Source organism: Luteolibacter rhizosphaerae (assembly GCF_025950095.1).
Classification (GTDB): domain Bacteria; phylum Verrucomicrobiota; class Verrucomicrobiia; order Verrucomicrobiales; family Akkermansiaceae; genus Haloferula; species Haloferula rhizosphaerae.
Genome location: NZ_JAPDDR010000019.1, coordinates 1 through 57,671 on the forward strand (window position 1 = coordinate 1; position 57,671 = coordinate 57,671).

Consider the following 57,671-nt stretch of genomic DNA (forward strand, 5'->3'; position numbering starts at 1 on the left):
ATCGAAACCTTTTACAACCCGGTGCGCCTCCACAGCTCGCTGGGCTATCAATCGCCCGTGGAATACGAACAATCCCTCAACCACAGCTAACCCCCGAAACCGTGTCCGCGCTTTCAAAGTAAGATCACGGTCAACGCACGAAGGGGCAATGTCAGCACATTCCGCTTCTTCATGGCTGCTCGATTTTTGCGCCCTTCTGCGCCTCTTCGCGGCAAAAAATCACTTCTTCCCGATCCTCACCTCATCCCCCGTCTTCACCCCCAGCATCTCCGCCGCGTTGCCGCGATTCACCACCACCGCACCCCAGCCGGACGGCGTCAGATACACCCCCGCCTTCCCCGCCTCCAGATCGCTCCAATACCGCACCACCTGCACCTCGATCTTCTTCGCCCCCTGCAGCACCGCGGTATCCCCGACCCTTAGCCCCAGCGTTTCAAAATCCTTCGCGACTAGATCGGTCGAGACATTGCCCCAGGATTCGGAAACCACCGTGACTTTCCCCACCAAGACGCCGTCCTCCTTCCTCGCCGTGCTCGGGCGTTCCGGCGATCCCACGGTGCCATCTTTCTCCTTCGCGACTTCCTTGCCCTCGATCCAATCGCTGACCGCCAGCACCCCGTTCAGGCGCTCGATGTCGGAGACGTTGCAGTGCCCCGGACGCTTGATCTCCCACAGCGCCACCTTGTCCGCTCCGACCTCCTGCCGGTAGTGCTTCGGGTGGTCCAGTTCGGTTTCGTTGGTCAGGTGCAGCACCGGAACCTTCGGCTGGAACTTCAGCGCGGGGTAGTAGCGGCCTTCCTCCCGCGAGGGATCGCCCAAGTAGGCACCCACCAGCACCACCCCGTCCACGCCTTCCATCGCGCCTTCCGCTATCAGGGTCCCGATCAGGCCTCCCATCGAGCTACCCAGCAGCACGCTGCGCTTCGGCTCGCCGTATTGCTTCACCACTTGGGCACGCAGGTTCTTCAGGTCGGTGATGGCGTCCTCGACGATCCACCCGTTCCGCCGGTAGCTCGTCGCCGCGATCGCCCAGCCCTTCTCCAGGAGACCGGTCGCGAACTCGTCCTTCGCGTCGAAATCGCCGTCCAGCTCCCCGCCTTCCGGGCGGTAGCCGTGCGCGATCAGCACCAGCTTGCCCTCCCACTTCTCCGGCGTGGCGATCATGTACTTCGCCCCCTCGATCTCCCCGCGCGACACCTCGCCCTGCAGCGGCAGGATGGTTGCCAGCATTCCCAACAAAGCCCCGAGAAGTCTCATATCCTCATCCTAGGAACCCTTTCCCACCCAAGGGGAGGAGAAATCCACGCCTCCCTTGCGCCCTATTCTTCGCGAGCCGAGGGTGACATAATCTTCCCGGCTCTGTCCTGATCGCCGCTGCCCGTTCGTCGATTCATTGAAAACCGACCCATGAGCACCTCATTCACGGAACAAAACCAGAAGGCCGCCGCCGGACATCCGGTGGTGTCCCAAGCGGAATGGATCGAGGCTCGCAAGGAATTGCTGGCTAAGGAGAAGGAATACACCCGCTTGGGCGATCAGCTCAGCGCCAAGCGCCGGGAACTGCCATGGGTGAAGGTCGAAAAGGACTACGTTTTCGAAGGACCGGAGGGTAAGCTCGGCTTGGCGGATCTGTTCCAAGGCCGCAGCCAGCTCATTGTCCACCATCTCATGTTCACGCCCGGCGATACGGTCGCCTGTCCCGGCTGTTCCTATCAGGCGGACCACATTGCGGGCCCCCTCCAGCACCTGAAGCATCATGATGTGATGATCGTTGCCGTTTCCCGTGCTTCCTTGTCGGAGATCGCCTCCTTCAAGAAGCGGATGGGCTGGCACTTCGACTGGGTTTCCTCCCACGGCACCGATTTCAACCGGGACTTCCGAGTTACCTTCACGCCGGAGGAAATCGCCACCGGCAAGATCGACTACAATTTTTCCACCTCACCTTACCTCTTCGAGGAACTCCCCGGCATCAGCGTCTTTATCAAGGGCGAGGATGGCAGCATCTACCGCACCTACTCCGCCTACTCCCGCGGGCTAGATGTCCTGATCGGTGCCCACCATTACCTTGATCTCACTCCGCTCGGTCGGAACGAGGAAGGCGATGGCAAGGACTGGGTCAAATACCACGACCGCTACGAGGAAGCCTCCGGGCCATCCTGCTGCCAGAGCGGAAAATAGAATTCTCCTGAAACCGAAACCCCGCCTCCCGCGGATAAACACCAACCCCAAATAGCCATGTCTCTATACATTGACGGATTCGTACTGCCGCTGCCCAAGGATAAGATCGAAGCCTACAAGGAAATGTCGTCGAAGGCCTCGAAGGTCTGGAAGGAATACGGCGCCATCGAATATCGCGAATGCGTCGGCGATGACCTCGACATCAAGGATGTGCTCAGCTTCCGCACCCTGGCGGGCGCCGGTCCGGACGAAACGGTCGTTTTCGCCTACATCGCCTACAATTCCCGCGAACATCGCGACGAGGTGAATGCCAAGGTGATGGCCGATCCCCGGATGAACGAGATGTGCGGCGAGGCCGGCATGCCCTTCGACTCCAAGAAGATGGCCTACGGCGGCTTCACCACCTTCGTCGAAGGCTGAGTCCGGAAAAAATCACCGGCCTTGTCCGATTCCCTCCCCGCCATTCGTCGGATTGACGAAACCAACCATTCCTCCTCCACCACCAATGAAGATTGAACCTTACCTCTGGGGCTTTTCCGGTCGTTGCGAAGAAGCCGTCGAATTCTACAAGCAAGCCCTCGGTGCCGAAGTCCAGATGCTCATGCGCTTCAAGGATAGCCCCGAGCCCTGCGGGGACGGGCCCATGCCCGATGGCGAGAAGATCATGCATGGCAGCCTCAAGATCGGGGATAGCATCCTGATGGTCTCCGACGGCCAATGCACCGGCGACAAGGGCCCGAAGTTCGAGGGCATGTCCCTGTCCCTGAATCCCGCCACCGAGGCCGATGCCAACCGCATCTTCGACGCGCTCAAGGACGGCGGCGAGATCGGCATGCCGCTCGGCAAGACCTTCTGGTCACCCTGCTTCGGCATGGTCACGGACCGCTTCGGCGTCGCCTGGATGATCAATGTCGTGCCCTGAACCCTGTTGCAGCCTTAACCCTATCCCCTCCCGGTCATGTTGAAGAAAATACTCCTCATCCTCGCGGCCCTTGTGGTCGTGCTCTTCGCGGTGATTGCGATGCAGCCGGCGGATTTCTCCGTCAGCCGCTCCACCACCGTGAATGCCCCGCCGTCCGCGCCCTTTGCCCAGGTGAACGACTTCCGCAACTGGGCGGGCTGGTCGCCGTGGCTGAAGATGGACCCGGATACCAAGGTCACCTTCGATGGACCGGCCGAGGGGAAGGGGGCCAAGTATGCTTGGGTGAGCCAGAAGACCGGGGAGGGGAACATGACCATCCTCGAGAGTCAGGCGAACGAGCGGATCCTGATCGACCTGATCTTCGTGAAGCCTTTCGCGGGCGATAACGATGTGGAGTTCACCTTCAAACCCGAGGGCAATGGCACCACCGTTACTTGGACGATGACGGGCAAGAACAGCTTCATGGGTAAGGCCTTCAGCCTGTTCATGAGCATGGACAAGATGGTCGGCGGCGAGTTCGAGAAGGGCCTCGCCGATATCAAGGCCGCTGCGGAAGCCCCGGCTCCGGCCGCCAACTGACACCCGTTCACTCCTCAAGACGATGTCCGCCATCAAAAGTCACCACCCGGTTGGTTCCGCCGAGAACCCCGTCGCCGATCCGGTCCGCTACATGTTCCTCTTCCGTCACGGCACTTGGGACAAGGACCTGAGCTCCGATCAAGTCAGCACCGTCATGGATGAGGTCGCCCTCTGGTTCGATGGAATCGCCAGCCGCGGCATCGTCATCGGCGGAACTCCGCTTTACGAAGGTGGGAAATCGATCGCGTTGAGGGATGGCCGCATCGCCGTCACCGACGGGCCCTTCGCGGAAGCGAAGGAAGCGGTGGCCGGCTATCTCATCATCCAGGTGGAAACCGAAGATGAAGCGGTGGCCATCGCGCAGACCTCGCCGCTACTGAAGCATGGCATGATCACGGAGGTTCGCCGGATTGCCCCGGAGTGCCCGGTGCACGAGCGCCTCCGCCAGCGCGCCGCCACGGTCTGAGTCCCTTAACGCCGCACCGGTGAGACCGGCGACTTTCCGTCGGTCATGCGGATCGTTTTGATCAGCCCCTTGTCGTCGTAGTCCACCTTCTCCACCGCGATCTTCCGGCCGCCGCGGAAGGGGCCTTCCTTCTTCGCGGTTTCCCAGCGGTGATAGACGATGAACCATTCCTTCGTGGACGGATTCTCCACGAAGGAATGATGGCCCGGGCCCTGGTGCTTCGCATCGCTTTCCAAGACGCAGCCGCGGTAGTGCCAGGGACCTTCCGGTGAACTCGCGGTCGCGTAGTGCACCGAGTAGCTGGAGTCGTTCCACTTTCCGTGGCTGTAGGAGAGGTAGTAAATCTTCCCGCGCCGGTGCATGAAGGCGCCCTCGGTAAACTTCTCCGGTTGCTTCACGGTCACCTCGCGCTTGAAGGAGACCATGTCCGGATTCATCTCGAAGACCCGCAGCGTCGCCCCGGCGCTGCCTCCGGCGTAGAACCACGCCCTATCATCCGCCGGGTCCACGAAGACCATCGGGTCGATCGCTTCGAATCCGTTTCCGCCGGTCAGCAGCGGTTTGCCGCTGTCGGTGAAAGGGCCGGTCGGGGAATCCCCCACCGCCACTCCGATCCGGCTGGGAGTGGGATCCTGTGGTCCCACCGAGTAGTAGAAATAGAACTTCCCGCCCTTCTCGGTCATCCCCGGCGCCCAAGCACCGTGCCACGGCGCGCCATCGGCCTTCACCCACGGCACCTTGTCCAAGTCGAGGATCGTGCCCTCCCGCTTCCAAGTCCTGAGATCGGTGGAGCGGTAGGCCGCAAAAATGGGCCGCCGGCTCCGGGCCTCCGTCGGATACATCCAGTAGTCGCGCCCCGAAACCAGCGCGTGCGGGTCCGCTCCGTCCATCACCGGGTTCGCCGGTAGGGGTAGGATCAGGGCGATGGCAGCCAGCAGGCGGAGGAGCATGCCCTCCGTTACCGTCCCAAGATGCCGACGTCTTGCGAAAATCTCGCCCTACAAACGAAAACCATCTGCCAAACAAAAAGAAAGGCCCGCCCGCAGATGCGGACGGGCTGCTACGGCTGGGAAATAGTAATCCCGGCAGTGCCTTAGAAGGGACTTCCGACGATGATGTACCCACCGCCGCTCGATTGATAGTAGCGGTCGCCTGCACGGTAGTAACGTTGGCCGCGGTGATTCACCACCGTGTAGCCATTCGGGAGTTCGCGGATCACGGTCACGTTGCGATCACGGCCCGGTCCTGGGCCGGGGCCACGGCGATCCCAGTCCCGGTCGCGATCACGACGGCCGTCCCAGTCGTGGTCCCGATCATGATCGTGGCGCGGCACGTGACGATGCGGCGAATCTACCACCACGTAGCTCCGGCCCTGCGGGCGGTAGTAGACGTTATTGTGGTAGTAGTAGCGGGTTCCTCCGATCACCTCGGCCCGATAGCCGGAGGGAAGCGTGTTGATCGTGTAGCCGGGGCGGTAGGCCGGTTCGACCACCGTGGTGCTGTGGCTCGGATAGGTATCCACCACACAGCTCGTAAGGAGAGCGCCGGACCCGGCAACAATCAGCATCAGCAAGGTTGATTTGGTTTTCATGGGCCTCCTCTCTTGCAGGCCCTGTACCCACTCCCCGGATGACCACGCATGGAATTGGCCTTCAGTTGCTTGGGAGAGCTTGCCGCATTCGTCTACTCCCTCACCCGGTGCAGGCTGCATCCGGACCGGCGTGCAGCCTGCATGGGAGAGAACTCATCGGGATGTCCGATTTTGCGACCTTGTTGTGAATTTCATTTATAGAAGGATGCGAGGTTAAGGTTATGGCTTCATGTCATATTTTCAGCATTTTTAAGCCATTTTCGGCATGGCTTCGTCCTTTTGCATGCAACTGATTATCTGGCGATTGCGTGAATCAAAAACAGGATTCATGAATGCCGGAATATTAGAGCATGTTAGGTTTTTGATGTTGTGCTGAGGTTGCCGTTAGCTTAACCAGCGCCCCGCACTTTTACCCCCCTGCGGATGACCCGCGATACCTTCAATTCCCTTGTAGCGGAGCTGGATCGCTCGTGGAGCGACCAGCCGCGCGGGCTATTGCGGGAGACCTTGGCTTGGGTCGCATTGGGATATCTCGTCTTGCTCGCGGCGCTTTTCATGTGCGCACTGCTCTTTGCCGTTGGCCTTTACGTGGCGGTAAAATTTCACGGCCCGACTTGGACTTTTGTCGCCGCGGTGGCGGCGCTTCTCGGTTCCTTGGCCTCCGTGCTGATCCTCGGGTCCCTGTGGGTGCGCTTCGTTCCGCCGGAAGGGATCACCCTGGACGAAGCCAGCCACCCCGAGCTGCACCGGGTCATCCGGGAGACTAGCCGGGCTGCGGGGGGGATCCATCTGCATCAGCTCCTGTTGGATCCCGAGTTGAATGCCTCGGCGGTGCAGAATCCGCGTCTCGGGGTCTTCGGCTGGTATAGAACCTACCTGGTGATCGGCTTACCCCTGATGGAAGCGCTCAGCCCGGAGGAATTCCGTGCGGTGCTCGCCCACGAACTCGCCCATGTTTCCGGGCCGGACGGCAGGCTCCGGGCTTGGCTACACCGCACGCGGATGACTTGGGAAAGGATCGTCGGGCAGATCTCGGCCAGCCGCTTTTGCCCGGGACTCTCGAAGTTCTTCCACTGGTTCTGGCCGCGCTTCAATTCCCGGGCCTTCCTCCTTTCACGCTATCATGAACTGGAAGCGGACCGCGTTTCCGCGGAGGCCGTCTCGGCGGAGGCCCTGGCCTCCGGCCTACGCCGTCTGGCCATCCAAGCCAGCCGCTTGGACGAGCAAATCTGGCAGCCCTTGGAGCTCGCGATCCCGGGACGGGCGGAGCTTCCGGCGGATGTGATGAGTCGGGTTTCCTCGCTGATTCGCAGCGTTCCGGAAGCCGCCGAGGAGGAAAGATGGGCTGCCCAAGCCCTCGGGAAAACCACCGGCCTTCTCGACCAACACCCCGCCCTTTCGGATCGCCTGTCGCGCTTGGGCCAAGGCGAGCCTCTCCCGGGCCCTTTGGTCCCGGGTCATTCCGCCGCCGCGGAATTTCTGGCGCCGGAATTCGTGGCCTCCGCTCGCTCCCGATTCAGCGCTGCCTGGCTCGCAGGTGCCTTGGTCTCGCGGAAGTCGCTAGGCGGCAGCAGCAGTGCGGCGGCGGAATACCGGGCCGTGCTGGAATCTTGGAAACGGATTGCCTCCCTCTCGCGCATCGATGGCTTGGAGAGGCTCCAGCCGGAGATCGTCAAGCTGCTCGAACGCCGTCCGGACCATGCCGGAGCCTTGTTCCTGCGCGGATCTCATTTGGCGGAGAAGGGCCAGAAAAGCTCGACGGTGTTTCTGGAGAAGGCCGCCTCGGATCCCACCCTCGCGGTGAAATCCTATGAAACCATGGCCCGCTATTATTCCCGCTTCGGAGATCCCGATGCCGCTAAGCTTCTGGAAGCCCGGGCGGACCGCCATGAGCGGGAAATGCGTGAGGCCTTGATCGAACGGGGCAGCGTGGGCAAAGGTGATTCCTTTCTCCCCCACGATTTGGGCGAAACCGAGCTCGAGCTCCTGCGGGAGGTCTTGGCGACGGACCCCGCGATCCGCCGGGTCTGGTTGGGCGCCCGGGAGGTGAAGCACTTTCCTCGCTGGCGGCACCTCGTGCTGGTGGTGGAGCAGCGCTGGCCCGCCTTCAAGCCGGTCTCGGAGCGAATGCAGCAGCAATTGCTGGCCCGCGTGGCGGAGCGCTGGGAGGTGGACGCCTTCGTCCAGCCGCTGCGCTACGATGAGGGGACCAGGCCGATACTCCGGGCACTCCGGCGTCAGGTTGCGGATAGCGAGGTTTACCGCCGCAGGTAGGTCCTCCCCCACTCCGGAAAAAAGTTTCGGAATCTTTGAACATCAGGAGGGCTGGCCTGTCTGATCCTATGAAGACCGCGCACTGCGTGTGTTTTCATGTAAGGGTGAACAGCACATTGTCAGCCTGAAAGGGGTTGATGATTTTAGCCGCCGGGGGTGGGACCCCGGCGGCAATTTTTTTGCCCGCATCTCGGCTAGCGGCGCTTTTCGCCGCTCATGGCAGCGGCGACGGCGGCGGGCAGGTTGACCCCGCCCCGGCCTCCGAGCCGGAAATCGATGTCCTCCAGGCGCTGGATTAGGTCCCGCACGTCCTTCCGGGAGGCCGGTCCGCCCGCGGCATCGCAGAAATGGGTGCGGCAACCGAAAGGGCGGCCCTCGTAGATCTGGCAGCGACCTTCCTTCAGGAAGGGGCAGGCTCCGTCCACCGTCTCCGGCACGGAACTCCGGCCTGCCGCCCGCCACGCGACGGCTGCCACCAGGGCCTCGCCCTTGGTCAGGAAAGGGGTGCGGCCGGTCATCCGGAAGCGGCAGCAATCGCCCCGCCCGGTGCAGCCGCGGTCGAGCGGTCGCTCCTCCCACTCGCGGTAGATGGTGCGGACCTCCGCGGCGATGGCTTTGAGATCGGGTCCGGGCTGCTTCACGGGAGAGCTTGTTTCTTCGTAGATCAGGGGCTCCGGTCCCTCAAGCCGGACTTGAAGCTTCCGCAGTGACCTTGATTCGCATCTTTATGCGACGGACGAAGGAAAGGGGATCAGACAGAATTTCCCTGCTTCCCCGGTAGGAGCCGCCCCGGTTACCCATTTGTCATGAAGATCCGATCCCTACTCACCGCGTTGGCGACCGCGCCGCTGCTATACGCAGCCCCGGTCTTCGAGGCCCCGGCCAAGAACGAGCACATCGTCATGATCGGCAATGGCTTGGGCGAGCGCATGCAGTATTTCGGGAACTTTGAAACCGAGCTGCAGCTCCGCTACCCGGATCACCAGCTCACGATCCGGAACATGTGCTTCCCGGGTGACACGCCCAGCTATCGCCCGCGTGCCGGCCGCAAGACCCCTTGGGCCTTCGAGGGTGCGGAGAAGTTCCACCCCGAGCTCGCGCTCCATCGCGGGGAGGGTCACTACCCCTCGGAAGACGAGTGGCTCACCGTTTGCAAGGCGGACACCATCCTCGCCTTTTTCGGTATCAACGAATCCTTCGAGGGCGCGGGAGGCGTGACCCGCTTCCGGGCAGAGCTCGAGGCTTTCGTTACACACACGCTGGCGCAGAAGTACAACGGCACCAGCGCGCCGAAGTTGATTCTGGTTTCTCCGATCAGCTTTGAAGACCTGACCCAGTTTTACGACCTGCCGGACGGCAAGAAGGAGAACGAGAACCTCGCCCTGTATGCGGAGGTCATCAAGCAGGTAGCCGCCGCGCATAAGGTGGGATTCGTCGATCTCCTCGAACCCACCCGCAAGCTCTACGACGAGCTCAAGGAGCCGCTCACGATCAACGGATTCTCCCTCAATGATCTTGGTGACCGCCGAGTCTCCACGGTATTGGCGAACGAACTCTACCGCCAAGGGCAGATGACGCTCGTGACCAATCCGGATCGCGTGCGGAAGATGGTGATCGAGAAATCCTGGTTCTGGCACAATGACCATCGCATGCTCAACGGCGTCCATGCCTATGGCCGGCGCTGGAAGCCCTTCGGCGATTTCAACTACCCGCAGGAGATTGAGAAGATCCGCGAGATGACCGTGAACCGGGATCTGGCGATCTGGCGCACCCTTAAGAACGAAGATCCCAAGCTGGAAGCGGAGGACGCGAAGACCCGCAAGCTTGATCCGGTCGTCACGAACTTCGAGCAACCGATCCGCTATTTGCGGGAGAAGGAATCGCTGAAGTCTTTCACCCTGATGGATGGATTCGAAATCGGCCTCTTCGCCTCCGAGGAAGATTTCCCGGACATCGCGAACCCGATGCAGATGACCTTCGACAACAAGGGCCGTCTCTGGGTCTGCACCATGCCCTCTTACCCGCACTACCGGCCGGGCGATCCGATGCCGAACGACAAGATCCTGATCTTGGAGGATACGGATGGCGACAACCGCGCGGACAAGCAGACCATCTTCGCGGACGGCCTGCACCTGCCCATCGGCATCGAGCTCGCGCCGGAAGGTGTCTACGTCTCGCAGGAGCCGAACCTGATGCTGCTGCGTGATTCGGATGGTGATGACAAGGCCGATCGCCGCGAGTACTTGCTCCACGGCTTCGACCCGCACGACACGCACCACGCCATCCACGCTTTCTCCACGGATGCGGCGGGTGCCATCTACATGGGAGAGGGCGTGTTTCTGCACTCCCAGGTGGAGACCCCCTATGGCCCGCAGCGCTGCAGCGGCGGCGGCATCTGGCGCTTCGATCCGAAGACCTGGCGCCTCGACCGCTACGTGCAGACCTACTTCAACAATCCATGGGGCATCGCCTTTAACGATTGGCAGCAGTGCTTCATCGCGGATGCCTCGGGTGGTAATAACTGGTGGGCGCTGCCAATCTCGATCAAGGCCCCCTTCGGCTACGAAACGGGGAAGATTGCGGAATTCGCACCGAAGCGGGCCCGTCCCACGGCGGGTGCGGAGTTCATCTCCTCCCGCCACTTCCCGGATGAGTTGCAGGGCGGCTTCATGACCAACAACTCGATCGGCTTCCTCGGCACCAGCATTCATCAGGTGTGGGAAGACGGCGGCGGCTTCTCCGGCAAGCACCTCGGCGATTTGCTTACTTCATCCGATCCGAACTTCCGTCCCGCGGATCTCGAGTTTGCACCGGATGGCTCGCTCTACATCACCGATTGGCACAACGCGCTGATCGGCCACATGCAGCACTCGGCGCGTGATCCCAAGCGCGGCAAGACGCACGGCCGCATCTACCGCATCAGCCACAAGTCCCGTCCGACCGTGCCGACCGCAAGCATCGCCGGTGCGGAGATCCCGCAGCTCTTCACCCTGCTGAAGGAACCGGAATACCGCACCCGCTACCGCGCGCGCCGCGAACTTCGCGGGCACAAGCCGGAGATCGTGGTTGCCGCCGCGAAGGCATGGGCGGGCACGCTCGACAAGGCGGATCCCCGCTACGAGCACCACCTCTCCGAAGCCATGTGGGTGACGTGGGCGCAGAACCGCATCGACCACGATCTGCTTGAACAATGCCTGAACGCGAAGGCTCATCAGGCACGTGCTGCCGCGGTGGAGGTGCTCCGTCATTCCTGGAGGAAGGTGCCGGATCACGTCGCCTTGCTGACGAAGGCCGCCAACGATGAGCATCCTCAGGTCCGTCTGGAAGCCCTCGCCGCGGCTTCCTGGATGGACAATGCGGATGGTGCCCGCATCGCGCTCGAAGTGCTGAGGCATCCGATCGACAAGTGGATGCCGGAAGCGATCAAGACCGCCTTCATCACCCTGAAGGACGATATCGAGCTCCTGAAGAAGGAAGGTAAGCTCGACCTATCTAACAATCCGCGTGCCGCCGATTACCTCGATGGCAAATTGAAGATCGAGCCCGAGGAAACCGCGAAGGCGGAACCGGAGCCAAAGCTCTCAGCCGCCGATCTCGAGCTCTGGCGCGTGGGCAAGGAAGTCTTCTCTCGCGATGCCCACTGCGCCATCTGCCACCAAGCGGATGGCAAAGGCTTGGCCGGTGTTTATCCGCCTCTCGCCGGTAGCGAATGGGTCACGGGCAATGAAGAGCGCCTGATCAAGCTCACCCTGAACGGGCTCATGGGGCCCATCACGGTAAAGGGCGTTCACTACGATCCTAACAAGGGCGTGCCGCCGATGACTCCCTTCGGTCCCTTGCTGAACGACAAGGAACTCGCAGGTGTACTCACATATATTCGCAATAGTTTCGGCAACCAGGCTTCATCTGTGAAACCGGAGACTGTGGCAAAGGTACGGGAAAACACGAAGGCCAAGACGGGCTTCTATAGTCCGGAAGAATTGCTCAAGGAGCATCCCTTGGAAAACGAAGGCAAGTAACCGTCGGAAACCCCGTTGCGTTTAGTGTCCGGGTGCGAAATCTCAGGATCGATTCGCTAATTAATCGTAACATTCAATTCGATCACCGGAATTCAGCGCGGGCATGAGACTCTCTCAGCCCGCGCTTTTGCGGTCTGGCACGGGTGGCATGCCAGCCGCTAGGTCCGGAGGCATGGCACGCGTTGGATTCTTACTTGATATGGACGGGGTGATTTACCGGGGTTCCCGTTTGGTACCCGGTGCGTCCGACTTCATCACCCGCTTGAGGAACCACGGGATTCCGTTCCGCTTCCTCACGAACAACTCGCAGCGGGCACGCCGCGATGTGGCATTGAAGCTCCGCCGCCTCGGCATCGAGGCAAGCGAGAACGAAGTCTTCACCTGCGCGATGGCGACCGCGCGCTTCCTTGCTTCCCAGAAGCCGGACGGCACCGCCTACGTGATCGGCGAGCATGGCCTCGCCGCGGCGCTTCACCGCAACGGCCTGACCGTGGTGGATGACGATGCTGACTTCGTGGTCGTCGGTGAAGGCCGCACGCTCACCTTCGAGATGATCGAGCGCGGCGTGCGTCTGGTTGAGAAGGGCGCGCGTCTGATCGCCACCAACATCGATCCGAATTGCCCGACCGACCAAGGCATCCGCCCCGGTTGCGGGGCGATTGTCGCGATGATCGAGAAGGCGACCGGAGTGCAGGCTTTCTCCGTCGGCAAGCCGAGCCCGATCATGATGCGCGTGGCGCGTAAGGAGATGGGCCTCCGCACGGATGAGATCATCATGGTGGGCGACACCATGGAGACCGACATCCTCGGCGCGGTGCAGATGGGCTATCGCAGCGTGCTGGTGCTCAGCGGCGGAACCCGTCGCCAAGATCTCAAGCGCTTCGCGTATCAGCCGGACATCGTGGTCGATCACGTCGGCATGATCTCGGACGAATTCATTTTCGATAAAATGCCGATGGCGTTGGCACAATGAGAGCTTTCCTTGGTTAGCGGATGGTCCGCGGTGGATAGGCTGTTTCTTGGGTTTAACGGTCTGTCCATCGCGGCTCGCCACGGTCGGTGAAGGGTTTCTTGGGTTTAACCCTGGAGCCGACCGTGGTATCCGCCGAACTTTTCGCCCGCTGGTTCCGGGCTCTGCTTTGGCCTTTCCGGCCGCCGCTCTTGCCATCAACCTCCTCCCGGGATGCATCGGGAGATCAACGAGCTGTTAGATGGAATCGAGGCGCGATATGGCGTCAGGATCCCTTACGCCTGCGAGTCGGGCAGCCGCGCCTGGGGCTTCGCTTCGCCGGATAGCGATTACGACATCCGCTTCCTCTTCGTCCGTCCCGCTCACGAGTATCTCTCGATCTGGGATCAAGCGGACACCATCGAGCTGCCGATCGAAAACGATCTGGATGCCGGTGGCTGGGACGTGCGGAAGGCGGCTCGTCTCTTGGGCAGGTCGAACGGCGCGTTGGTGGAGTGGCTCCACTCTCCGATCGTTTATCGCAGCGAGCCCGGTTTTCTCGAACGCTGGCAGTCGGCATCGCGTGCGGTGTTCTCGCCCAAGGCCTCGCGCGATCACTACCTCGGCCTCGCCCGGCAAATGGTGCTAGGCAAGCTTCAGTCGGAGCAGGTTCGCGCGAAGGACTATCTGTATGCGCTGCGTTCGGTTCTCTGCGCCCGCTGGGTAGCGGATGGGAAGGGGAATCCGCCGGTACCCTTCGGTCAATTGGTGCCGACCGCGCCGCCGGAAGTCCGCGATCTGGTGCCCGCGCTTCTGGAGCACAAGGCGCGAACGGCGGAGAGCGAGCGGATGGGCCGCATCGACATCCTCGATCTCTACCTCAAGCAAACCTTCGAGGAGCACCTTGAGGTCCCGGTGGGGAATGCCGATGGTGAAGCACTCGACCGTCTCTTCCTCGGTGAGATCCGTCCTGCACAGCGGATTCCGCGTGTGGAGGCATTCACCTTGGAACGCGTGCGCGAGCATGACTTGCTCTTGCTCGACTCGGTTGCCGGCAGCCGCGCCTTTGGAACGAATCTTGAACACTCGGATGAAGACCGCCGCGGTGTCTTCGCCGCGTCGCAGGATTTCCTGCTCGGTCTCGGGGAGATCGAGCAGGTCTCGGATGAACGCGGGGATGAGGTCTACTACGAGCTCGGGCACTTTGTCTCGCTGCTGCTGCGGAACAATCCGAACGCGCTCGAATTGCTGGCCATGCCGGAAGACTGCATCCGGCACCGCCATCCCGCGTTCGCCCTCCTGCGGCCGGAGATATTTCTCTCGAAGCTCTGTGCCAAAACCTTCGGCGAGTACGCCATGGGCCAGATCCGCAAGGCCCGCGGCCTGAACAAGAAGATCGTGAATCCCCAGCCCGAGCAGCGTCGCGCGATGCTCGACTTCTGCCACGTGCCGCAAGGGCAGGGGAGTGTGCCGGTGCTGGAGTGGCTCGCCGCGCGGTCCATCGATCTCAAGAAGTGCAGTCTCACCGCGGTGCAGCACGCCGCCGGCATGTTCGCCATCTACGATGATCCTCGTAGCGAGTCCCGCGGTCTCGTTTCGCCGAATGATCCGGACACACTGATCTTCAGCAGCGTAACGAAGGAGGCCGTGCCGGTGGCGTGGATGCACTTCAATCAGGATGCCTTCCAAGCCCACTGCAAGGCCCACCGCGAGTACTGGGAGTGGGTGGGCCAGCGGAACCCCGAGCGCTACGCCACCAATGCCCAGCACGGCCGTGGCTACGACTCGAAGAACCTCATGCACACCCTCCGCCTGCTCGATATGGCCGGGGAGATCGCCCGCGAGGGCGTGCTGCGCGTTCGCCGCCCGAACCGGGACTACCTCCTCCGCGTCCGCGCCGGGGAGTTCGAGTACGATGATCTCGTCAGTCAGGCGGAGCGCCAGCTTGCGGAGGTCCAGGAGGCATTCCTGAAATCCTCGCTACAGGACGAGCCGGACCGGGATGCGGTGAATGCTCTGCTGGTGCGAGTACGGCGGAAAATGCAGCCTTAGGCGGGCGGGCGTTTTGCACCCAGCCATTCCAAACAGGAGGCTTTGGCTTTCTGCACTTTGGGCCGATTGTGTTAGCATGACAGGCTACCATCCCGGCTTGCAGACCTTCCACCTCCCCCTGCGTGAGGGCACTGTCACCCTCCGCGAAGGCCTGCGCCGCTTGATGGAAGTCGGAAACGCACAATCGGAGGTCCCGCTGATCGTCCGCCTCATGGAGAACCCTGCGTTCGACATGCCACCTCTCTCGATGTTCCGCGGCCGGGTGAATCTGGAACACCACGATTGCATCCACCTCGTGCTCGGCCGCGGCACCACGCTTATCGATGAAGCTTTCACCATCGGCTTCACCATGGGTTCCACCAAGCGGATGAGCACCTCGGCCACCGACCTCTTCGCCGCGGTGGCGGAGAAGCTTTACCCGAAGGCCTATCGCTTTCCGCCCAGCGCGGTCCGCGTCTTTCGGGATGCCGTGCACCTCGCCGCCATCTCGAACTGCCGCCGGCTCGATGCCGTGGATTTCAGCACCATGATGGACATGAGCCTGCGCGAGATCCGCCAGCGCCTCGGCGTGGAGGAGGAGCTGCTGATCGCCTACTACCGCTTGGAGGCACAGCGGAATCCGGATGTCGCGGCCAGCCGGAGGCTCTTGCCCCCGGAGTCCGCGCTTTGATCCGCCTCAGCGCTTGGCCAATGCCACCAGGATTGCCTTCTGCGCGTGCAGTCGGTTCTCCGCTTCTTGGAAGATCACATCGGCGTGCTTCTCCAGCACCTCTTCCGTGATTTCCTTGCCGCGATAGGCCGGCAGGCAATGCAGCACCACATGACCTTCCGCGGCGTTCTGGAGGAGTGCGGCATTCACTTGGAAAGGCCCGAAAGCTTCTTCCTTGTCCTTCTGGTCCTCCTGACCCATCGAGAGCCACACGTCCGTGTTGATGACATGGGCACCCTTCGCCGCAAGTACGGGATCCGTCGTAACCGTTACGTTCGGCGCATCCAGCTTGGCCAGGAATTCCGCCGTGGGCTGGAAGGCCGCAGGGGCCGCCACCGCCAGCTCGAAGCCGAGCTTCTTCGCCGCCCACATCCAGGAGATCGTCATGTTCGAGAAGCCGTCACCGATGAAGGCGATCTTCTTCCCTTCCCAGCCGCCCAGCACTTCCTTCACCGTCAGCAGATCCGCCAGGATCTGGCACGGATGCTCGTCATCCGTCAGCGCGTTGATCGTCGGGATGCCGGAGTATTCCGCGAAGTCCACCACATCCTGCTGCGCGAAGGTCCGGATGATGCAGCCGTGGACCATCCGGCCCAGCACCCGCGCGGTGTCCTTGATCGGCTCCCCGCGGCCGAGCTGGATATCGTTCTTCGAGAGGAACATTGGGAAGCCCCCGAGCTCGCGCACGCCGACCTCGAAGGACACGCGTGTCCGCGTTGACGATTTCGTGAAAATCATCCCCCAGGTTTGCCCCGCAAGTGGCTGTTCGCTGTGATAGCCACGCTCCGCCTTCAAGGTCACCGCGTTGTCGATCAACGTGGAGATCTCGGTGGCAGTCAGTTCTTCGATAGAGAGCAGGTGCTTCATCACAGGGATTGGAGAACGGTTTTGAGAATCGCGAGCGCCTCGTCGACTTCGCTGTCGGAGACGTTGAGCGGTGGGAGAAGGCGGATCGTTTCGGGGCCGGCGGGAGGAACAAGCAGTCCCGCTTCCAGCAGCTTGCCGCAGACGTAGCCTGCAGGCAGCTTGCCTTCCGGCACTTCGAACTTCGAGACATCCAGCCCGATGCCGAGCAGCAGGCCGATGCCGCGCACCTCGGTAATCACCGGCAGATTCCAAGCCGCGATCTGCTCCCGGATCCGCTGCTCTTGCTTCAACACATGCGCGCCCAGATCTTGCTCAGCGATTTCCGCGAGAACAGCGAGCGATGCCGCGCAGGCCAGCGGATTGCCACCATAGGTGGTGCCGTGGGAACCTGCCCCCATCAGCGAAGCGAGGGTCTTCCCGGAGGCATCGATGGCTCGCTCGGAAAGCCAGAAGGCACCGATGGGGAAACCGCCACCCATGCCCTTGGCCCAGGAGATGGCATCTGGCTGCACTTCGGGTGCGATCGCCCGCCAGGCCATCGGCTGGCCGCAGCGGCCGAAGCCGGTCTGCACCTCGTCCAGCATCAGCAGCAGGTCATGCTTCTTGCATAGCGCGGCCACACCCCGCAGGAATTCCGGCGTCACGACGTTCACGCCGCCTTCGCCTTGGATCGGCTCTAACAGGATCGCCACGGTCTCGGGTGCGATTGCCGCTTCCAGCCCCGCCAGATCATTCAGCGGCAGATGCCGGAAGCCGGGCAGCATCGGGTCGAAGCCTTCCTTCACCTTGTCCTGACCGGTGGCATTGATGCCGCCGAGCGTCCGGCCGTGGAAGGACTTCGTGAAGCTGATCACCTCGTAGCGCGGCGAGCCATCCGGCAGGGGCCGCGCGTGGCCGAAGCGCCGCGCCGTCTTGATCAGGCCGTCGTTGGATTCAGCGCCAGAGTTCGCGAAGAACACCTTGCCCGGCAGCTTCACGTGGTCTTCCACGATCACCCGCGCCAGCTCTCCCTGCTGCGGCACGGAGTAGAGGTTGGAGACATGCATCAGCGTCCCGGCTTGCTCGCGGATCGCCTCCACCAGCCGCGGCGGGCAGTGGCCCAGCGCGCAGACCGCGATGCCGGTGCAGAAATCCAGGTAGCTTTTCCCGGCGTCATCCCACACGCGGGTGCCTTCGCCGCGGACCAGCGTGACGGGGAAGCGGGCATAGGTGGGCAGGACGTGGCTCATGGGAAAGGGGCGGACGCTAGCGGTCTTCACGGGATTGGCAAACCGGGAAATTGCGGCGGATTGGTCGGATAGAGTGGCATTCATGGTTCGGAGACAGGGGTTAGGGATGGCGTGGCAGGGGCGGCAGCAGGCTTGGTTTTCCCCGCGGCCACCCGCCAAGTGGCGAGCAAGGTCAGCGCGGCACCCGCGAGCTCGATCAGCGTGAAACGCTCGCCGAAGATCAGGAAGGCCCCCGCCGCGGTTACCAGCGGCAGCAGCATCTGGATGGAGGAGCCCTGCGAAACCGGCATCGTGCGATAGGCGTTCGTCATCACCAGTTGGGAGACGCCCACGATGATCGCCGCCGCGATCAGGGCCCCGTGCCCCAGCGGCGGCAGCTCGCCCACATGATTCGCCCGCAGCGGCAGGGCCAGCAGGATGCTGTAGAAGCATTGGGAGGCATAGATGGTTCCGGCGTGCTCGGTCGCCCGCAGCTTCCGGATCAGCACCACCACGATGCCCGCGCCCACCGCCCCGGCCAGCGCCACCAGATCCCAGCCCGAGAATCCCCGCGAGGCATCCCCGCCCACGAAGATCGCCAGCCCGGCGAAACCCGCGAACATCCACAGTAGCGCCTGCCGGGAGACCTTTTCCTTCAGCCACCACGCCGCGATCAGCGTGGCGAAGATCGGGTAGGTCAGGTTCAGCACCACCGCCCGGGATGCCCCCAGGGTCGCGATCGTCAGGTAGAAGGCCGCGATGCTCAGCGCACCGATGATGCCCCGCAGCGCCACCAGCCGGCTGCCGATTAGCGCTTTCATCGAGAGCCCCCGGCCGAATCCGTAGAGCGCAGCCACCATTAGCATCCCGAAGCTGCCACGATACAGCGCCGCCATCCAGCCATCTGCCGCAGGCAGGTGGAGGCTGAGAGCGCGGAGGAGCAGGGTGTTCGCGGCGAAGAGGATCACCGAGAGCAGCATCATCAGCAGCCCGCGCGGGTCAGGGGATTCGGTTGGTTTCATCGGATCATCGTTGGATCCGGAAACGGCGGGCGCGGCGAAAGGGAATCAGCTCTTCCTCCGGGGGGCCCAGGGCCGCGTCCGGAGGTGGCTTGGTGCCATCAAGCTCCGAACGCGCCGACGCGCCAAATGGCGCGGGCGGTAAGTCGGGCAGCTTTGCGAAGGTTCGCGGGCACGGGCGGGGAGTGGCAGGAGCAGGGTGGAAAGTCAAGGATACATTGGAACGCCTCTCGTTAGGCCGTGCTTGCATGCACGCCGCCCCGTGCCGACACTGCCGCCCGATGTTCGCGCCGAAATGGAAGAAAGAGGCGAAGCTCTTGTACAAGGGGGCGAAGAAATACATTCACTACAAGCGCGACCTGCTGAAGGAAGATCGCATTGAGGAGATCGAGTCGCGCCGCGCCGATTTGCTCGAGGCCATCAAGGCGAATGACAAGGCCAAGGCCGAGGAAGCCTCCAAGCAGCTCCGCAACACCTGCGAGAAGGCGCTGCCGAATTTCCCGCAGCAGAGTGCGTGGGAGGAGAACGTGGAAGTGATCTTCGTCGCCCTGGTCGTCGCCCTCGGTCTGCGCGCCTACGTGGTGCAGCCCTTCCGCATTCCGACGAATTCGATGCAGCCGACCCTGAACGGCATCAACATCACCGCGGAAGACGGTTACGAGGCCCCGTGGTTCGGCAAGCGCGCGGCGGATTTCGTCCTGCGTGGCCGCTCGCATACTCATATCGTGGCAGAGAACGACTGCAAGGTGACGGGCGTGCGGGACAAATCGTGGTTTCTCTTCACCCGCACCGAAGTCAGCTTCAGCGATGGCAGCAAAGTGAAGATCGCAGCCCCTGAGAGCGAAACCATGCGGGCGCTGAAGATCTATCCCATCCGCAATCCCAAGACCGGACAGGTGGAGTTCGATCGCAGCTTCGAAAAGGGTAAAACCATCCTCAATGGGACCATCGATGCCGGCGATCTGGTCCTTGTAGATAAGGTTTCCTACCATTTCCGCACGCCGACGCGCGGCGAGGTCTTCGTATTCGACACCCGCGGCATTCCGACTGGTGGCCGCGATGCCGCCCGCATGGGCGATCAGGCGGAGGGCACGCACTACATCAAGCGCCTCGCCGGCGTCCCCGGAGACACGCTCTCCATCGCTCCGCCCAATCTCTGGGTAAACGGGAAGATTGCCCAAGAGCCCGGGATTCAGCGCGTGATTCAGGCGGAGGGTCTTTACAAGCGACTGAATCCGAATGGTTACGAGATCGCCCGCGGGGATTTGAATCATCCTCGGCCCTTGGGCGCGATCAACCAGCAGTTCCATCTGAAGGACCAAGCGCCTCCCGGCCTGCGCGAGTACGCCGCGCTGGGCGATAACACCGGGAATTCCTTGGATTCGCGCTACTGGGGCTCCGTGAAGGAGTTCAACCTCGCAGGCCCCGCCCTGTTCTCGCTCTGGCCCATCACCAGCGGGCATTGGGGCTTCATCCGCTGAATACCGCAAATGCACGCATGGCCAAGATGGCATTTCATGTGCATTGTTTTGCAACTTCCCCATGACCGATTCCGCTGAGATCACGCGACAGGCGAAATCGAATCTCGCCTTCGCGCTCCAGATTCTTCCCAAGGAGAGGCGGGAGGGGATGGTGACCTTTTACGCGTTTTGTCGCGTAGTGGATGACCTTGCGGATGACCCTGCGCGCCCGCTCGCAGAGCGTGAGGCTGGCCTCGCCGCATGGAAAGACGGGCTGGAAAACGGCTTTGCCGATCCCGACCCGCTGCAGGCCGAGGTTGTCGCGCTCATGAAGCGCCACTCGATTCCGGCCCACCTGCTCACCGCGATCATCGACGGTTGTCTCATGGATCTCCATCCCCAGCGTTTCGGCACTTGGGAGGATCTCTCGCAATATACTTACAAGGTTGCCTGCGCCGTCGGCCTTGCTTCGCTGAAAGTCTTCGGCGCGGAAGATCCTGCTTCGGAGCGCTACGCCGTCGCCCTCGGTCACGCCCTGCAGCTGACGAATATCCTGCGGGATGTCGGTGAAGACCTTTCAAACGGCGTGCGCATCTACCTGCCGCTGGCGGATCTGGCCCGCTTCCAATACACCGAGCGTGATCTGATCGGCCGCGTTTACGATGGCCGCTTCGTGGCCCTCATGAATTACGAGGCGGACCGCGCCTTGGCCTTTTATCAGGAGGCGCTGGATGCCATGCCGAAGAGCGATGCCAAGGCGCTCGTGCCTGCGGAAATCATGCGCTCCATCTACCAGACCCTGTTGGAGAAGATGCGCCGCGGCGGATTCAAGGTTTTCGACCGCCGTTACAGCCTCTCGAAGGCCCGGAAGATGGCGATCTTCTCGAAGCATTTCTTGCGCCTCGGCGAGACGGCTTGAATATTGGTGCATCGTCACCGTCCCAAAGGCCGCAATGAAAGTGCTTCTCGCCCTGCCCTTCGTTCTCGTTTGTGCCTCCTGCGTCTATCCGGAGCCTTACCCCGAACCACGGTCGCCTTACTATCGTCCGGACGGCTCGCGCTATGCGCCTTACGATCGCGGTCCCGGCCCGGGACCGGGTCCTGATTCGGACTACGGCACGGAATCCGGCCGTTACCAACCTCTCGATGAGCAGGGCACCGGTCCCCGCCAGCCTGACACGCGTCCGGCTCCGGCACCGCGTATTGAAGACGATTTCGATCCCCAACCCCCGGCCCCGCAGCAGCCGAAGCCACGTCCGGAATACCCGGTCGCGGAGGCTACCGAAACCGCCGGTCGCGTCCTTAGCCCCTATCCTCCCTACAACGTAATCGACGTGGAAGGATTCAAGAGCGGCGCTCTTGCGAAGGACCCATCGAACGGGAAGATCTTCCGGGTCCCCTGAGCAGACTCGTGATCGGGTGGGCCGGTGAGGCCCGGGATGGAATCTCCCCCATGAGAGGGAGGTGAATTGCGCTCTTGATGCGCGATTCGCGGGAAAATAGCCGCCTCGCAGGGCTGTTAGGGCCATCGGCTTTGCCAGTCCCGGGCGGGTATGAACCTTGAGGCTGTCTCCCGGCCCCAAGAGCCGGGTGCAAGCGGAATCCTTTCCCCATGCCGTCAGATGGCCGGCAGAGGTTTCGCTTCCGAACCCCAACTCCGAAGCCCATGAAACCCGAGCGTAATTGCCTCGCCGTGACCCTGCCCCGCTGGTCCGGCATCTTCGCCGCCCTTCTCAGTTCCGCCGCCTATTCGGCCGTTTGGGACGGGGCCGCGCCCGCCAATTTCAATGACGCACCCAGTTGGGATACCAACGTGGTGCCTGTCGCCGCGGAAACCGCCACACTGTCAAACGGTGGCACCATCCAGGTCCCTGCCGGGGTGACCGCACCGGCCACGGGTGCCTTGGGTGCCTTCACCGTTTCTAACGGAACGCTCTCCGTGTCCGGGGGCACGCTCACCATGGGGGCGAATATCTCCCTCGGTGCCACCGGCACGCTCGATGTCGGGAGCGGCACCGTTACCGGCTCCACCATCGGCGCTTCGGGCATCGCCTCGAATGGCGGCCTCGCCACCAGCGCCGCAGGCGGCGCGTGGTCCATCAGTGGCGGGATCGTGAATCTGAATGGCATCTCCGGCAGTCACGGCGGCAATCATGGGATCAGCGGCGGGAGCGTCTCGACCTTGGATTTCCGTAACAGCGGCGGCACCACCATCACTCTCTCCGGCGGCACCTTGGTTCCGGGGAAGGTCACCGCGGGTAGCAGCGGCACGGGCACCATCGTCGTCAGCGGCACCGGGATCGTGAACCAGAACATCGCCGGGCAAGCAGCGAGCGGTAGCAACAACGAGCTCTGGATCGGCAACAATGCCTCGACCGGCACGATCACTCTGAAGGATAGCGGCCAGTGGAACTACACCTTCTACAATGCGAATAGCTCGGTGAACTTCGGTCGCGGCGCGGGCAATCACGTCTTCAACATTCAGGACAGCGCCAGCTTCACCACCGCGGCGGGAACCGGGGCGCTCAAGGCGATCGACGTCGGTACCACCAACGCGGGCTCGCGGTGCACGGTGAACCTGAATGGCGGCACCATGACCGTGCTCGGCTTCACCAAGAGCACGGGTACCGGCGTGATCAATGCGAACGGCACGCTCCTCAAGGCCGCCGGCTTCAGCACGAACTTCTTCAATGGCTTCAGCGGCACCGGCGGCGAGGCGAACACCAGCAACTCCGTCAACCTGCTCGCCGGCGGCCTGAAGTTCGATACCAACGGCTCCGATGTCACCATCACCAACGTGCTCTCCGGCACGGGCGGCTTGCAGAAGCTGGGAGCCGGACTGCTCACCCTGAGCGGGAACAGCACCTACACCGGTAACACCACGGTGAGCGAGGGCCAGCTCACCATGAACTCCGCCTCCTTGGCCGATGGCAGCACGCTCACGGTGGCTACCGATGCCGTGGTGAATCTCGCCCACGGGATCGAGGACATCGTCGGCTCGCTGGTGGTGGATGGCGTGACTTACAGCTCAGGCACCGTCGGCTCCTTCGAATCCACCGCCACGGTCCAGCTTCCGCAGTTTCTGGGTCTTGGCAAAATCCGCATCGGCCCTCCGCCGCTTGGCCGCAATCTCGTCTGGACCGGAGCCACCTCCGAGTTCTGGACCACCCTCTTCGCGGATGAGAACTTCACCGTGGCAGGCACTCCGACTGCCTACCAGGCGAACGATCATGTGCTCTTTGATGATAGCAGCGCCGTGAACACCGTGTTGCTCTCCGGTAATGTTCAAGCCGGCGTCATCACCTTCAACGGCGCTGCAAACTACACCATCGATGGCACCTCTTCCGGGATCTCGGGCGAAGCTTCCATCGTGAAGAATAGCACCGGCTCGCTCACGCTCGGTGGCACGAGCAGCAATTTCACCGGCACGATCGCGGTGAATGCAGGCCTGCTCGTGAAGGCCGATAACAACTCTTTCGGCCTTACTTCCGGCATCACGATCGCGAACGGTGCGCAAGTGAATATTAACGGCAAGGGCTCCAGCTCGATCCACAGCTACACCATCGGCGGCACCGGTCCTTCGGGCAGCGGCGCGATCATCAATACCGGCGGGGACATCTTCTCCTCCGGCGGCGTGAAGAACCTCACCCTCACCGCGAACTCCACCATCGGCAGCGATGGCGGGCGCTTCGATGTCGGTGGTGGCGGCGGCACGATCACCGGGAATGGCCATACCCTAACCAAGGTGGGCAACAGTGCGATGGCCTTCCGCGGCAATGCCAGCGGCACTCCCATCCATTACATCATCGCCGGTGGTGCAGCATGGACGGAGAACAGCGCCCTCGGCTTCGGCGGCGCGACCGGCACAGTCACGGTGAAGAACGGCGCACGCGTGGGGAATGTGGGCGACTTCAGCATTGCCACCCCCGTGATCGTGGAGAGCGGCGGCCGCATCTATAGCAACGGTGGCACCGGCACCTGGACCGGCGCGATCTCGCTGCAGGGTGAATCGATCATCGATGGCGCGGTGGGTGCCGTTATCATCAATGGCGCTCTCACCGGCACCGCGAACCTCACCAAGACCGGCCCGGCCAACGTGACCTTCGGGAACATCGGCTACACCGGAAACACCACCGTGGATATGGGCCGCCTGATCCTCGGTGCCGCCACCCTGCCCGATAGCGGTGACGTGGTCGTGGACTCGGATGCCACGCTTGAACTCACCCACGGCCTGCAGGACTCCGTCCACACCTTGCGCCTCGGCGGTGTCCCGGCAGCGGCCGGCATCTGGGGCTCCACCACCTCCGGCGCGGCGAATACCAGCCCTCTGCTCATCGGCTCCGGCACCCTCCTGGTCCTGACCACCGCTTCCTCGCCCTTCGACGACTGGGCGGCCGCCTTGCCGGAAGGCCAGCGCACCCGCGAAAGCGATCCGGATGGTGACGGCTTAAGCAATCTGGAGGAGTTCCTCTTCGGCACCGATGCCGCGGTGAACACGGGATCCTTGGTTCAATCCAGCCAGTCCGGGGCCACGCTCGTCATCCGCTGGAATCAGCGCAACTCCGGCGCCAGCTACCAGCTTCAGGAACGTGCTGCCGACCTCGACACGGCATGGCCCGCCAGCGCCATCACCGTGAGCGATGCCGCCGACCAGGCCGCAGTTCCCGCGAACTACACCCGCAAGGAAGCCATCGTGCCCATCGATTCCGCCCGCAAGTTCGTCCGCGTCAACGCCACCGAACCCTGAGCCATCCCTCGGGCCACCATCATTGCGTCATCCAGAAAGCACCGGTCTAAACCGGTGCTTTCTTTTGTCCGTTAACCTTGCACCCTGCGGAAAGCATCCGAATGAAAATCCTTCTCCTTCTCGCGCTCTTGCCGGGCGCCACCGCGTTCGCGGCGGACCCTCCGGCGCAGACCTTTCAGATTCACTGCTCCGCCTGCCACGCGGTCGATCACATGCTGGTCGGCCCCTCGCTGGTGGAGATCTCAGGCATCTATCGCGAGAATCAGGATGGCTTCGTGAAGTGGTGTGTGGAGCCCCAGCACAAGCGCGAGGGCGTCGTCGAAATGCCCTCCATGGCCCATCTCGGCGGACCGGTCCTCCGCGGCTTGCACGGCTACATCCTTGAGGCCGCAGCCGGGAAAACCGAGCTGAAGAAAACCGAAGGCGACCCCTACACGGTGCCGAGCGCCATGACCCGACGCCCGCAGGTCATGCGCATCTTCATGCCGGACGCCTCGCCCGCCGCCATCGCCGTGGCCCTCCCCGGCGATCTCTCTTTTTGTTTCGATGCCTCCGAATGCCGCCTGCGCTATGTCTGGAAAGGCGGCTTCATCGATGGCTTCCCCTATTGGAAGGCGAACGGCAGCTCGCTGGCCAAGCTCGACGGTCAGGTCGTCTATCGCGAGCCGAAGCCGCCGCTGGTGGCGCTGACGAGTGTCGCGGCTCCCCCGAAGTTTCTCGGCTACCGCGTCGGCAAGGACGGCATCCCGGTCTTCCGCTACCGCAACGAGGTCGGCAACTCCATCGAGGAAACCATCCGTCCCACCGCCGATGGCAAGGGCATCGAACGCCAGTTCAGAACGGATGGCCAAGGCTTCTCCGTCGCTGCGCCCGAGGGTGTCCAAGTCGAGTCGAGCACCGGCAGCCTGCAGATCTCGCCGGAACAAGCCAAATCCTTCACCCTCACCTACCGCTGGAAATGATACGGCATCTCTCGTACTTCATCGCTCTCCTCGGCACCGTCTCCGCCGCCGGGTTCAAGATCGAGCGCATGCCGAATCCTCCCGGCGTGGATCCCCAGATCGGCGGTGTCGCTGCCTTGCCCGATGGCAAGATCGCCACCGTCTTCCACCGCGGCGAGCTCATGATTTTCGATCCCGTCGCGAAGTCTTGGAAGAAATTTGCGGAAGGCCTCCAGGAGCCCCTCGGCATCGTCGCCGAATCGCCATCCACCTTCGTCGTCATGCAGCGTGCCGAGCTAACCCGCATCAAGGACAGCGATGGCGACGGCAAGGCCGACGAATACGAGACCGTCTGGGACGGCTTCGGCATGACCGGCAACTATCACGAGTTCGCCTTCGGCCCGGCGCAGGGCCCCGACGGCAATTACTACGTCGCCCTCAATCTCGGGTCGAACGGCGCAGGCATCCGCAAGGAGATCCGCGGCAAGTGGTCGGAGCTCGGCGACCTCAACTTCGAGCAGATGATCCACGACGGCGAATGGGGCAAGCGCAACAAGGCCGCCGGGCGTATGTACTCGCGCGTTCCCTACCGCGGCTGGATCATGAAGATCTCCCCGGATGGCAAGACCGGTGAACCCTTCGGCAGCGGCTTCCGCTCGCCTGAAGGCATCGGCTTCGATGCCCAGGGCAATCTCCTCGTCACCGACAATGAGGGCGACTGGCGCGGTACCTCTCCGCTCCACATCGTCAAGAAGGACGGCTTCTACGGCCACCCCGCCTCGCTCGTGTGGCGCGATGGCTGGAACAAAGGCAACCCCATCAAACTCCCCGTTGCCGAACTCGACGCGCTGCGCACCAAGGAAGCCGGCCGCTTCCCACAGGGTGACCTCGCGAACTCGCCCACCCAGCCCGTCATCATCCCCGCCTCATGGGGCCCCTACGCCGGGCAAGTCGTCTTCGGCGAGATGAACCAGAATCGCATGGTCCGCTACCTCCCGGATGATGTGCAGGGCTTCCGCCAGTGCGCCCTCATCCCGATGTTCGACGACACCAATCTCGGCAATGGCAACCACCGCCTCTCCTTCGACAAGGACGGCGCCCTCTGGGTCGGCAAGACCCACCTCTCTTGGGCCGGTGCAGAAGGCCTCGTGAAGATCATCCCGCAGGATATCGCCTCCGCCTTCATCGTCACCGGCGTGCACCTGGAGAAGTCAGGCGATCGCCAGAGCCTTCGTATCACCTTCAGCCAACCGCTCGCCTCGGGCCTCGAAGGCATCACTGCGAACCGCTTCAACTACCTCTACCGCGAAGAATACGGCTCCCCGAAGATCGACGAGGCCTCCATCGCTCTCGATACCCCCGTCGTCGATGAAGCCAAGCGCGAGATCCGACTCGGCCTCGATGCCAAGCAGGGTGCCATCCACCGCATCGATCTCAGCTCACTCAAGTCCGCCACCGGCAACAGCCTCGAAGGCAAACTCATCTTCTACCAAGCCACGATGCTACCCTAGGCGGCGAGCACCCTACTTCTCCCTAGGAACTTCCAGCGTCCTCGTTCACGCTACGCCTCATGCAGGATCTCATCGGAATCGTGTTAGGCTCCGGCCTCGGCCCCCTTGCGGATCGCGTCGCCGTAGATCGCAGCGTCGGCTTTGCCGAAGTCGATCTCCCCGTCTCGAAGGTCAAGGGCCACGCCGGTCGCTTCCTTTTCGGTAGGCTCGGATCGCGGCAAGTGATCGTCATGCAAGGCCGGGTCCACCTCTACGAAGGTCACGATGCCAAGGCCCTCACCGCCGGCGTGCGTTGGATGCATTCGCAGGGCGTGCAGCACCTCATCCTCACGAATGCCGCGGGCACCCTCGATCCCGCCATGAGCCCCGGCACTTGGATGATGCTCTCGGATCACCTCAATCTCACCGGCACCTCCCCGCTCGAAGGCGGGCCGAACTTCGTCGATATGACCGAAGTCTACGATGGCTCCGCCCGCGAGAGTTTCCGGCAACTTGCCGCCACTCAGGGCATGGAACTCCACGAAGGCGTCTATGCCGGTCTACGGGGGCCGCAGTACGAGACTCCTGCGGAGATCCGCATGCTCCGCACCCTCGGCGCGGATGCCGTCGGCATGAGCACCGTTCTCGAAGCACTCCAAGCTCGCGCCCTCGGCGTCAAGGTCAGCGCCTTCTCCTGCCTCACCAATTGGGCCGCAGGCCTTTCTCCCACCACCCTCGATCACGCCGAGGTCATCGAGACCGGAGCCGCCGCCGCCGCTTCCATGATGAGCCTCCTGGAAGCCTGGTGCGTCGCTTGATTACGGCACACCTAGTACTTCCGGTTTTCCCGCGTCTTGCCCCGCCCCGCGATCTGCCCGCGTGATGCCTCCGCGATCGAACCGAGCGCGCAGGCCCAGTCGAAAGGAAACTTCTCCGTCGCCCCGCAGAGCACCGCCTCGCTCTCCCAGGTTTCAAGCCCGGGAACTCCCTCCGCCTTCCAGCGCTGTAGTATCGTCCACGCATCCACCTGCCGGTCGATGAAACGCGCCATCTCCGACCAATCGTCGGGATGCTCGCGCTTCGCCGCGTTCACCAGCTCGTCGCGATCCTCTCTCAGCATCTTCGTCTGGCTCGCCGCAAAGGCCTGCACCGCCCGGTAGCCCGCCCCTTCCGCCTCGGTATCTTCTAGTGCCAGCCAGCTCCGCGATTCCCTTCCCGCCTTCCGCAGGATCTCCGCCGCCACCGGCCCCGGTACCCCGCTCAACCCGTTTTGCCGGTAGCTCGCGATCTTCCGGATCTCCGGGCTCGTTTCGTCCTTCTCAGCATTCGCGCGTATCCGCGTCGGCTTCGTCAGCGCCGTCACTTTCTCCAGCCGTGCCTCTCCCACTTGCGCGGCCAGCAGGCTATTGGTTTCCTCCAGCGCGGCGATGCGCTCATACATCTGCCGCATCTCCTTGCGATGCTCCTTCTTCAGCTCCGCCTCCCGGAATTCCTTGGCATGGCTGGCATTGATATCCGGCGGATCTCCGCAGGAGATCAGGCATCCGGTGAAGATCGTCACCAGCAGACCCGGCACACGGGCCCTGCCAACCGCGAGTAAGGAGGAGTTCATGGCTTGACCGCTTGCGACGCATCGGCCCGCCATTCTATTCACTTCAAATTTCCAGGCCGATTCTCTCCCGGATCCTCTCCGCCAGCCGCTCCATGTGCGGCACCTCCACGCCTGCCGCCTGGGCCCGCCGCAGCGGCTCCGCCCAGATCGCCTCGTACTCCACCTCGCGCCCCTCGACATAGTCGATCATGCTGGAGGGCCGGTAGGGACCCATCGGCCGGGTCCGCTCGATGTTGAAGTCGATCAGCGCATCCTCCAGCACCAGCTCCTGCGCGCGCCCCGCGGCGACCACCTCCGTCATCAGTGCCCGGATCTCGTCCTCCACTCCCGGTGTCTGCAGCAGCACATCGGTCGTCACACCGCCCTCCGCAATCGCCAGACCGTTGAAGGGGATGTTCCACACCAGCTTCTTCCACTGCGCCTCCGCCAGGCTTGCCGCAGCATCTGCCGGCACCTTCGCTTCTATGAAGCGCCGCGCGATCTCCTCCGCCCGCCCGCCCCCGTCATTCACGTACTCGCCCACGCTGATCCGTCCCCCCGCCGTGTGGCTCACCAAGCCCGGCGAAAGGCGGTTCAGGCACACGAAGCACAGCGCCCCCAGCACCCGCTCCGCGCCCGCGATCTCCGCGATCCGCTCGCAGTTCCCCAGGCCGTTCTGCAGCGTCATCACCTGAGTGTCCGCGTGCAGCAGCGGTGGCAGCACCTCGGCCAGCAGATGATTGGAAGTCGCCTTCCACGCGATGATCACCAGATCCACCGGACCGATCTCCTCCGGCGTCCGGAAGGCCTGCACCTTCTCCAGATGCAGATCACCGGCTACGCTCTCCAGCCGGATGCCGTCGGCCTGCACCGCATCGTAGTCCGAGCGCAGCAGGAAGCGCACATCACCACCCGCCTCCGCGAGACGCGCCCCGTAGTAGAGACCCACCGCGCCCGCGCCCACGATTGCCACCGATCCGAATGTCCAGCTCACCCCCGAGGTGTAGGCCGGGAGCACCGCTCAGGAAAAGGCAATGTAGCGGTGAACCCTCTCATCAATCCTTCAGCCACGCATCCAGCAGCGTCGGCCACACCGCCAGATCGCCCTTGCCGTTCATTCCGTAGCCATGCCCGCCGCTCTCGAATTGGAACAGCGAGGCTGGCACCCCGTGTGCCTTGCAGGCCGCCGCGAAGTCCAGGCTGTTGCGGCAGTCCACCCCGTCGTCCGCCGTCGTCAGCAGGAAGACCCGCCCCAGTCCCTTGCTCACCTGCTTCTCCGTCGAGCATTTCTCCAACAGTTCCGGGGATGGATTCGCCCCCAGCAGATTGTTGCGCGATCCGCTATGCCCCGTCCCGCCCATCGAGATCACCGGGTAGATCAGGATCGAGAAGTCCGGCTTGCAGCTCAGCTTGTCGATCTCGTCCTTGCCCTCTTCCGGGAAACTGTCGCCGGAGCGTGTCGTGCACAGGCTGGCCAGGTGCCCGCCCGCGGAGGAACCCATCACGCCCACCTTGTTCGGATCCACGCCCCACTCCGCCGCCCGGGCCCGCACCGTTCGGATCGCCCGCCTCGCATCCAGGAAGGGCACCGGGAATTGGTAACCGAAGTCCGCCTTCCCGCTCACGCGGTACTTCACCACCACCCCCGTGATCCCGCGTTCATTCAGCCACTTCGCGTAGTCGTGGCCCTCGTGGTTCATCGCCAGGATCCCGTAGCCACCGCCCGGGAAGATCACCACCGCCTTACCGGTGTTCTTGTCCTTCGGTGCCGGGTAGGCGAAGTACTGCGGCACCTCGATGTCCGTGTAGCGCCAGCCGTCGTTGACCTTCTCGGTCCCTGCCGCGGGCCGCTTGGCTCCCGGTGCCTCGCCTGTCCAGAGCGGTTCCCAATCGGCGGCGGCAGTCATCACGAGGGCGAGCAGGGCGAAGGCGGATTTCATGGTCAGCAGATACTGGAATACTCTCGGAGGTATTTCGGCGGGTGAGGAAAGTGCAGCATGCGAGCCGGGCGCTTTCCATTCACCAATCGGGTTACCCGCGACCGTCTTCAGTTCACCACCTCATAGACCACCCGCAGGAAGCGGCGGCCCAGGCTGCGTGTCACTTCGTAGCCACCCGGAATTGCTGTCACCCCGGCCGTTCCCCAGCTGTCGAGGTCGGTCGAAGTTTCCACCGAGCGGTTGATTCCCACCGGTGCCGCGGGCAGCAGGAGCTGCATCTTGGTCGCCGTCAACACCGGCACGAGTTGGGGCACCGAGGTCCCGCTCAGCGGTGATGTCCCCAGCGCATACTCGCTCGCATTGTCCCATCCGTCCTGATCCAGATCGGCGCCAGCCGCTGCTGCCGGCGCGTCCGGATTGCTGAAGCCCGCGATCCATGCCCGGTAGGCGGACACGATCACGAAGCTGCCGCTCGCACTGCCCGTGTAGCCGGGGCTCGTCACGGTGGCCTGCATCGCGTAGGTGCCGGCGTTCACCGGCAGTTGCGCCGAGCCGTTGTAGGTCACAGTCGTTGCCAGCCCCGCGGGATTGGTCGTCACCGTCGCCGACTTCGGCGTGCCATCGTAGGTCACGGAGAGATTGGAGAGCGTCACCGTCGCGCTCTGGATCTCCGTGTCCGCAATGCTGATGGAAACCGACGAAGGCGCTGCTGCCGCGAAGCCCGCCGCACCGCTGGGGATCGCCAGGTTGAGCGTTTCCGCTCCTTCGACCAAGCCGTCTGCACTCGCGGTGATCCCCAAGCTCGTGCTCGTCTGTCCCGCGGGCAGCACAAGGGTGTTTAGACCGTTCACATCCGCCGCACTCGCCGTGCCGCTCACGTTCAGCGCCACGCTTACGCTCTGCACCAGCGGGAGCGGCGTCGTCAGCGTCAGGTTTACCGGGGTTGATGAAGACTCGGACAAGCTCGTTCCGGAGGCGCTCAGCGAAACGAAGGGCTTGAAAGGATCCGCCGTCGGGACCTCGGAGCTCAGGATCACGCTATCCACGTTCCATCCGCTCTGTCCTACCGAGCTATCATGCACCAGTCTCCAGCGGAAGGCCATGGTGGATCCGCCCCAAGCGGCCGGGATGACGATACGGGTCGGAACGAATGACCCTGAATCCGAGCTCCATGCCTCCCTCCCCGCGATGGAAGAGCTGAATCCCGTCGCAATGGTACGATTGTAGTCGCCGTCCTCCACCGTGGCCGCGGAATTCATCAGGTCGAACCAAGCCCCACCATTCTGGGAAGCCTCCAAGACCCCGCCATCATAGCCGTCCTCCAGATTGTAGCGATGTTGGAATTCCAAGGTTCCTCCTAGCGGTCCGATCGTGACCGTAGGCGAGGTCAGGATGGCTTCTCCCGGGGTGGCCACCGAAGGCGAGAAAGCTGAATTCGGCGCGGAACTGGAGAAGTTGCTGGAGATCACCCATTGGCTTCCGGCCCCGGAGACGGACCGCGTCCATCCGGAGGGTAAGGCCGTGCCACCATCAAAGTTCTGGTTGAGCGGGGCACTGGTGTTCATCTCACCCAGAGTCACCGGGATCGTCAGGGTTTCGCTATAGCCGCTCGCATTCAGGGCCAGGCTCAGGTTCACCTGTTGGCTCGCCGCTCCGGAGAGCGCGAAGACGAATAACCTTTCCGCCGAGGCTCCCGTGGCCAGCGTGCCGTAGCTTTCGCTTCCGTCGAAGATCGTGGTACCGGATGGACCTGTTAGGGTCGCGTTCAGGCTGTTGGCCGAGAGCGTGCCGTTGTTCACCAGCGTGATGCCCAGCCGCACTGTCTCGCTCGGATCGGCCGCGCCGTTCAGCCCGCTGTTGGATTCGGCATCCAGCCGCGTCGCGGAGGCGGATACCACCGGTGACGGTATCGCATTCACTAGCAGCACCTCCATCCGGTAGAGCTGGGCGCGGTCTGCACTTCCACCACGCACGCGGATGTAATGCGTCCCGTTCGTCGGGATCTGGAAATTGGTGATCTCCTCCGTTTCACCGGCAGGCCTGCTTACCGCCGTGGTACTCACGGTGGTTCCGTTGCTCGCCAGTAAGTCCAGGATCAGGTCCTGCTGCGTGGTCGGGTCGAAGGCGGTTCCAGCGCTACAGCTCCCGTCGGAGTTCTGCGAACCTTCCAGATAGGTATCGGTATTGGGATTTGCCGGCTGGATCGGATCGGAGGGAATGATCCGCACCGTCACCTGCTGGGCGGTGTTTGCACTGAAGGAATAGTGATCGCTATCCGTGTTGTCGTCGATGCTCAGCCACTCCCATGAGGAAGTCGTGCCCGCTACCAACGTCAGTGCCCGCGCATTCGCAGTGCTGTCATTGTTCCGCAGGGTGCCATGCACCTCCAGAGGATCCCCGTAGTTCCGCTGGAACGAATAAACGTCGTCGAACTGCGAGCCTCGGTAGGCGGTGCTGATGAACGGCTCCATCAGCTTCGTCTGGTTGATCGGGCACACGTGATCGAGACCCAGTGCGTGGCCGATCTCGTGTTCCATGACATTGCGGAGCCGGATTGAATTGTTAGAGATGTCGGCGAAGAAGCTATCGTTGGTATCCACCACGACATCCCCGTTGTCGGGATAGTAGGCATAGGCCAGCACGTTGCTGTTGCCATCGATGGAGTGACCGCTGATCCGGATATCGCCTCGTGTCCCGGTCACACCCCAATCCGAGCCGTTGGTGATGCCGTCGATCGTCACGCCGTCGTCGTTCGGCTCGTAGACGAATCGCAGACCGGAAACCGCAGCCAGATTGTCGAAAACCGCTTGGAACACCGGGAACCACGGCTGCGCCGCAGGGTCGCCCGTGGCACTGCCGCCGTAGATAGCGGTCATCCTCGCCCGCAAGCTGCTTGCATCGGATGACTCTCCGGATTCGGTCGAGGGAATCGGCGTGCCGTCGGGCACGATGCTCCACCGGAGGGTCACCGGCTGCCCTTGCGTGCCTTGGCCGGTCCCGTTCGTCGCGGTGCGGTTCCAGCGGTCGGCGATCTGCAGCGCTTTCACGCTCATTCCGCCCGCGGCAGCGATCTGCTGCTCCACCTTCTGGTAGGCATACACCGTCTCCGGAGCCGTATCCGGTGCCCAGCATTGGATCCGCGGCGTGTCGGAGTTCGCCAGCTGGGCCGCGTAGCGTGCTAGGGACTCACGCCGCTCCTCCTTGAGGCCGGGGAAGGTATTGATTGTCGCAAGAATTCCCTCCAGAGCCTCGATCTTGCGTGCCTTCACCTCTTCCGGGCTTAGCGGCCCGGAGGGCAGGGGACTTGCCTCCGGCGTGGTCTTCCGCCCCGCGCGGGGAAGCCTTTGGAAATCGTCCCGGCTCTCCGCTGTGGCCACCGGCATCGCCTCATCGGCGGCTTCCACCCCGGCCATTCGCGGTGCCTCCCGCTTGGAGACTTTCTCCGGCCCCCGCCCTTCCGCGGCGCTCTCCGGCTGCTGGGAAACCACCCCGACCAGGGCCCCCATCAATAGGGCGAACAACATTGCGAGAGGAACTTGGGAGCGTTTCACTTCTTCTTGAGTGTGAATAATTAAGGGGGCCGTAGCAAGCCGGGACTTGGTGACGCTTTTTGCCCCGGCCTGGGAGGCGGGCCTCTTGTCTCCGGTTGAACGATGCCATTCCGTCTGCATAGTCCGGCGATGAAGTCCGTCCAAGACTACCTGCCGAAAGCCGATCACCTGCGCGATCTCTGCCCGGTGCGTGCCGCGCTCGATGTATTGGCCGGCCGCTGGAAGCCGTCGATCCTCTGGGAACTCCAGCGGAAGAGCTGCAGGTACTCCGATCTTCAGACCGCGCTTCCCGGCATCAGCGCCCAGACGCTCACGCTCCAACTTCGTCAACTCGAGGCGGATGACATCGTGCTCCGCACCGTCTACCCCGAGGTGCCTGCCCGGGTCGAATACAGCCTCAGCGAGCACGGCAAGTCGCTCTCCGCCCTTCTCGACGAACTCGAGCGCTGGGGCGTCCGTCACATGGCTCGCCAGGGGAAGGAACCCTGCGATTGCTACGTCCGCTCACAAGATTGTGAGTAGCTCACAATCTTGGGACGAAGCAGGTCCGGCGGAGACGTGCCACGCTGCCGGGGTATGAAAACGCTCCTCGTCATCGACTCCAGCGCCCGCACCAAGCGCTCCACCACCCGTTCCCTCACGCATCGTTTCGCCACGGCATGGCGCGCCCGCTTCGGGGACAGCTCCGTCGTCCATCGCGATCTCGGGGTGAATCCTCCGCAGGCGATTGACCAAGCCTGGATCTCCTCCGCCTTCGAAAAGGAACCGGGCGGCCCTTCCACCGCCCTCGCGGAGAGCAACATGCTCATCGATGAAATCTTCCGCGCCGATGTCATCGTCGTCGGTGCTCCGATGTACAACTTCGGGATGCCTGCCGTGCTGAAGAGCTACATCGACCAGATCGTCCGCTCCGGGCGCACCTTCGATTTCACCGATTCCGACGAGAATCCCTACATCCCGCTCGTGCCCTCCCGGCCCCTCGTGCTCATCACCTCGAAGGGTTCCGGTGAGTACGAACCGGGAGGTGTCATGGAATCCATGAACTACCTCGAACCTCACCTCGCCACGGTCTTCGGCTTCATCGGCCTCGGCGATATCCGCTTCGTGAAAGTCGCTCGCGAGGAATACAAGGACGAGCAATGGAAGCAGATGGTCCTCGATGCCGAACAAGCCGTGGACCAACTATCTACCAGTCTTTCCGCCGAACCTGCCTTGGCCTGATCTTATCTCCCTTGTCACAACAGCCCGGCACGAAGTGCCGGGTTCTCTCTATCCGTCACGGCTTCGCCTCCCGCCCCCACCAGTAGACCGGATACTTTCCCCGGCCGGTCGCCTGGTGGTAGATCAGCCCCACCAGCACCAGTCCCACCGCCCCCAAGAGGGTCGGCGTGACCAAGAAGGACCACCCGGGTGCAGTCAGGAATACGATCACCGGATTCGATCCTGCCGGCGCATGGACCATCCGCGTCGCGAACATCAGCATGATGGCCAGCCCGAGGGCGATCCCCAGCGCCCACGGCTGCGCGCCGAACAGCGAGTAGATCGCCAAGCCCGTCGCGCTGCTGATCAGGTGACCCCCGATCACGTTCCGCGGCTGGGAGAAGGGCGCCTCCGGCAGTCCGAAGATGAACACGCAGCTCGCCCCGAAGGAGCCGAGCACCAAGGCCGTCCCGCTCAGTTGGGTGAGCGTGGCCAGCAGGGCGATCGCCAAGGCACCGCCCAAGCCAGCCAAGAGGATCTGGCGCGCGGGCAAACGCGGCGGCAAGGTGCCACCCCCTGCGATCGATTGAATGAAGTTTCTCATCGGCAACTGGACCAGTAAATAGACAGGTCTGTCTATATTGCAAGCTAAAATAGACAGATCTGTCTTTCTTCTTGAGAAACTCGGATCGACAGACATTTCATGACCTGTGCGCTTCTCGCCCAAACGCGAAATCCTTCTCGATGCCGCCTGGCGGCTCTTCTATCGCGACGGCTTCCACGCCGTCGGCATCGACACCGTCCTTGCCGAGGCCGGCGTCGCGAAGATGACCCTCTACAATCACTTCCCCTCGAAGGACGACCTCATCGTCGCCGTCCTCGAGCGCCGCGCCGCCCAGTTCGAGGGCTCCCTCTTCGCCGCTGTCGAAGCCGCCGGTGACGATCCGATGAAGCGCCTGATGACTGTCTTCGATTGGCATGCCGAATGGCTCCGCTCCCCGGATTTCAATGGCTGCGCCTTCATCAAGGCCGTCGCCGAGTTCCCGCTACAAGAAGCCAAGCCCCACCAAGTCGCCATCGCCCACAAGACTCGGATCTACCGGCTCCTCAAGTCCCTCCTCAAGGCCCTGTCCGTCCGCCAAGCCTCCGCCCTCGCGCGCCAATTCGAGCTCCTTATCGAAGGAGCCATCGTCGCCGCCCACACCCACGGCCGTCCCACCGCCGCCAAGGACGCCCGCTCCGCCGCCGAGTCGTTGCTCGGCTCTCGTCTTCGCTAGCTGCCGGAACGAAAGAAGCCGGAGGGTTTCCCCTCCGGCTTCCGGAATTCGTTCTGACTACAAGGATCAGTCTTCGGACGGGCTCCACTCCTCGGCCTTGAAGGCGGCGAGGTTGAAGGCCTGCTCGAGGCCCACCATCTCGGAGGACGGGCGCAGGCTTTCGAAGCTGGCGCTTTCCTTCTTGAGATCGGCTTCGCTGTAGTTGACGGCCTTGATCGAGAGACCGATACGGCGCTCGACCTTGTCGACCTTGATCACGCGGGCTTCGACTTCGTCGCCCACCTTGATCACGTCCTTCACCTTCTCCACGTGGTCTTCGCTGAGCTGCGAGATGTGGATCAGGCCGTCGATGTCGCCATCGAGGCTGATGAAGGCGCCGAAGGAAGCGATCTTCGCCACGGTGCCCTTGACGAGGTCGCCCACCTTGAAGCGCTCGTCGATGTGGCTCCATGGATCGTCCTCAAGCTGCTTGAGGCCGAGCGAGACGCGCTGGTTGGCCTTGTCGATGGAGAGCACGATCGCTTCCACTTCGTCGTTCTTCTTGAGAACTTCGGAGGGGTGATTGATCTTGCGGGTCCAGGACATGTCGGAGACGTGGACCATGCCGTCGATGCCTTCTTCCAGCTCCACGAACGCACCGTAAGCGGTGAGATTGCGGACCGGACCCTTGATGGTGGCGCCGATCGGGTAGCGGACTTCGATTTCGTCCCAAGGATTCGGCTCGAGCTGGCGGACACCGAGGGAGATCTTCTGCTCCTCGATGCTGATGCCGAGCACGACGGCCTCGATGACCTGGTCGAGCTCGAGCACGTCGCTCGGGCGGGTGATGCGCTTGACCCAAGACAGTTCGGAAACGTGCACCAGACCTTCAACACCACGCTCGAGTTCGATGAACGCGCCGTAGGGGAGAAGCTTCGTGACCTTGCCCTTGACCTGGGAACCGATCGCGAACTTGCGCTCGATGTCTTCCCAAGGATTGTCGGACATTTGCTTCAGGCCGAGAGAGACACGCTCCTTCTCGCGATCCACGTCCAGGATGACCACATCCACCGGCTGGCCGATGATGAGCATCTCGGAAGGGTGGTTGATCCGGCCCCACGACATGTCGGTGATGTGGAGCAGGCCGTCCATGCCCTGCAGGTCGACGAAGGCACCGAAGTCGGTGATGTTCTTGACCGCGCCGGTGACCTTGTCGCCCACCTTGACGGTGCGCAGGAACTGCTGGCGCAGTTCGGCACGCTCGGCCTCGATGACCTCGCGGCGGGAAAGCACGATGTTCTTCCGCTCGTCGTTGACCTTGACGATCTTGAACTCGTAGATGTTGCCGACGTATTCGTTGAGATCCTTCGGCGGGATGATGTCCACCTGGGAGCCGGGCAGGAAGGCTTCGACGCCAACGTTGACGGTGAGACCGCCCTTGACGACCGACTTGACCTTGCCGCGAACGAGGCCGCCGTCTTGGAACACCTTGACGATCTTTTCCCAGTTCTGCTTGTGGGCAGCCTTTTCCTTCGAGAGGACGACCATGCCCTCATCGTTCTCAAGCTTTTCGAGAAGCACTTCGACTTCGTCGCCGACTTCGATTTCTTCATCCTCGAACTCGTTCGATGGGATGGCGCCCTCGGACTTGTAGCCGATATCGACGAGGACGACTTGCGGGCGGATCTCGATGATCGTGCCCTTCACGATGGTTCCTTCGCGGAACTCGCGGAACTTGGAATCGATCAGATCGGCAAGTTCCTGATTGGTTGTGGATTCAAGCACTGAGGTGCTCATGTTCTTAACGGGGTTAAGGTTAGGTTGGTTTGGTTTCGCTTTTCCTTCCGGCAATTGCCCCGATGGAAGAACCGGCGAGCCACGGGGCTCCGACTGCCCGCCGGTATTTTGAAAGTTGAAACGGGGCGGCGAAACTAGTGCCTGACCCCCCGATGGCAAGCCAAATCCCTCGCGATTTCAGGGACTTCCGGAGGCCGATCGCTTCGGTCTCTCGGGCTTCACCTCCCGCTCCTTTTCCTCCTCATCCTTCTCGTCCTCCTTGGTATCGGGAGGCGGCGGGCCGAAACCCTCGATCATCCCCCCGCCCGCCGCCGGTTTCTTCCCCGGCATCCACTCCGGATTCATCCCTGCAAGGAGACATGCCAGTCCGACCACGGCGAGGCCGCAGCAGCAGAGCAAGCTCATGACAGAGGGTTTCATCAAGCAAATCGGCGCGAGAATGTGTAAATACGGAATAAATACCTTGGATATTTATTGGAAGCGTTTTTAGGGATGTAAAACAACTTTTTCTCCTGCTCCCTCGTGCTTAATGACTTTGGAGGAGAATTGTTACAGGCGGCTTTGGAGCAGACGCACTGGCGGTCACTTCTCGTCTCCTTCAGCGACACAAAGGTGAAGAATGATCGGAACTCCTTTTCAAATTCCAAGCGGGTCGAAGCATCTCTTGTCAAAAACTTCCCTTGCCTCCCGCCCCAAGCCCCGCTATCCCCGCCGCCCGCCGCGATGCCGGACACCTCAGAAAAGACTCTCAAGCTGGCCATTCCCAAGGGTTCCTTGGAAGGGCCGACCATCGACCTTCTCGCGAAGGCCGGTTACGAGGTCTATGTGTCGTCCCGTGGCCTGCGTCCGACCTCGAACGATTCCGAATTGGATCTCTATCTGATTCGAGCCCAAGAGGTTGCCCGCTATATCGACCAAGGCTTCATCGACTGCGGCATCACCGGTCTCGACTGGGCCAGCGAGTTCGACGGCAGCTTGGTGGATCTCGCCGAGCTTCCCTTCTCGCGCGCCTCCGCCATGCCGACCCGTTGGGTTCTCGTGGTGCCGGAAGCCTCCGAGATCAAGAAGCCGGAAGACCTTCAGGGCAAGCGCATCGCGACCGAAGGCGTGGCCATCACCGAGCGCTACCTGAAGTCCAAGGGGATCGAAGCCGAAGTGGAGTTCTCCTGGGGTGCCACCGAAGTGAAGGTGCCCGATCTGGTGGATGCCATCGTGGACGTCACCGAGACCGGTTCCTCGATCAAGGCGAACAAGCTGCGCATCGTCGATACCCTGCTGACCTCTTTCCCTCACTTCTACGCCAGCCAGTCCGCCGCTGCGGATCCCTGGAAGCGCCAGAAGATGGAGCGCCTCGTTCTTCTGCTGAAGGCCGCGCTCGAAGCCCGAGACAAGGTGGGCTTGAAAATGAATCTTCCGGCGGACAAGCTGCCCGCCCTGCTCGAACGCCTTCCCGCGATGCGTCGTCCGACCGTCTCCCAGCTCTCGGAAGAGGGATGGGTCGCGGTGGAAACCGTCATCCACGAGAAAGTCGTCCGCGATATCATCCCGACGCTCAAGGAACTCGGTGCCGAAGGCATCATCGAGTACCCGTTGAACAAGATCGTCGCCTGAACCAACCCTTTCCTATCCAACCGTAACCCCAAGCACCAACCATGGGCTCGCTGAAGAAACGCCGTAAGACGAAGATCAACAAGCACAAGCGCAAAAAGCGCATGAAGCAGAACCGCCACAAGAAGCGGCTCCGCTACAAGTCCTAAGCTCACGGCGTGAGCGCCACGGGCTCGACCCGTGCTTGATGAAGTTCTTCCCGACAGGGATCCGGTTCGCGCCGGATCCCTTGTTTCGCGTACGCCGGGCAGTCTGAAACTTTCCCCAAGAAAATCGCGGCTTTCACGATTCTACCGTCGTGAACGCGACACCCGATGACAGCGCCGAGGTGGATTCCGAGGATATTGTGCCCGAACCCGCGGCGATCCGTGGTCCGGAGGGACTGTTCCATCGTTACTGGCGGAAGATTGGAGCCGGGTCCCTCATGGTTGCCATCCTTCTCCATGTCGGCCTCTTGGTGCTCGGTGCCATGATCGTCTACAAAACGATCCAAGAGCCGGAGAAGACGGTCGACTTCATCCCGGGCAAGGGCGGGGGCGGTGGAGGCGGGGGTGAGATGCAGAAGCGCGCCGAGCGCATGGCGAAATCCACCCCGGTCCAGTCGCTCCGTCGGGTCTCGGCGGAGGGCGCGACTACTTCCGTGGTCATGCCGGATCCGGGAGACAGCTTCGGGCAGATGGCCTCGCTCGGTTCGCTAAGCGGCGGTGGCGGCATGGGCGGAGGCAGCGGATTGGGCAGCGGCGGCGGCCATGGCAATGGCGTGGGAACCGGCACCGGCAATGGTGTCGGGGCGGGCGGGTTCGGCACCGGGACCATGTTCTTCAATCAGGAGATCAAGGCGAGCAGGGTCGCTTACGTCATCGATTTCTCCCTCTCCATGTCCGGCAAGCGTGAGAAGCTGATGCGCCAGGAACTGGAGAGATCCGTGCGCCAGCTCTCCCCACTCATGCATTTCCAGCTCATCTTCTTCTCCGGCCCGGTGTGGATCGCAGGCGATACCGTCGACATGAACTTGGGCAACAAGGATGCCGTGGTGCGACATGGTGATACGGAATACAAATGGGAAGCGGGGAAGACTTCCGGAAGTTGGGAGAGCAAGGGTAAGAAACCGGAGGCCGAATGGCTGACCGCCAGTCCGGAGGCGATCGATCTCGCCGCAACCCGAATTCAGAAAACGCCCCTCCAGTATGGCACACACTGGGTCTCCCCGCTGGAGATGGCCTTGGCCATGACCCCGCCGCCGGACGTGATTTTCTTCATGACTGACGGGGCCTCCGCCGCCACCACGGAGCGGGACATCGATCGCATCGGCAGCCGCGCTCGTTCCCGGAAAACCGTGATCAACACGATGGCCCTGATGGAGCCGGACGCGGAAGCCGGCATGAAGGAGCTCGCCCGTCGCAGCAAAGGCCGCTTTACCATCATCGATTCCACAGGCACCGCGCGCGAGGTGCCCCTCGACAAGTGAGGGGCCTCGCCTCCGTTGACTTCGCCGGGCTTCCGCTTCAGCTTCGGGCCGTGGACACGATCAAGATCCTCTTCGGCCTGGTCGCGGCGCTCCTTGTCGGGGCGCTCGTTCACTCGTGGAAGGACTTCAAGGTAGCGCGTGGCAAGGAATTGCCGGAGAAGCTCTCCGAGCAGCGGATCGAGATCGGATTGATCAACGATGTCCGCGCGAAGATGAAGGAGGACCGTGACCGGATTACCGGAGTCACTCCGCCGAAGTCCCTCGACGAACCGCCCGAAGTTTCCACCGATGCTTCCGCGGTTGATCTGGCCGCCATCGATGCCGCTTCTTCGCTGGGAGATCCGGTTGATGATTCAGCTCCCGCGCCCACACCTGAACCGGTCCCCGCGCCGAAGATGGACCGCGCCGCTGCCATTGCCGCCGCCCCGGTCGTGGCGAAGATCGTGGAATGGGCGGAGGATCCGTCCTTCGGTCAGTTTGCCACGGTGGATGTGATCGATTCCAAGCTCACCCCGGGCACAGTGGTCGCGATCCGGCGCAACAACGGAATTCTCGGTCGGCTCAAGATTGTCGAGATTACGGCGGAAGGCACCTTGGCCAACCCGGTGGCCGCTTTCACCGAGGTGAAACCCCAGAAGGGCGACCTCCTCATCATCGAGCCGCCCTTGGAGTAGCGAGCAGCTCGCTGAAGCCGCAGAAGACCCGCGAGTCCTCCTGCGGGCTGGGTGGCACCGGCTCATCGCGATCCAGGTGATCCCGGCAGGCGGAGTGGAAATCCTCCGGCGTTTTTGCCCGGCGGATTCGGAACTCGAAATCCGGATCATGCCCCTGCGTCACGAAGACCATCGTCTTCTTCATCCGTTGCACGTGGCCGACCGGATTGAAGTTTTCGGTGAAGGCCGCGAGCTCGTCATAGAGGCGCGTCACATATTCTAACAGGTCGCGGCAGGATGGCGTGTCGACGGTTTCTCCCGCGAAGGCGGAGCGCAGCTGCGAGAAAAGCCAGGGATTCCGGATCGCGCCGCGCCCCATCATCAGGCCGGCGGCCCCCGATTGGTCGAGGTAGGCCAAGCCGGTCTCCACATCCACCACATTGCCATTCGCGATCACGGGGCAGGGGAGTGCTTCCGCGGCCATCTTCACGCAGTCCGGATGCACCGGCGTGCTGTAGCGTTCCTCCACGGTGCGGCCATGGATCACCAGCGCATCGATCGCGTGCTTGCGGAAGATCTCTAACAAATTGGGAAACTCCGCGTGATCATGGTAGCCGATCCGGGTCTTCACCGTGAAGCGGGTGGGGATCGCATCGCGCAGCGCACCCAGGATGCTGTCCACCTTCGGCAGGTTCCGTAGCAAGCCTCCGCCTGCCTCCTTCTTGCACACCACCGGTGCCGGGCAGCCGAGGTTCAGGTCGATGCCTACCACGGGATGTTCTAACAAAGCCTTGGCCGTCTTCACCAGTGCCGGGATGTCTTGCCCGATCATCTGCGCCAGAATCGGCTTTCCCGTCGGATTCTCGTCGATCGAGCGCAGCACCCAGGCACTGGGCCGCGAGTCATTGTGCACGCGGAAGTATTCCGTCACGTAAACATCCGCCCCGCCGTATGGATGGATCACCTTCATGAAGGGCAGATCCGTCACATCCTGCATGGGGGCCAAGTAGAGAACCGACCTGCCCTCTGGATACAGCTCCCTCATTTCGGACGCGCCATTTCGAAGAGATCCGCCGTGTGGCAATACCAGTTCGGTGAGCCCATCCGCCCTACCGGATGGTGCTTCTCCTGGATGATTCGCAGATGCTCCGGTTCGAAGATTGCATCGGCCACATGCACCCGATGCACGATTCCCAAGATAATCCGGTTGCTCCCGATCTCCTGCACCGAGTGAACCTTGCATTCCAAGGCTGCCGGCACGCCTGCAATCCGCGGCGGCCCTACCACGCTTGAAGGCAGCGTTTCCAAACCTGCATGCGGGATCTCGCTCACTCCATTCGGCAGCGTGGCAGCGGTCAGGTTCATCGCCTCCTTCATCTCCTCGCTCACCAAATTGACCACAAACTCCCCGCTGCGCTTGGCGTTCAGCGCGCTGTCTTTCGGCGTGCCATCGGCCCGGTCACCCGGCGCGAAAATCACCAGCGGCGGATCATCACCGAAGACATTGAAAAAAGAGAACGGCGCCGCATTCACGCTGCCGTCCTTATTCAATGTCGTCACCCACGCAATCGGCCGGGGCATCACCAGCCCGGCCAGAATCGCATAGGCGCGGTCGGCATGCTCGCCGAGCAAATCGAGTTCCATGCGCGAGAGCATGGGGGAGGACCCGCCCTCCGGCAAATCGGGATTCTACGGCTTCTGCTCTCCCGTGAGTCGCTCCAGCTCCCGCCGGATATTCTCCCGCGCAGCTTCCTCCCGTATCAGGAAGCTCTCTGTCCGGTAGATGGGCTGGGAGAGGAAGTGCTCCATGACCTTCGCCCGGCCTGCGCAAAAGGCGTCCTCGGGCACATGAGAATACTCGAGTCGTATCGCCCGGGTGTAAGCGAGGTAAACCTCCGGTAGACTGCTGAGAATCGCCAGATCGATGTCGATCATCAGGGCCTCCGAGGGCTCATCCCTTCGAGGTTTCCGGAAGTCGGTGGCTTCGATCAAGCGGCAGATGGCATCCCTCGTATCCTCGGCGATCCAGCCCGCAGTCTGCTCCCTAAACCACCGGATGCTGGCATCCTCGTTGTCGTGGCCCTTCGGATCATAGATCACGTCGTGGAACCAGATCGCTCCTTCGAGCAGCTTATCGGAAGTCTGTTGGAGATTGAGCTCCGCCAAGGATGAAGCAATGTGGCCCAAGTGATGATAGTGACGACCCGGCTCCTGATAGCGGGAGGCAAGACCCTCTGCCAAAGACGCCGCGACATCGCTCGCCGCTCCTTGGTCCACGCACCACGAGATGAAGCGCGGCAGGATCCGCGCGGTCGCTTTGGCATCGGGTCGCTCGATCACGGCACCTCCACAATCTGAATGCCAGCCACCCCCGTCTGACCACCCGCCAGGGTGCCATCCCACTCCAGCGAGAATTCCTTGGCCGTCTGACCGCGGAAGACGACGTAGTTCCCGCCCGCAGCCGTTTCCGCCGTGGTGCCCGCGGACTCGATGAATTTCCCGTCGTGCCAGCCGAGTTTGTAGTGCCGGTCCTCCTGCCGCCCGCCCGCTTGGAGCGATACCTTGCCGGAGCCGCCATTGTCATCGGCGTTCACATACACATGTATCTCGTAGCGTGGGTAGCGAATGCCGGACACCGCGAGCTTGCCCTTGCCTTGGATATAGCCGCGCTGCATCCCGAGATGGCCGCCGCTGAAACCCCACTCCCGGCCGGTCTTGCTGCGTCCGGCCTGATCTCCTCCCGGCAGCTCCCAACGCGCTTCGACTCCTTCAGACGCCTTCCCGCCTGAATCCTTGAGAGACGCTGCTCGCCCGCTTGCCCCGGGCAGATTGTTCCAGTTCATCTGTGACACACCTGCCGCTCCCGCCGTCTCGCCCGGTGCCAGCTCCGTCGATTTGTCGCTTGCCACCGAGAAGTTCAGCCCGATCCCGCGCGTCGTGATCTCCGGTGCACTGCCGGGTGGGGCCAGCACATAGTCCGGCACTGCTTCCTTCGCGTAGACCCGCACGTAGTCCACATACATATCGGTGCCCTCGCCGTAGCGCGCCAGGTCGATCGGCCAGCCGCTGATCCCGCCGATCGCGTAGTTCATCAGGAAGCAGTGAGGATACTTCTTCGACACATCGTTGGTCGGATGCCGGAAGACCTCGATGTCGTCCAGGTAGTAAACCGTGTCGTCCAGGCCGATCGAAACCGCATAGGTGTGGAAAGTACTAGACCAGTAGGACTTCCCACCCAGCTCCATCATCCGCACCACCGTATTCGGGTGCTCCTTGTCTTTTCCGTCCGGCCCCTTTTGGCCCCATGGATGCGTCACGATCGAGTACCCCGGGTGATTGGGGTGCCCGGTGCCATTGCCTCCGTAAGCCTCCACGATATCCAGCTCGTCGCCATTCGAGCCTTGGTCCAGATGCGTGATGGTCCAGAAGGCCGGCCAAGTTCCGGGCGCGGATTGCGCGGTGAAGCGGCATTCCAGATAGGCCGGAGCCTTCGCCCACACACCTTTGCCATCCATGTTCACGGAGGAGATGATCCCGCTTCTGCCCTTGGGAGAGGTGTCGTCCTTCCTTGCCGCTATCTTGAGCCAGGTGCCGGTTTGCGAGAAGGGCTTGCCCTCTCCCAGCACATCGGAGAATTGCCAGCCGCTGAAATCCCCGTAGCGCGGTTTGTGCGCCGCATAGCGCGCGCCCCTCCCATCGTTGGAGATGGAGAGCGGCCCGTCGAAGTCGTCGGCGAAGATCTGCTTCAGGCCCTTTGCCGCCGGAGGGTCTTGCTTCGGGATCCCTTGATTCCACTTCACGCCACCCAGATTGAAGAGCTGCAGCTCGTAGATGTCCTTCTTCCCCTCCGCGCTCTCCGCGAAGATGCGTACATTCACCGGGCCATTCGGGAAGCTCTCCGCGGGGAAGATGAAGGAGCCTTCGCCCGCGGCTCCCAGCTTGATCCCGCCGGGCGTCAGGTTCTCGTCGTGCCCCCACTCGCTCGGCTGCTCCTTCGTCGGCTGCTGCCAGCACAGGGCTTTGGCCGCAGCCATCCCCTGGGCTGCGAATTTTACCTCCACATCCCCCTTCACCTCCGAGCGCGGTGCAGGTGTGGATACCGAGATCGCCTGCACCCACTCCGCACCGCCCCGATCTTGGCCGTTGTTGAATTCCAGGTAGACTCGTTCCTTCTCCTCGGCCCCCGCCGTTTGCAGCGTGGTGAGTGTGGTCGCGAGGAGCAGCGAGGAGAGTGCTTTCATGGATGAGAAGTGGTGCGAACCCGGCCTCTACGAATGGTGTATCAAGCGTCTTTCCCCTTTGCCAATGGCCTTGGGGAGATCATTGCCCAGCTTACCGAGTGGACTCAATCCTAGGGACTTACAGCAACAGGCAAGGGATGCTCGCACCTCCTCTAACGCAACATTGCAAAATGCATTCGCATTAAGAAACTCCTCGACGCTGTGGTGAGCATATTTGCACCACATGATGGTGCGCCTCTTAGCCATCAATCTCTTTAACGCCATCCCCGGTGCGTCGCGTCCCGGCTCGTTCCCCTGCTTCCTCGCCCTTTCCGGCCGATGAATTACGACGCAATCATCATCGGCGGCGGGCCGGGAGGAAGCACGGCAGGCAGTGTCTTGGCAAAGGCCGGCAAGAAGGTGCTGATACTCGAGCGCGAGCGCTTCCCGCGCTTCCATGTAGGGGAATCCCTCATCCCCTACGGCAACGACGTGCTCCGGGAGATCGGCGCGTGGGACAAGATGGTGGCACACGGCTTCATGGAGAAGCTGGGGGCGGAGTTCGTGTTGGGGAACTCGAAGGCGGGCATCAACATCATCTTCGGGCGCTACCTGAACGCGCGCTATGCCCAGACCTTCCAAGTGGAGCGGGCGAAGTTCGACAACCTCCTGTTAGAGAACTCGGCCTCGTTGGGCTGCGAGGTCTGGCAGGAAACGAAAGTGAAGGAGGCGAAGGTCACGGACGAGGGATCGACGATCACCTGCGAGAAAGATGGCGAGGTCCACGAGATCTCCGCTCGATGGGTGCTGGATGCCAGCGGGCGCGACGCCTTCCTCGGACGGCAGATGAAGCTGCCGAAGACCGATCTCGGCCTGCCCAAGAAGTTCGCCACCTTCGCCCACTTCCGCGGGGTGAAGCGGAATGACGCGCCCTACCACGGGCACATCACGATCGTGCGCCTGAACTTCGGCTGGTTCTGGATGATCCCGCTGGATGCCGAGAAGACCTCGATCGGCCTCGTGCAGACGCTGGAGCACTTCAAGTCCACCGGCATGAGCCCGGGCGAATGCTTCGAGCACGTGGTGGCCACTTCCTCCGAGCTTCAGCGGCGTATGGCCGGAGCCGAGAGGGTGAACGAATACAACTTCGCCGGCGACTACACCTACCGTCATTTGCAGAACGCCGGTCCGCGTTGGCTCTTGATCGGCGATGCCGCGGGCTTCATCGACCCGATCTTCTCCTCCGGCGTGATGCTCGCCATCCGCTCCGGTCATGCCGCGGCCAAGGAAGTGGTGGCGGCGGATGCGAAGGGCACCACCCTGAGCACCCGTGCCCAGCGGCGCTATACCAAGCGCGTGGGCGAAATGTGCGAGGTGTTCCTGAACATGATCAAGATGTTCTACAACAACGACTCCTTCGAGGTCTTCATGGACGAGCACCCGCCGAAGGGAATGGAGTGGGCGGTGAACAATCTGGTGGCCGGTAACACGCGCATGGGCTGGCGGCTGCGCTTCCATGTCTGGCTCTTCTACGCCGTGTGCACGCTGCACCGGCACAAAACCATCGTGAAGAAGATCGACTTCTCCGATCCGCGCGCCGCCACCGCAGGCGCGTCCACCTCAGTCTCGTGATTCCCATGGAAACCGTTCCTTCATCCGATACCTACGATGTGATCGTACTCGGCGGCGCACTTTCCGGCGCGGCCACCGCCACGCTGCTGATGCGCCATAATCCCGGCATCCGCGTGCTCATCATCGAGCGCACCGAGCGGCTCGGCCGCCGGGTCGGCGAGGCTACCGTGGAAGTCAGCGCCTATTTCATGGGCCGCGTGCTGGGCCTCACCCGCTATCTCAACGAGAACCACATCTGCAAGCAGGGCCTGCGCTTCTGGTTCAAGAACGACGAGGTGGAGAACATCTCCCAGGCCAGCGAACTGGGCGCGAAATACCAAGTGCGTTTGCCCTCGTATCAACTCGACCGCCAGACCTTCGATGAAGAGGTGCTGCGCCGCGCGGGAGAATCAGGTGCCGAGATCCTGCGCCCCGCGGTAATCCGGAATGTCGATCTCGCCGCTGGCGGACACCAGAGCGTGGAGATCAAGCACGATGGCGCAATCCGCATGCTCAAGGCTCGCTGGGTGGTGGATGCTTCCGGCGTGGCGGCACTACTCGCCCGCAAGAATGGCTGGTGGGTCCGCAATGACGAGCATCCCACCGCTGCGGCATGGTCGCGTTGGAAGGGTTTGAAGGATTGGGACGGCCGCGAGCTTGCGGAGAAGTATCCTGAGTGGGCGAAGTACTGCGACGGCGTGCGCGGCACCGCCACCAACCACATCATCGGAGATGGCTGGTGGAGCTGGTGGATCCCGCTGAAGGGCGGCGATACCAGCGTGGGCGTGGTCTTCGACCAACGCATTGTGGAATGGAAGGAGGGCGGCAAGGTGGCCGAGCGCCTGAAGGATTTCCTCATGGAGCATCCGGTAGCGCGCGAGCTACTCGCCGATGCCACCTACGATGAGGAGGATGTTCATTGGCGTCGGAACCTCGCCTATTACAGCACCACCTTTGCCGGCGACGGCTTCGTGCTAGTCGGCGATGCTGCTGCTTTCATGGATCCCTTCTATAGCCCGGGCATGGACTGGATCTCCTTCAGCACCACCAGCGCCGCGCATCTCATCACGCGCCAGCGCAAGGGTGAGGCCGTGGCACCGCTCGTGGAGCGGCACAACCGTGACTTCGCGACCTGTCATCGCCGTTGGTTCGAGTCCGTCTACAAGGACAAGTACCACTACATGGGAGAGTATGATCTCATGAGCCTGGCCTTCCGCCTGGACCTGAGCCTCTACTACTGGGGCGTGGTGGTGCCACCCTTCTCGGACGGCGAGCTGGCGCTCACGATGCCGCCCTTCTCGCCGCCCAGCGGCAAGCTCTTCTCCGCGCTGATGAGCTGTTACAACCGGCGCTTCGCCGCGATCGCGAAACGCCGCCGCAAGCACGGCCTGCTCGGTCGCACGAACAAGGAGATGCGCTGTCTTCTGTCCGGCTTCACACTTGAGCGAAAGGACATGTTCCGCCTCTTTGGCATGCTCTTCGATTGGCTGAAGCTGGAGCTGCGGGAGGGCTTCTACACCTGGTTCTCGCCCGATGAGGATGAACCGATGACCAGTCCCGTGAAGCGCGAGGTCCGGGCCTGAGATTATCCGGAAACGACGTCTTATGAATCGCAACGCGATATTCTACCTGGTGGTTCTCCTCGTCGTCGGCGGGGGGATCTTGGGAGTCATCCATCTCGGGGCCGGCTTGCCTGCACCCGCGCACACGGATGCCTCGCTGGCGGCAGAGGCCGCTCGTGCCGCTACAGCACCGGCAGCAGTAGCTCCGCCAAGCTCCGCCTTCGGCGCGATGCTTGCCTCGCTTTCTGCCAATCTCAGCCACCCGCTCAGCCACCTCTTCATCCAGCTCCTCGTCATCATCGCTGCCTCGCGTGTGGCAGGCGGTCTCTTCACGAAGTTCGGCCAGCCGGCGGTGATGGGGGAGATGATGGCGGGTATCCTGCTCGGGCCTTCGTTGCTGGGCTGGGTTTCTCCGGAAATGTTTCAGTTCGTCTTCCCGGCCTCCTCTCTCGGGACACTGAAGCTTCTCAGTCAGATCGGCGTGTGTCTCTTCATGGTCACGGTGGGCATGGAGCTGGATGTCCGGCAGGTGCGGAACAAGGCGCATACCGCGGTGGTCGTCAGCCATGCCAGCATCGTCGCACCCTATTTCCTCGGCGTGGTGCTGGCCTACTTTGTTTATAGTAGTTTGGCCCAGCCCGGTACGAATTTCACAGCCTTTGCCCTCTTCATGGGCATTTCGATGAGCATCACGGCCTTTCCAGTGCTCGCCCGCATTCTTCAAGAGCGCGGCATGTCCCGGACCTACCTGGGCACAACCGCTGTAACCTGTGCTGCCGTGGACGATGTGACCGCATGGAGCGCCCTGGCCTTCGTCGTCGCGATCGCGGGTTCCACCAGCGTGGCCGGGTCGGCTCTGAATCTCGCATTGGTTCTTGTTTTCATCGCGGTGACGATCTGGGGCCTGCGTCCCTTGCTGCCGCGGCTCTTCGGTCGCGAGGAGCTGGAGCGTGCGGATCCATCCAAGCGGACACTCGCCATTACTATCTGCGCGGTGCTCGCCTGCGCGCTCTGCACGGAGTTGGTCGGCATCCACGCCCTCTTCGGCTCCTTCCTCGCGGGGGCGATCATGCCGACGGTGGCGGGCTTCCGTCACAAGCTGGCAGTGCGGATCGAGAATTTCAGCACGGTGCTGCTGCTTCCTCTCTTCTTCGCCTTCACCGGCCTGCGCACCCAGATCGGCTTGCTCAATGATCTCAGTGGCTGGCTGATCTGCCTGGCCATCATCGGCGTGGCGACCGCCGGCAAGCTCGGAGGAACCGCGCTGACCGCGCGCTTCACCGGGATGAGCTGGCGCGATTCCCTGCAACTCGGCGCGCTGATGAATACCCGCGGGCTCATGGAGCTCATCGCGCTGAACATCGGCTACGACCTCGGCATTCTCTCGCCGCGCATCTTCGCCATGCTGGTGATCATGGCATTGGTGACCACCGCCATGACAGGTCCCTTGCTCACATGGTTCCAGCGCATGCGGTTGCGGGACGAAGTCCCCGATCACCTCGTGCGCTCCTGAGAAGTCTTCTGATCCCAACTCCCCCGGGTGTCTGGCGGCCTCTTCCTCCTGATGGTGGAAGGGGCTGTCAGCTCCGAAAGAAAACCCAAAAACAAACCCATGATTAAGGAAGTATTGGTACTCGGCGGCGGCAGCGCTGGCTTCATCGCGGCGATCTCGATCAAGCGGAAGATCCCGCAGCTCAAGGTGCTGGTGGTTCGCAGCCCTTCGATCGGCGTGATCGGCGTGGGCGAGAGCACGACTCCGAACTTCCCGCCACATCTCTTTGAATACCTCGGCATCTCGCGGAAGCGCTTCTACGCCCTCGCGCAGCCAACTTGGAAGCTGGGAATCCGCTTCCTCTGGGGCGCTCGCGGCAGCTTCGATTACACTTTCAATCTCCAGCTCGACACTCACTACGCGGATCTCGCCAAGCCCACGGGCTACTACTGCGATGACGATTTCAACGATGCCAGCCTGCCCGGCGCGTTGATGCGTCGCGACATGGCCTTTCCCCGTCAGGAAAATGGCGCCCCGGATATCCACGGCTGGCACGCCTTCCACATCGAGAACAAGAAGTTCATCGAGATCCTCGAGATCGTGGCGAAGGAAGAAGGCGTGGAGGTGACGGATGGCAAGGTCACCGGCAGCGAGCGCGGTGACAAAGGGATCTCCGCCGTGCACCTCGAGGATGGCCGACGCCTCACCGCGGATCTCTTCATCGACGCCAGCGGTTTCCGCAGCGAGCTGTTAGGGAAAACCTTGGAGGAACCCTTCGTCAGCTTCGACAAATCTCTCTTCTGCAAGAAGGCCGTGATCGGAGGCTGGGAGCGCGGGCCCGATGAACCTATTCTGCCCTATACGACGGCGGAGACGATGGACGCAGGCTGGGCCTGGCGCATCGACCACGAACACCTGATCAATCGCGGCTACGTCTATTGCCCGGATCACATCTCGGATGACGAAGCGGCCGCAGAATTCCAGCGCAAGAATCCGAAGGCCAAGATCGAGCCGAAGATCGTGAACTTCCGTTCGGGGTTCTACCAACGTCAATGGGTCGATAACGTCGTTGCCTTCGGCAACGCGGGCGGCTTCGTCGAGCCGCTGGAATCCACGGCCATCATGATTCTCTGCTCGCACGTGCAGACCTTGGTGGATTTCCTCCTCCACAGCGATCTGGAGCCCACGCCCACCATGCAGCGGCTCTACAACGATCTAACCGCCAACACTTGGAACGACATCCGCCAGTTCCTCTCGCTGCATTATAAGTTCAACGGCAAACTGGACACGCCGTTCTGGAAGGTCGCTCGGGAAGAAACCGATGTCTCGGGTATCGCGGACTTCATCGAGTTCTATCAGGAGAACGGGCCCACCGGCTTCTGCCGCTACCAACTACCTCGCTCGGAGAATGACTTCGGCTTGGAAGGGTTCCTCGTCATGATGGTGGGGAATCAAGTGCCCTATAAGAAGCGCTACAAGGCAACGCAGCAGGAGGCTCAGGCATGGGCCCGGCGCAAGCAGCAGTTCGCGCAGGAGGCGAACCGGGGCATCCGCAGCGAGGAGGCCCTTGCCTACATCAAACATCCCGGCTGGCAGTGGAACAGCGACGCTACGAAGTAGCGGTAGCCACCGGATCGAGAAGCGATTCCAAGCAATAGCGCGCCGATCCATTCGGCTGCTTCATGGGTCGGCGTGGCCGCTTCTAACAAGTGCAATCCATCGCTATTTTTGGTGCGAGCTTGTAGCTTTCGTCAATTTACACTTCAGGCCGTTTCCTTAGACTCGGCCTTGTGCGTCCCCGAAGGAGTTTTCCCAATATCAGTAGCCTGCGCGCCGCGATCCAAGGTCGTCGGATCGTGCGCTTCTGGTGGAAGAACCGGGAGTTCAGGATCGAACCCTACGGCCTTCTGCAGGCGAAATGTACCAAGGCTTGGGTTCTTGCAGGTTGGTGCCTTGAGCGTCAGTCATGGCGCTTCTTCCGCTTCGCGGAACTGAGGGACATCGAGACCTCGCAGGAGCGCTTCCCGCTTCGCGATGATTTCCCTATGGAGGTACCGGATTGCCGCGGAGGATGGCGACGGCGCGACGCCTGAGCATGGCTTTCCCCGCTCTTGGCGGGCGGGGTGGGCTGGATACTATCGTTTGACAAATCCCGGTATTCCCCGAGCCTGCACCCGGCAGCAGCTCTTGAGGAGCCGTGTGCCGTCTCTCCCATCCGATGACCGTCAACGAGGACAAATTTGCTCCCGGCCCATGGATCCCCTGGATCCTGGCGCTGACGGTTTGGTTCGGTTGGAACGCCTTTGCTCCCGACCATTCGGCGACGGTGAAGGATGACTCCGGGTCCGGAGTCGGCTTGGTCCATCATGCCGATGACTTCCGTGCTCCCGCGGGTCATTCCCATCAGCTCGCCGGTCTGCTGCTTGCCGGTTGTGGTATCGACTGGGTCGGTGCGCAGCCATCGAAGCGCCTCGGGATTGAAGTGCTCCGGGAATCCTCGGCGGAGGATCTGCGCTGGGATAGTATTCAGGGTCGCGCGCCGCCTTTCGGGGCTTGAGTAAAGTCCGGCCCATGGAGACTTGCCTGAAGGGCGGGTGTCCGTGTGGCTCGCTTGTTCCCAATCCGGCTGCGGATCCCTTCGAGATCGCGGCGGGTTACTCATTCCCCGAGCGCACCTCGTTCTGCCGAGGCTGCCATGCTCCCGCATTTCCCGGGAGCGGTTCCATGCCCGTCTGATCCCATGACCTCTTTGCGTACAACACGATCCCAGATCGCCGCCCCGGCTTCCCTGAGCCGGACTTTTCTCGAAACCTCCAGCCTCTCCGCCCGATGATCCAGTGGCTCTTTCCCAAATTGCTGGGCGGTAAGGATCAGCGCGAACTCCACCGACTGCGTCCCACGGTCGCCCGCATCAACGAGATCGAGGAGAAGCTCCAGCAGGAGCCGGCCGAGAAGCTGATCGAACTCACCCGCAGCTGGCAGGATCACCTTGCCCGTTATCATCCGCTCAAGGCACCGAACAAGGTGCAGCTCGAGCAGATGGATCAGGCCGGGCTCCAATCCGTGGCGGACTCCATTCACTCGCGCTTGGCCATCCTCGCACGGGAATTTCCCTCCCTGCCATCCACCGTCTCGCCAAGCGTCGAATCGATCGAGAAGGCCAGGACGGCATTCCACGCGGTAGAGGAGCAGTTCCAGAAACCGCGCGCCAAGTATCTCGAGAAGATCCTGCCGGAAGCTTATGCCGTGGTGAAAAACGCGGCCCGGCGGCTCTGTGGCTCCGAGGTGTCGCTCGATGGACAGCCGCTGCGCTGGAACATGGTCCACTTCGATGTCCAGCTTCTGGGTGGTGTCGCCATTCACCGCGGCATGATCGCCGAGATGCAAACCGGCGAGGGCAAGACCTTGGTCGCCACCCTGCCAATCTTCTTGAATGCCCTCACCGGCCTCGGCGTGCACGTCGTGACCGTGAACGACTACCTTGCCCGCCGCGATGCGGCATGGATGGGCACGCTCTTCCGCTACCTCGGCCTCAGCGTGGGTTGCGTAGTCAACCAGATGCAGTCGCAGGAGCGGCACCAGGCCTACGCTTGCGATATCACTTACGGCACGAACTCGGAGTTCGGCTTCGACTACCTGCGCGACAACGGCATGGCCTCGACCAAGGAAGAGCAGGTTCAGCGCGGTCATCACTTCGCGGTGATCGACGAGGTGGATTCCGTGCTCATCGACGATGCCCGCACGCCCCTGATCATCACCGGCCCCTCGCCGGAATCTTCGAAGCCCTTCGAACTCTACAACACGGCCGTTGAGCGTCTGGTGCGGAAGCAAACCGAGCTCTGCAGCCAGCTCGCATCTCAGGCCAAGCAGTTGCTGGAGAAGGGTGACACCAAGGAAGCCGGCCTCGTTCTCCTCAAACTCAAGCTCGGCCAACCTCGGAACCGCCAGTTCCTGCGTCTCATGGAGAATCCCGAATGGCGGCGTTTGCTGGAAAGCACCGAGCTCGCCTTCCATCGCCAGATGTTCCGGAAAGATCTGCACCGGCTAAAGGAGGAACTCTTCTTCGCCGTGGACGAAAAGACCCGCGATGCCGATCTCATGGAGAATGGCCGCCGCTTCCTCGATCCCGAGGACCCGGATTCCTTCACGCTGCCCGATGCCGGTGCCATCCTCGATGGCATCCGCTCGGACCCTACGCTGAATACGGAGAAGAAGGAGCTCGCCATCAGCGCAGTGGTGCAGCGCCGGGAAGAGCAGGCCTTGAAGGTCCATTCCATCTCTCAGTTGCTCAAGGCCCACTGCCTCTACGAAAAGGACGTCCACTACGTGGTGCGCGAGGGAAAGATCAACATCGTGGACGAAAGCACGGGCCGCGAGATGGAAGGCCGCCGCTGGTCGGATGGCCTTCATCAAGCGGTGGAAGCCAAGGAGCGGGTGAAGGTGGAAAAGGAGAACCGCACCTACGCGACGATCACGATCCAGAACTACTTCCGTCTCTACGACAAGTTGGCCGGCATGACGGGCACTGCTTCCACCGAGGCCGCCGAGTTCCACGATATCTATCAGCTCGACGTTCTCCCCATCCCGACCAACGCGCCAAACCTGCGCATCGACGAGAACGACCAGATCTTCAAGACGCGCCGTGACAAGTACACGGCGGTGATCGCCCGAATCGAAACGGCGCACGCCAAGGGTCAGCCGGTCCTTGTCGGCACCGCTTCCGTGGAAGCATCCGAAACCGTTTCACGCATGCTGAAGCGCGCCCAGATCCCTCACACGGTTCTGAATGCAAAGCACCACCAGGAAGAAGCCGGGATCGTCTCGCTCGCCGGACAACGCGGGGCCGTCACCGTGTCCACTAACATGGCGGGCCGCGGCACCGATATCAAACTTGGGGAAGGCGTGGCCGAGTTGGGCGGCTTGTTGGTCGTCGGCACCGAGCGTCATCCCTCGCGTCGCGTGGACCGCCAGTTGCGCGGTCGCTGCTCGCGCCAAGGCGATCCCGGCGGGGCGCGGTTCTTCATCTCGCTGGAGGACGACCTCATGCGGAACCATGCCGAGCCCGCGAGGATGGCGGCGATGATCGAGCAGGCCGGCAAGCGCGGCAGTGGCTTCTCCCTGGGTAGCTTGGTCGAGACCGCCCAGCAACAGGTCGAGCAGCGGGACTACCGCAGCCGCAAGCGTGTGCTCGATTTCGACGACGTGCTGAATCTCCAGCGCGAGATCGTCTACAGCTTCCGGAACGATGTCCTCGCTACCGGAGACATGCGCCGTCTCGTCCACGAGATCATCGCAGACGGTATTGGAGCCAAGGTGCAGGAGTTCCTTGCTGAAGCGGATTCACAGCAACCGGACCTCCAGCCCTTGCTCGATTGGGTCCGCTACCGCCTCCACGTCGATCTGGCGGATGAGGATCTCAGTGCGACCCGGACCGACCGGATGGTCGCCACCATCGCCGCAAAAGTCCGCGAGGCATACCAGAGCCGCGTGTCCGCCTTGCCCGCGGAACTCGTCGATCGGGAAGAACGCCTGCTGGTGATCTCCGCCGTCGACGCTCTGTGGCAGGAGCACCTCAGGGACATGGATGAGCTGCGCGAAGGCGTCTACCTCCGCGCGCAGGGGCAAAAGGACCCGCTCGTCGAATACAAGATCGAAGCCTTTGCCATCTTCGCCACCTTGATGGATTCCATCAAGCAGCAGGCACTCTTCGGTTTGTCCCGCTTCTCAGCCGCGATGAGCACCCAGCCCGGCCAAGCTTGAGTCCGAGATCCGGATCTAACGCGCGCTCCCCGTCTCCGGGGAGCGCGCCTGCCAGATCACACACGCATCCAGTGGGGGAGACCTGTCGTGTGAGGACCCGATAGAAGCGCCAGCCCGAACCCGCTGCGGCAGGATCCGCAGCGGTGATCGGACCGCGCTCGGTTTGGGAGGGAATTTGTCGTAGGCTGCTCCACCGGTCGGGCGGAGATGCCTTCATTCCCTTCATCGCCGCCGCTTCGAATGCGTGACAGTCCCCCGCCCGGATTTCTGAACAAAGTTCTCCGCTATTTTCCGGGCGCCGAGAGCAGCGCGTTCACCTCCGCCTCCCGCGTGCGCAGCGCCTCCGCCTCCTCGCGGCGACCGAGATTCTCATACGATTGCGCGAGCAGCCTGGCGCACCATGAGACGTGGTTGAGCAGGCCCTTGTGGCCGGGCATGGCGGCGGCTTCGTGCTCCGCGATGCGCAGGGCATCGGTGAAATAGGGCAGGGA

Annotated in this window: 50 protein-coding genes (1 of these 50 running past the window's edge); 31 read left to right on the forward strand and 19 right to left on the reverse strand. The window is 62.5% G+C overall.

What is annotated here, in order from left to right; all coding sequences use genetic code 11:
- Positions 1–219: 219 nt before the first annotated feature.
- Complete coding sequence (locus OJ996_RS24640; RefSeq protein ID WP_264516403.1) at positions 220–1,257, reverse strand: SAM hydroxide adenosyltransferase; 1,038 nt, start codon at positions 1,255–1,257, stop codon at positions 220–222.
- Positions 1,258–1,407: 150 nt separating this feature from the next.
- Here OJ996_RS24640 and OJ996_RS24645 point away from each other — a divergent pair, with 150 nt between their 5' ends.
- From OJ996_RS24645 to OJ996_RS24665, 5 genes are all read left to right on the forward strand, one after another.
- Positions 1,408–2,178, forward strand: a complete 771-nt coding sequence (locus OJ996_RS24645; RefSeq protein ID WP_264516404.1) for a DUF899 domain-containing protein — start codon at positions 1,408–1,410, stop codon at positions 2,176–2,178.
- A 57-nt stretch (positions 2,179–2,235) separates the two neighbouring features.
- Positions 2,236–2,598 carry a DUF1428 domain-containing protein gene (locus tag OJ996_RS24650; protein WP_264516405.1) on the forward strand — a complete coding sequence of 121 codons (363 nt, stop codon included), beginning with the start codon at positions 2,236–2,238 and terminating at the stop codon, positions 2,596–2,598.
- A gap of 85 nt (positions 2,599–2,683) precedes the next feature.
- Positions 2,684–3,100, forward strand: coding sequence for a VOC family protein (locus tag OJ996_RS24655; RefSeq protein ID WP_264516407.1), 417 nt, complete (start codon positions 2,684–2,686; stop codon positions 3,098–3,100).
- Positions 3,101–3,136: 36 nt separating this feature from the next.
- Entirely contained in the window at positions 3,137–3,679 is a 543-nt protein-coding gene (locus OJ996_RS24660) for an SRPBCC family protein (protein ID WP_264516408.1), read from the forward strand.
- A gap of 22 nt (positions 3,680–3,701) precedes the next feature.
- A complete protein-coding gene (locus OJ996_RS24665; protein WP_264516409.1) occupies positions 3,702–4,145 on the forward strand; it encodes a YciI family protein in 444 nt (147 codons plus the stop codon).
- Between the two features lie 5 nt (positions 4,146–4,150).
- Here OJ996_RS24665 and OJ996_RS24670 read toward each other — a convergent pair whose 3' ends face one another.
- Entirely contained in the window at positions 4,151–5,095 is a 945-nt protein-coding gene (locus OJ996_RS24670) for a family 43 glycosylhydrolase (protein WP_264516411.1), read from the reverse strand.
- Between the two features lie 143 nt (positions 5,096–5,238).
- On the reverse strand, positions 5,239–5,736 hold the full coding sequence (locus OJ996_RS24675; protein WP_264516413.1) for a DUF6515 family protein: 498 nt from the start codon (positions 5,734–5,736) through the stop codon (positions 5,239–5,241).
- A gap of 423 nt (positions 5,737–6,159) precedes the next feature.
- Between OJ996_RS24675 and OJ996_RS24680 the strand changes: the two genes are divergently transcribed.
- Positions 6,160–8,010, forward strand: a complete 1,851-nt coding sequence (locus OJ996_RS24680; protein ID WP_264516414.1) for a M48 family metallopeptidase — start codon at positions 6,160–6,162, stop codon at positions 8,008–8,010.
- Positions 8,011–8,204: 194 nt separating this feature from the next.
- Here OJ996_RS24680 and OJ996_RS24685 read toward each other — a convergent pair whose 3' ends face one another.
- On the reverse strand, positions 8,205–8,651 hold the full coding sequence (locus OJ996_RS24685) for a YkgJ family cysteine cluster protein (protein WP_264516416.1): 447 nt from the start codon (positions 8,649–8,651) through the stop codon (positions 8,205–8,207).
- A 165-nt stretch (positions 8,652–8,816) separates the two neighbouring features.
- Between OJ996_RS24685 and OJ996_RS24690 the strand changes: the two genes are divergently transcribed.
- From OJ996_RS24690 to OJ996_RS24705, 4 genes are all read left to right on the forward strand, one after another.
- The gene (locus tag OJ996_RS24690; RefSeq protein ID WP_264516417.1) at positions 8,817–12,029 is read left to right on the forward strand and encodes a PVC-type heme-binding CxxCH protein; all 3,213 of its coding nucleotides are present in this window, start codon (positions 8,817–8,819) and stop codon (positions 12,027–12,029) included.
- A 199-nt stretch (positions 12,030–12,228) separates the two neighbouring features.
- Positions 12,229–13,002 carry an HAD-IIA family hydrolase gene (locus OJ996_RS24695; RefSeq protein WP_264516418.1) on the forward strand — a complete coding sequence of 258 codons (774 nt, stop codon included), beginning with the start codon at positions 12,229–12,231 and terminating at the stop codon, positions 13,000–13,002.
- Positions 13,003–13,212: 210 nt separating this feature from the next.
- Positions 13,213–15,030, forward strand: coding sequence for a DNA polymerase beta superfamily protein (locus OJ996_RS24700; protein ID WP_264516419.1), 1,818 nt, complete (start codon positions 13,213–13,215; stop codon positions 15,028–15,030).
- Positions 15,031–15,106: 76 nt separating this feature from the next.
- Positions 15,107–15,700: a hypothetical protein gene (locus tag OJ996_RS24705; protein WP_264516420.1), complete on the forward strand. Its 594-nt coding sequence runs from the start codon at positions 15,107–15,109 to the stop codon at positions 15,698–15,700.
- 6 nt (positions 15,701–15,706) lie between these two features.
- Here OJ996_RS24705 and argF read toward each other — a convergent pair whose 3' ends face one another.
- From argF to OJ996_RS24720, 3 genes are all read right to left on the reverse strand, one after another.
- Positions 15,707–16,606 (reverse strand): ornithine carbamoyltransferase, encoded by a 900-nt coding sequence (gene argF / locus OJ996_RS24710; RefSeq protein ID WP_264516421.1) that lies wholly within the window; start codon positions 16,604–16,606, stop codon positions 15,707–15,709.
- Positions 16,606–17,835, reverse strand: a complete 1,230-nt coding sequence (locus OJ996_RS24715; RefSeq protein WP_264516422.1) for an aspartate aminotransferase family protein — start codon at positions 17,833–17,835, stop codon at positions 16,606–16,608. Before OJ996_RS24715 ends, argF begins: the two co-directional genes overlap by 1 nt.
- An 80-nt stretch (positions 17,836–17,915) precedes the next feature.
- A complete protein-coding gene (locus OJ996_RS24720; RefSeq protein ID WP_264516423.1) occupies positions 17,916–18,836 on the reverse strand; it encodes a DMT family transporter in 921 nt (306 codons plus the stop codon).
- A 278-nt stretch (positions 18,837–19,114) separates the two neighbouring features.
- Here OJ996_RS24720 and lepB point away from each other — a divergent pair, with 278 nt between their 5' ends.
- The 7 genes from lepB to OJ996_RS24755 all read left to right on the forward strand — a co-directional run bounded on the left by lepB (position 19,115) and on the right by OJ996_RS24755 (position 28,289).
- The gene (lepB, locus tag OJ996_RS24725) at positions 19,115–20,314 is read left to right on the forward strand and encodes a signal peptidase I (protein ID WP_264516425.1); all 1,200 of its coding nucleotides are present in this window, start codon (positions 19,115–19,117) and stop codon (positions 20,312–20,314) included.
- Positions 20,315–20,375: 61 nt separating this feature from the next.
- Positions 20,376–21,212: a phytoene/squalene synthase family protein gene (locus OJ996_RS24730; protein ID WP_264516427.1), complete on the forward strand. Its 837-nt coding sequence runs from the start codon at positions 20,376–20,378 to the stop codon at positions 21,210–21,212.
- Positions 21,213–21,246: 34 nt separating this feature from the next.
- Positions 21,247–21,696 carry a hypothetical protein gene (locus OJ996_RS24735; protein ID WP_264516429.1) on the forward strand — a complete coding sequence of 150 codons (450 nt, stop codon included), beginning with the start codon at positions 21,247–21,249 and terminating at the stop codon, positions 21,694–21,696.
- Between the two features lie 263 nt (positions 21,697–21,959).
- The gene (locus tag OJ996_RS24740; protein ID WP_264516431.1) at positions 21,960–25,040 is read left to right on the forward strand and encodes a beta strand repeat-containing protein; all 3,081 of its coding nucleotides are present in this window, start codon (positions 21,960–21,962) and stop codon (positions 25,038–25,040) included.
- Positions 25,041–25,141: 101 nt separating this feature from the next.
- A complete protein-coding gene (locus OJ996_RS24745) occupies positions 25,142–26,002 on the forward strand; it encodes a c-type cytochrome (protein WP_264516433.1) in 861 nt (286 codons plus the stop codon).
- Positions 25,999–27,492, forward strand: coding sequence for a DUF7133 domain-containing protein (locus OJ996_RS24750; RefSeq protein WP_264516434.1), 1,494 nt, complete (start codon positions 25,999–26,001; stop codon positions 27,490–27,492). The genes OJ996_RS24745 and OJ996_RS24750 overlap by 4 nt, the downstream gene beginning before the upstream one ends.
- 59 nt (positions 27,493–27,551) lie before the next feature.
- Positions 27,552–28,289, forward strand: coding sequence for a purine-nucleoside phosphorylase (locus OJ996_RS24755; protein ID WP_264516435.1), 738 nt, complete (start codon positions 27,552–27,554; stop codon positions 28,287–28,289).
- An 11-nt stretch (positions 28,290–28,300) separates the two neighbouring features.
- Here OJ996_RS24755 and OJ996_RS24760 read toward each other — a convergent pair whose 3' ends face one another.
- From OJ996_RS24760 to OJ996_RS24775, 4 genes are all read right to left on the reverse strand, one after another.
- Complete coding sequence (locus OJ996_RS24760) at positions 28,301–29,083, reverse strand: hypothetical protein (RefSeq protein WP_264516437.1); 783 nt, start codon at positions 29,081–29,083, stop codon at positions 28,301–28,303.
- 43 nt (positions 29,084–29,126) lie between these two features.
- Positions 29,127–30,056 (reverse strand): 2-dehydropantoate 2-reductase, encoded by a 930-nt coding sequence (locus OJ996_RS24765; RefSeq protein ID WP_264516438.1) that lies wholly within the window; start codon positions 30,054–30,056, stop codon positions 29,127–29,129.
- Positions 30,057–30,117: 61 nt separating this feature from the next.
- Positions 30,118–31,002, reverse strand: a complete 885-nt coding sequence (locus tag OJ996_RS24770; RefSeq protein WP_264516440.1) for an alpha/beta hydrolase — start codon at positions 31,000–31,002, stop codon at positions 30,118–30,120.
- A gap of 107 nt (positions 31,003–31,109) precedes the next feature.
- Entirely contained in the window at positions 31,110–34,526 is a 3,417-nt protein-coding gene (locus OJ996_RS24775; protein ID WP_264516442.1) for an MBG domain-containing protein, read from the reverse strand.
- Positions 34,527–34,682: 156 nt separating this feature from the next.
- On the opposite strand from OJ996_RS24775, the gene OJ996_RS24780 reads away from it, so the two are divergent.
- Both OJ996_RS24780 and OJ996_RS24785 read left to right on the forward strand, forming a co-directional pair.
- Complete coding sequence (locus tag OJ996_RS24780; RefSeq protein WP_264516443.1) at positions 34,683–35,075, forward strand: winged helix-turn-helix transcriptional regulator; 393 nt, start codon at positions 34,683–34,685, stop codon at positions 35,073–35,075.
- 54 nt (positions 35,076–35,129) lie between these two features.
- On the forward strand, positions 35,130–35,774 hold the full coding sequence (locus OJ996_RS24785; RefSeq protein WP_264516445.1) for an FMN-dependent NADH-azoreductase: 645 nt from the start codon (positions 35,130–35,132) through the stop codon (positions 35,772–35,774).
- Positions 35,775–35,829: 55 nt separating this feature from the next.
- On the opposite strand, the gene OJ996_RS24790 is transcribed toward OJ996_RS24785, so the two are convergent.
- A complete protein-coding gene (locus OJ996_RS24790; RefSeq protein WP_264516446.1) occupies positions 35,830–36,357 on the reverse strand; it encodes an HPP family protein in 528 nt (175 codons plus the stop codon).
- Positions 36,358–36,463: 106 nt separating this feature from the next.
- Between OJ996_RS24790 and OJ996_RS24795 the strand changes: the two genes are divergently transcribed.
- Positions 36,464–37,030, forward strand: a complete 567-nt coding sequence (locus OJ996_RS24795; RefSeq protein WP_264516447.1) for a TetR/AcrR family transcriptional regulator — start codon at positions 36,464–36,466, stop codon at positions 37,028–37,030.
- 66 nt (positions 37,031–37,096) lie between these two features.
- Here OJ996_RS24795 and rpsA read toward each other — a convergent pair whose 3' ends face one another.
- Together rpsA and OJ996_RS24805 are read right to left on the reverse strand one after the other, a co-directional pair.
- Positions 37,097–38,806, reverse strand: a complete 1,710-nt coding sequence (gene rpsA, locus OJ996_RS24800; RefSeq protein ID WP_264516448.1) for a 30S ribosomal protein S1 — start codon at positions 38,804–38,806, stop codon at positions 37,097–37,099.
- A gap of 177 nt (positions 38,807–38,983) precedes the next feature.
- Positions 38,984–39,226 carry a hypothetical protein gene (locus OJ996_RS24805; RefSeq protein ID WP_264516449.1) on the reverse strand — a complete coding sequence of 81 codons (243 nt, stop codon included), beginning with the start codon at positions 39,224–39,226 and terminating at the stop codon, positions 38,984–38,986.
- Between the two features lie 303 nt (positions 39,227–39,529).
- On the opposite strand from OJ996_RS24805, the gene hisG reads away from it, so the two are divergent.
- From hisG to OJ996_RS24825, 4 genes are all read left to right on the forward strand, one after another.
- The gene (gene hisG, locus OJ996_RS24810; protein WP_264516450.1) at positions 39,530–40,417 is read left to right on the forward strand and encodes an ATP phosphoribosyltransferase; all 888 of its coding nucleotides are present in this window, start codon (positions 39,530–39,532) and stop codon (positions 40,415–40,417) included.
- A 41-nt stretch (positions 40,418–40,458) separates the two neighbouring features.
- Complete coding sequence (locus tag OJ996_RS24815; protein WP_169454664.1) at positions 40,459–40,563, forward strand: AURKAIP1/COX24 domain-containing protein; 105 nt, start codon at positions 40,459–40,461, stop codon at positions 40,561–40,563.
- A 149-nt stretch (positions 40,564–40,712) separates the two neighbouring features.
- Positions 40,713–41,882, forward strand: coding sequence for a vWA domain-containing protein (locus OJ996_RS24820; protein WP_264516452.1), 1,170 nt, complete (start codon positions 40,713–40,715; stop codon positions 41,880–41,882).
- Between the two features lie 50 nt (positions 41,883–41,932).
- Positions 41,933–42,556: a hypothetical protein gene (locus OJ996_RS24825; RefSeq protein WP_264516454.1), complete on the forward strand. Its 624-nt coding sequence runs from the start codon at positions 41,933–41,935 to the stop codon at positions 42,554–42,556.
- Here OJ996_RS24825 and OJ996_RS24830 read toward each other — a convergent pair.
- Genes OJ996_RS24830 through OJ996_RS24845 form a run of 4 tightly spaced genes read right to left on the reverse strand, consistent with a single transcriptional unit; the run spans position 42,534 to position 46,776 of the window.
- The gene (locus tag OJ996_RS24830; RefSeq protein WP_264516456.1) at positions 42,534–43,532 is read right to left on the reverse strand and encodes a tRNA dihydrouridine synthase; all 999 of its coding nucleotides are present in this window, start codon (positions 43,530–43,532) and stop codon (positions 42,534–42,536) included. The two genes, OJ996_RS24825 and OJ996_RS24830, sit on opposite strands and share 23 nt — an antisense overlap.
- 44 nt (positions 43,533–43,576) lie before the next feature.
- Complete coding sequence (locus OJ996_RS24835; RefSeq protein ID WP_264516458.1) at positions 43,577–44,179, reverse strand: flavin reductase family protein; 603 nt, start codon at positions 44,177–44,179, stop codon at positions 43,577–43,579.
- A 45-nt stretch (positions 44,180–44,224) separates the two neighbouring features.
- Positions 44,225–44,875, reverse strand: a complete 651-nt coding sequence (locus OJ996_RS24840; protein WP_264516459.1) for an HD domain-containing protein — start codon at positions 44,873–44,875, stop codon at positions 44,225–44,227.
- On the reverse strand, positions 44,872–46,776 hold the full coding sequence (locus OJ996_RS24845; protein WP_264516460.1) for a glycoside hydrolase family 16 protein: 1,905 nt from the start codon (positions 46,774–46,776) through the stop codon (positions 44,872–44,874). The genes OJ996_RS24840 and OJ996_RS24845 overlap by 4 nt, the downstream gene beginning before the upstream one ends.
- A gap of 318 nt (positions 46,777–47,094) precedes the next feature.
- On the opposite strand from OJ996_RS24845, the gene OJ996_RS24850 reads away from it, so the two are divergent.
- From OJ996_RS24850 to secA, 7 genes are all read left to right on the forward strand, one after another.
- Positions 47,095–48,387: an NAD(P)/FAD-dependent oxidoreductase gene (locus OJ996_RS24850; RefSeq protein WP_264516461.1), complete on the forward strand. Its 1,293-nt coding sequence runs from the start codon at positions 47,095–47,097 to the stop codon at positions 48,385–48,387.
- A gap of 5 nt (positions 48,388–48,392) precedes the next feature.
- Complete coding sequence (locus OJ996_RS24855) at positions 48,393–49,949, forward strand: NAD(P)/FAD-dependent oxidoreductase (RefSeq protein ID WP_264516462.1); 1,557 nt, start codon at positions 48,393–48,395, stop codon at positions 49,947–49,949.
- A 22-nt stretch (positions 49,950–49,971) separates the two neighbouring features.
- Entirely contained in the window at positions 49,972–51,441 is a 1,470-nt protein-coding gene (locus OJ996_RS24860; protein WP_264516463.1) for a cation:proton antiporter, read from the forward strand.
- 99 nt (positions 51,442–51,540) lie between these two features.
- On the forward strand, positions 51,541–53,040 hold the full coding sequence (locus OJ996_RS24865) for a tryptophan halogenase family protein (protein ID WP_264516464.1): 1,500 nt from the start codon (positions 51,541–51,543) through the stop codon (positions 53,038–53,040).
- A gap of 170 nt (positions 53,041–53,210) precedes the next feature.
- A complete protein-coding gene (locus OJ996_RS24870) occupies positions 53,211–53,513 on the forward strand; it encodes a WYL domain-containing protein (protein ID WP_264516465.1) in 303 nt (100 codons plus the stop codon).
- A 125-nt stretch (positions 53,514–53,638) separates the two neighbouring features.
- A complete protein-coding gene (locus OJ996_RS24875) occupies positions 53,639–53,977 on the forward strand; it encodes a hypothetical protein (RefSeq protein WP_264516466.1) in 339 nt (112 codons plus the stop codon).
- Between the two features lie 272 nt (positions 53,978–54,249).
- Positions 54,250–57,180 (forward strand): preprotein translocase subunit SecA, encoded by a 2,931-nt coding sequence (gene secA, locus OJ996_RS24880; protein WP_264516467.1) that lies wholly within the window; start codon positions 54,250–54,252, stop codon positions 57,178–57,180.
- A gap of 284 nt (positions 57,181–57,464) precedes the next feature.
- Here the strand turns inward: secA and OJ996_RS24885 are convergent, their stop codons facing one another.
- Positions 57,465–57,671: the end of a serine/threonine-protein kinase gene (locus OJ996_RS24885; protein ID WP_264516468.1), read on the reverse strand. 1,872 nt of this gene lie beyond the right edge of the window; 207 of the gene's 2,079 nt are visible here — the last part of the coding sequence; its start codon lies beyond the right edge, outside the window — the gene reads right to left on this strand; its stop codon occupies positions 57,465–57,467.

Excerpts from the sequence above, each read along its gene's own strand:
- OJ996_RS24640 (WP_264516403.1), bottom strand. The coding sequence starts at position 1,257 with ATGAGACTTCTCGGGGCTTTGTTGGGAATGCTGGCAACCATCCTGCCG.
- OJ996_RS24645 (WP_264516404.1), top strand. The coding sequence starts at position 1,408 with ATGAGCACCTCATTCACGGAACAAAACCAGAAGGCCGCCGCCGGACAT.
- OJ996_RS24650 (WP_264516405.1), top strand. The coding sequence starts at position 2,236 with ATGTCTCTATACATTGACGGATTCGTACTGCCGCTGCCCAAGGATAAG.
- OJ996_RS24655 (WP_264516407.1), top strand. The coding sequence starts at position 2,684 with ATGAAGATTGAACCTTACCTCTGGGGCTTTTCCGGTCGTTGCGAAGAA.
- OJ996_RS24660 (WP_264516408.1), top strand. The coding sequence starts at position 3,137 with ATGTTGAAGAAAATACTCCTCATCCTCGCGGCCCTTGTGGTCGTGCTC.
- OJ996_RS24665 (WP_264516409.1), top strand. The coding sequence starts at position 3,702 with ATGTCCGCCATCAAAAGTCACCACCCGGTTGGTTCCGCCGAGAACCCC.
- OJ996_RS24670 (WP_264516411.1), bottom strand. The coding sequence starts at position 5,095 with ATGCTCCTCCGCCTGCTGGCTGCCATCGCCCTGATCCTACCCCTACCG.
- OJ996_RS24675 (WP_264516413.1), bottom strand. The coding sequence starts at position 5,736 with ATGAAAACCAAATCAACCTTGCTGATGCTGATTGTTGCCGGGTCCGGC.
- OJ996_RS24680 (WP_264516414.1), top strand. The coding sequence starts at position 6,160 with ATGACCCGCGATACCTTCAATTCCCTTGTAGCGGAGCTGGATCGCTCG.
- OJ996_RS24690 (WP_264516417.1), top strand. The coding sequence starts at position 8,817 with ATGAAGATCCGATCCCTACTCACCGCGTTGGCGACCGCGCCGCTGCTA.
- OJ996_RS24695 (WP_264516418.1), top strand. The coding sequence starts at position 12,229 with ATGGACGGGGTGATTTACCGGGGTTCCCGTTTGGTACCCGGTGCGTCC.
- OJ996_RS24700 (WP_264516419.1), top strand. The coding sequence starts at position 13,213 with ATGCATCGGGAGATCAACGAGCTGTTAGATGGAATCGAGGCGCGATAT.
- OJ996_RS24705 (WP_264516420.1), top strand. The coding sequence starts at position 15,107 with ATGACAGGCTACCATCCCGGCTTGCAGACCTTCCACCTCCCCCTGCGT.
- argF (WP_264516421.1), bottom strand. The coding sequence starts at position 16,606 with ATGAAGCACCTGCTCTCTATCGAAGAACTGACTGCCACCGAGATCTCC.
- OJ996_RS24715 (WP_264516422.1), bottom strand. The coding sequence starts at position 17,835 with ATGAGCCACGTCCTGCCCACCTATGCCCGCTTCCCCGTCACGCTGGTC.
- OJ996_RS24720 (WP_264516423.1), bottom strand. The coding sequence starts at position 18,836 with ATGAAACCAACCGAATCCCCTGACCCGCGCGGGCTGCTGATGATGCTG.
- lepB (WP_264516425.1), top strand. The coding sequence starts at position 19,115 with ATGTTCGCGCCGAAATGGAAGAAAGAGGCGAAGCTCTTGTACAAGGGG.
- OJ996_RS24730 (WP_264516427.1), top strand. The coding sequence starts at position 20,376 with ATGACCGATTCCGCTGAGATCACGCGACAGGCGAAATCGAATCTCGCC.
- OJ996_RS24735 (WP_264516429.1), top strand. The coding sequence starts at position 21,247 with ATGAAAGTGCTTCTCGCCCTGCCCTTCGTTCTCGTTTGTGCCTCCTGC.
- OJ996_RS24740 (WP_264516431.1), top strand. The coding sequence starts at position 21,960 with ATGAAACCCGAGCGTAATTGCCTCGCCGTGACCCTGCCCCGCTGGTCC.
- OJ996_RS24745 (WP_264516433.1), top strand. The coding sequence starts at position 25,142 with ATGAAAATCCTTCTCCTTCTCGCGCTCTTGCCGGGCGCCACCGCGTTC.
- OJ996_RS24750 (WP_264516434.1), top strand. The coding sequence starts at position 25,999 with ATGATACGGCATCTCTCGTACTTCATCGCTCTCCTCGGCACCGTCTCC.
- OJ996_RS24755 (WP_264516435.1), top strand. The coding sequence starts at position 27,552 with ATGCAGGATCTCATCGGAATCGTGTTAGGCTCCGGCCTCGGCCCCCTT.
- OJ996_RS24760 (WP_264516437.1), bottom strand. The coding sequence starts at position 29,083 with ATGAACTCCTCCTTACTCGCGGTTGGCAGGGCCCGTGTGCCGGGTCTG.
- OJ996_RS24770 (WP_264516440.1), bottom strand. The coding sequence starts at position 31,002 with ATGAAATCCGCCTTCGCCCTGCTCGCCCTCGTGATGACTGCCGCCGCC.
- OJ996_RS24775 (WP_264516442.1), bottom strand. The coding sequence starts at position 34,526 with ATGTTGTTCGCCCTATTGATGGGGGCCCTGGTCGGGGTGGTTTCCCAG.
- OJ996_RS24780 (WP_264516443.1), top strand. The coding sequence starts at position 34,683 with ATGAAGTCCGTCCAAGACTACCTGCCGAAAGCCGATCACCTGCGCGAT.
- OJ996_RS24785 (WP_264516445.1), top strand. The coding sequence starts at position 35,130 with ATGAAAACGCTCCTCGTCATCGACTCCAGCGCCCGCACCAAGCGCTCC.
- OJ996_RS24790 (WP_264516446.1), bottom strand. The coding sequence starts at position 36,357 with ATGAGAAACTTCATTCAATCGATCGCAGGGGGTGGCACCTTGCCGCCG.
- rpsA (WP_264516448.1), bottom strand. The coding sequence starts at position 38,806 with ATGAGCACCTCAGTGCTTGAATCCACAACCAATCAGGAACTTGCCGAT.
- OJ996_RS24805 (WP_264516449.1), bottom strand. The coding sequence starts at position 39,226 with ATGAAACCCTCTGTCATGAGCTTGCTCTGCTGCTGCGGCCTCGCCGTG.
- hisG (WP_264516450.1), top strand. The coding sequence starts at position 39,530 with ATGCCGGACACCTCAGAAAAGACTCTCAAGCTGGCCATTCCCAAGGGT.
- OJ996_RS24815 (WP_169454664.1), top strand. The coding sequence starts at position 40,459 with ATGGGCTCGCTGAAGAAACGCCGTAAGACGAAGATCAACAAGCACAAG.
- OJ996_RS24830 (WP_264516456.1), bottom strand. The coding sequence starts at position 43,532 with ATGCAGGATGTGACGGATCTGCCCTTCATGAAGGTGATCCATCCATAC.
- OJ996_RS24835 (WP_264516458.1), bottom strand. The coding sequence starts at position 44,179 with ATGGAACTCGATTTGCTCGGCGAGCATGCCGACCGCGCCTATGCGATT.
- OJ996_RS24845 (WP_264516460.1), bottom strand. The coding sequence starts at position 46,776 with ATGAAAGCACTCTCCTCGCTGCTCCTCGCGACCACACTCACCACGCTG.
- OJ996_RS24850 (WP_264516461.1), top strand. The coding sequence starts at position 47,095 with ATGAATTACGACGCAATCATCATCGGCGGCGGGCCGGGAGGAAGCACG.
- OJ996_RS24855 (WP_264516462.1), top strand. The coding sequence starts at position 48,393 with ATGGAAACCGTTCCTTCATCCGATACCTACGATGTGATCGTACTCGGC.
- OJ996_RS24860 (WP_264516463.1), top strand. The coding sequence starts at position 49,972 with ATGAATCGCAACGCGATATTCTACCTGGTGGTTCTCCTCGTCGTCGGC.
- OJ996_RS24865 (WP_264516464.1), top strand. The coding sequence starts at position 51,541 with ATGATTAAGGAAGTATTGGTACTCGGCGGCGGCAGCGCTGGCTTCATC.
- OJ996_RS24875 (WP_264516466.1), top strand. The coding sequence starts at position 53,639 with ATGACCGTCAACGAGGACAAATTTGCTCCCGGCCCATGGATCCCCTGG.
- secA (WP_264516467.1), top strand. The coding sequence starts at position 54,250 with ATGATCCAGTGGCTCTTTCCCAAATTGCTGGGCGGTAAGGATCAGCGC.